This window comes from Idiomarina sp., assembly GCF_048265525.1.
In the GTDB taxonomy this organism is placed as follows: Bacteria; Pseudomonadota; Gammaproteobacteria; order Enterobacterales; family Alteromonadaceae; genus Idiomarina.
Genome location: NZ_JBLXBI010000004.1, coordinates 57,136 through 114,368 on the forward strand (window position 1 = coordinate 57,136; position 57,233 = coordinate 114,368).

Genomic DNA, 57,233 nt, shown 5'->3' on the forward strand with positions numbered 1-57,233 from the left:
AACGGCAGATAACAATGAATACTGAAGAACTAAAAACTTTGCTGAACGATGCGCTTTCTCTGGAAGAGCTACTGGTTAAAGCTGAAGGCGCAAATGTAGAAATTATTGCTGTGAGTGAAGACTTTAAAGATATGAGTCGGGTTAAGCGTCAGCAAGCCGTGTATGGTCCTCTAAACCCGTTGATTGCTGACGGTTCAATCCATGCCGTATCGATAAAAGCATACACGCCCGAAGACTGGGCGCGTGATAAAAAATTAATGATGCCATAAGGTTGTTGGTTAGTTGATGGATAAATTTAAAATACGTGGTGGTCAACCTTTGTCGGGTTCGGTCACTATTTCAGGGGCAAAAAATGCGGCGCTACCTATTTTAATGGCTTCGCTGTTGCCGTCTGAAAAAATAACCCTGTCTAATGTTCCCGATCTTCATGATGTCGACACGACACTGGAATTATTAGATTGCCTGGGCATTAGTCACAGCAACCTGAATAATAATAGCGTTTGTATTGACCCGACCACACTTAATCACTTCAAAGCGCCTTATGAGTTAGTTAAGACTATGCGTGCTTCAATTCTGGTTTTAGGTCCGTTATTAGCTAAAACCGGTAAAGCAGAAGTGTCCCTTCCGGGTGGTTGCGCTATAGGTGCACGGCCGGTAAATCTTCATATTGAAGGTTTGCGTAAAATGGGCGCAAATATTGACGTTGAGAATGGTTACATCAAAGCCTCAGTAGACGGTCGTCTGCAGGGTGCTGAGATTTTGCTGGACACGGTAAGCGTTACCGGCACTGAAAACTTAATGATGGCAGCGGTACTGGCCGAAGGTGAAACAGTTATAGAAAACGCCGCTCGCGAACCTGAAATTATTGATTTAGCAAACTTTCTAAATAGCTTAGGTGCGAACGTCCGTGACGCAGGAAGCGATACCATCCATATTACTGGGGTCAATAAGCTGCATGGTGGCGAATACAGTGTGATGCCCGACCGTATCGAAACCGGAACTTTTTTAGTTGCCGCATTAGCTACTGGTGGCTCGGTGCGTTGTGAAAAAACTGACCCGGACAGTCTCGATGCGGTATTGAAAAAGCTGGAAGAAGCTGGCGCGACAATTGATAAGGGTGATGACTGGATAGCGATACAAAGCCATGGCCGGCCCAAAGCGGTTAATATTATTACCGCTCCTCACCCGGCTTTTCCAACCGATATGCAGGCTCAGTTTTGCGCGCTAAACGCGATTGCAGAAGGTACTGCGGGTATTCGCGAAACGATATTTGAAAACCGCTTTATGCACATTCCTGAGTTACGCCGCATGGGCGCAAATGTCGAGTCAGAAGGCAATACGGCTTTATGTCACGGGGTTGCTGAATTAACCGGTGCTGAGGTGATGTGTACCGATTTACGGGCTTCTGCCTCGCTCGTTATAGCGGGACTGGTTGCGACCGGAGAAACCGTTGTCGAGCGCATTTACCATATTGACCGGGGCTATGAAGGGATTGAGAAAAAACTTCAGGGCTTAGGTGCCGATATTGAGCGAGTAACGGCTTAGCAGCCGTTTTACTCGTTATCTAGGTAATTCGGCCACTGTTACAGTGGTCGTCATTCGCTTTTCATCCCGATAAAACTCAACTTCTAACTTCGTACCAGGTTCACTACTGGCTACCCGATCAAGACCTTCGGGCGCAGAGCGAACCGGATCGCCACCAATAGCGATTAAAAAGTCGTTTGGTTGTAGTCCTGCTTTTGCCGCCGGGCTGTTTCGTTCGACTTCCGTTATCAATATGCCAGACAGTGACTGCTCTTCACTAAAGTTAGGGTTAACGCTAATACCAATGTATCCGCGGACCACTTTACCTTCCTGAATAAGCGTTTTCATTACTTTGCGGGCATTCTCATAAGGTACGGCAAAATAGATGCCTTCGCCGCCGTCTCCGAAAGCCGAATTATAGCGGGCGTTATTAATCCCGATAAGCTCGCCGGCGGTATTGACCAAAGCTCCACCTGATGCGCCTTGGTTGATCACTGCGTCCATTTGAATCAAATCGGAATAGGAATTGCTGACACCGACTCGACCACCACTGGCACTGACAATACCTTGTGTAATTGTCTGGCCGATGTTGTATGGATTGCCTATGGCAAGAACAATATCACCAACGCGCACGCGGCGTGTCGACTGAACCGGAATTACCGGTAAGTTATCGGCATCAATTTTCAGTACGGCTAAATCGGTGTAACGGTCACTACCAATTAATTGGGCAGCGTAGCGTCTGCCGTCCTGCAGTGCGACTTCAATTTTATCAACGTTATCGACAACATGATGGGCGGTCAGAATATAGCCCTGAGTGTCCATAATAACGCCCGAACCTAAACGCCAGACGCGTGATGACTGAGGCTGATAATAAGAGCCCTGAATTTCGCCCATGCTATAAATATTCACAACGGCAGGGGCGGCTTTTCGAACGGCCTGATTGAAGGAGGTAATTTCGTTACTGTTTTGCCTTAATGATTCAGACTGAGCCCAGAAAGGCTTGGCGATAATAACAATAGCCGCAACAACTAGGCCTAAGCCAACTGACTGAAGCAAAAATCGTAGAGTTGAAGAAAGTTGTTGCATACCAGCTTCCGGTTAAATCAGGTGGCATCAGCATAGCACTGATACCACCCGCCTGTCACAATGTCAGTTTGCGCTACGCAAGACAATAAAGAGTGAACTGTCACCCCGTTTTATATTAAGGGCGATAACGCCACTCTTATCTTCAATTGCTGCTCGTAACTCCGCCAGCGAGTTGACAGCTTTTCTGTTAACACCCTGAATAATATCGCCTTCCTCAAGGCCGATACGAGCTGCGGGAGAGCGTTCTTCGAGCTCTGCCACTTCGATTCCATTACCCGAATCTGTTGCAGCCAGGGTTGCCCCCTGTAAAGCAGGGTGAATTGACTCCGCTGTAACAGACATGTCCTGTGCGCCAAGAGTGACATTTATCGATTGCTCTTCGCCGTCACGAATAATGCCGAGCTCTATAGAGTTCCCTGAGCCTATTGATCCAACCAGTGCACCAAGCTCTGAAAATGAGCGAATTTTCTGCCCATCAACTGAGACAATGACATCACCAGACTCAATACCGGCTTCAGCGGCGGAACTGCCAGGTACTACCTGCGAAACAAAGGCGCCGCGATTAACCGGAATATTCAGCGCCTGAGCAACGTCGTGAGTCAAATCGTTACCTCGGACTCCGAGTACACCCCGGCGAACTTCGCCAAACTCAATCAATTGTTGTACTAAGTTATTCATCATGTCTGATGGAATAGCGAAACCGATACCGATATTGCCTCCGTTAGGGCCGAGTATCGCGGTGTTAATTCCAATGAGTTTGCCGTCTAAGGTGACCAGAGCTCCACCTGAATTTCCGCTGTTAATAGCTGCATCGGTCTGAATGAAGTTTTCCAGTTCTTCAATGCCAAGGCCACCGCGGCCTAAAGCGCTGACAATACCGGAGGTGACCGTCTGACCTAATCCGAAGGGGTTACCAATGGCAACAACAAAGTCTCCCACCCGCAGCTCGGATGATTTACCAAGCTCAATTGCGGTGAGGTCTTCGCCGTCTTCAATTTTAAGTAACGCTACGTCACTGCGCTCATCGGTGCCTATGACTTTGGCATCAAATTCGCGGCCATTTTTCAGGGTGACAAGAATTTCTGTGGCGTCATCTACAACATGGTTGTTGGTGACCACATAGCCTTTGTCGGCATCAATAATAACGCCGGAACCTAACCCTTGAAACGGTCTTTCGCGGACTTGTTCACGTGGCGAATCCGGACCAAAAAAGAAGCGGAGGGCGTCTGGTAAACGTTGTCTTACTTCTCGTTTACCTTTAACCGAGATATTAACGACAGCGGGCGTAACGTCCTCAAGCATAGGAGCTAAAGTGGGTTGCTCGTCGTCATTGCTAAAAAAAGGAATACCAGCCTGAGCTGACGTTATTGGGGTAAAGCTAAAAACAAAGAGTAAACTGAATAATGCTAAGACTCTTTTCATGATTTGAGTGACTCCTTAATAAAGCACTAACAAGCGATCGTGAGTTAAGACCGCTTGTCAGCTATATGAGTTCACTCTAAAAATGTTTCAAGATGTTTTTGAGGATTCTTTTTCTTGATCTTGCTCGTAACTACTTGAAAAGAGCCCGCTGGAGCCCTCGGTGTAATCGCGGGGAATATCATTTGCACTATAGCTGTCACGGCCGGAACGATGATCTTTATTTAATGAATTTGCTACGCGCAGCTGCTTAATTGTGTCTTCTGCAAAAAAGGGCAAATCACTTTGCACATCGCTTTTCTCGAGTAATTCTGCACTTTGATTTAAGTAGCTTTGCAAGCGCTGTTGCGTATCGGCCAGTTGTTCAACCATAGCGTTTGCAGTGGCAAAGTGCTCGGCAACTTCGCGTTGATAGTCAGTTAAACGTTGCTGACTTTGCTGTACTTGCTCTTCGAGATCGCCTGACTGGCCTTTCGACTGACTATAACGAGCCGCAAAAAAGCCAATGATAGCACCGGCAATGACCAACAGAACTCCAATAATCCAACTCATAATTAACTCCTGAACAAGCTGCTGCAGCGGCGAATGATTGCTGCGCTTCACCTTCATGGTAACATATTAGCTTATAGGATAATCCCAACTGAGGTGAAGTGGTAGTGTCCAAACAGCAAATGTCTCCACTAGAACGTTATCAGTATGATATCGAACACAATGATTTCTCGAAAGATGCGGCGCAGCTTAACGCTGTTAAACATTTGCAAAGGCTGCATGATGAGCTTATTGAGTGGCATCAGTATCAGACCCTGCCAGGCTGGCAAAAGTGGTTTAACAAAGAACCGAGCCGGCCTCTGGGCATCTACTTTTGGGGTGGGGTCGGCCGTGGGAAAACCTACCTGGTTGATACTTTCTTTGAGAGTCTGCCAATTGAGCGTAAATGGCGCATTCACTTTCATCGCTTTATGCATCGTGTTCATAATGAACTTAAGCAACTGGATAAACAGAGCGATCCGTTACGCATCGTGGCAGATAACATTGCCAGCGAAGCTCAAGTTGTCTGCTTTGATGAGTTTTTCGTGCAGGACATTACCGATGCCATGTTACTGGGCAAACTGTTTGAGTACCTATTTGAGCGAGGAGTTGTGTTGGTAGCGACTTCAAACATTGTTCCTGACGAGCTCTATAAAAATGGGCTGCAACGCGCGCGCTTTATCCCAGCGATTAAACTCATCAATCAACACTGCGAAGTGGTTAATGTGGATAGCGGCATTGATTATCGCCTGAGAACGCTTACGCGGGCAGAAATTTTTCACTCGCCACTGGATGAAAAAGCCGATAAGAATTTATGGAAATACTTCACCGAGTTGGCTCCAGAGTGTAAAGACGAATATCTGTCGGAAGCTATTGAGATAGAAGGGCGGGATATAGACGTACGAGCCGAATGCGACGATGTGGTGTTCTTTGACTTTACTTCCATTTGTAAAACTGCTCGCAGCCAGAACGATTATATGGAAATAGCCCGTCTGTACCATGCTGTTCTAATCAGTAATGTCGAACAAATGGGGGCAGGTAAAGACGATACGGCTCGCCGTTTCATTGCGTTAGTGGATGAGTTTTATGAGCGTCGGGTGAAGCTTATTTTATCTGCCGAAGTGGCTATTGAATCGTTATATACCGAAGGACAGTTGAGTTTCGAATTCCGTCGGTGCGTTAGCCGTTTGCAGGAAATGCAAAGCCAGGAATATCTGGCGATGGCGCATAAAGCATAAATTTCAGAAAATGCGTGATCTTTAACCGCATTTTTCCTATAATCCGCGCAGCCCACGTTACAGTCCGTTGTGTTACATAACGTAATGCAGCGGTCGCAGCAGATAACTAAATGATTCTTATCGTTTTTTTATTGTTGTGATTCGCGGGGAAGCCCGGAATTACTGTCCGTGAACTTTTAAAATGTAGGTTTTATACAATGAAAACATTTGTAGCCAAGCCAGAAACGGTAAAACGCGACTGGTACGTAGTAGACGCTGAAGGCAAAACTTTAGGTCGTTTAGCTACTGAAATCGCTCGTCGTTTACGCGGCAAGCATAAGCCTGAGTACACTCCTCACGTTGATACCGGCGACTACATCGTCGTAATTAACGCTGAGAAAATTACTGTTACCGGTAATAAAGCTCAGGGCAAGATGTACTACTCGCACACTGGATTTCCGGGTGGTATCAAATCAATCAGTTTTGAAAAACTGATTGCTAAGAAACCAGAGATGGTCATTCAGAAAGCGGTGAAAGGTATGTTACCCCGTGGTCCATTGGGTCGTGCCATGTTCCGTAAACTGAAAGTGTACGCAGGTACTGAGCATAACCATATTGCTCAACAACCTAAACAACTGGATATATAATACGGAGCAAGAACACTATGGCAGATAATCAATACTACGGTACTGGTCGTCGCAAAAACTCCACGGCTCGCGTATTTTTGCGTCCTGGTAGCGGCAACATCAAAATTAACAACCGTGAACTGAACGAATACTTCGGTCGTGAAACGGCTCAAATGGTTGTTCGTCAACCATTAGAATTAGTTGAAATGACTGAAAAGTTTGACATGTACATCACTGTAAGTGGTGGTGGTACTACAGGTCAGGCTGGTGCAATTCGTCACGGTATTACTCGTGCATTAATGCAATACGACGAAGCTTTACGTGGTCCATTACGTAAAGAAGGTTATGTTACTCGTGACGCTCGTCAAGTTGAACGTAAGAAAATCGGCTTGCACAAAGCACGTAAACGTCCACAGTTCTCAAAGCGTTAATTCGTCTTTGTTTTTTGTGGCAAAACCCAGCTTCGGCTGGGTTTTTTTATGTCAAAAATAAATGGAAATAGACCAATAAGGGCGGCTATTAAGCTTGTAAAAAGTGTGTCTTTTCATTATCATCTCAAAGCATTTTCTGTAATCCGCATAAGCGGACAAAGCAGCAGCTAATTCCCGACTTCGCGACAACGCATCGTGGAGCGTCCAAAACTGGAGAATAGATGGATGAGCAATGCGCCTGTAGATAAAGGCCGCCGTCGTTTTTTGACTGTCGCAACCTCAGTGGTAGGTGGTGCCGGAGCGGTAGCAGTAGCCGTTCCTTTTATAGCATCGTGGAACCCGAGTGCGAAAGCAAAGAACGCGGGTGCGCCCGTAGAAGTAAATATACGCAAAGCTGAACCTGGTCAGATAGTCCGCGTGAAGTGGCGTGGAAAACCTGTTTGGATAGTACGTCGTACACCAGATATGCTTGAAGAACTGGGGAATATCGAAGACAGACTTCGTGACCCGAAATCTGAAGAGCCTCAACAACCAGCCTATGCACAAAACCAATATCGTTCAATTAAAGAAGAATTTTTTGTTGCGGTTGGTATTTGTACCCATCTGGGTTGCTCTCCATCTTATCTTTCAAGTGGAATGGGTGAACACGTTGAGGGCGTTGAGTCAGGCTTCTTCTGCCCATGCCACGGCTCTAAATTTGATGTTGCCGGCCGCGTATTCCAAGGTGTTCCTGCACCACTGAACCTGGTCGTGCCACCACATTATTTTATCGATGAAAACACCATTTTGGTGGGTGAAGATAAGGGGCAAGCATAATGTTTAAGCGATTTGTAGAGTGGATGGATGCCCGCATCCCCATGACAAAAACCTGGAACATCCACCTGGCGCAGTATCCGGCTCCCAAAAACTTCAATATGTGGTACGTTTTTGGTTTTTTGGCAACCATCGTATTAATTAACCAAATACTGACTGGTGTCTGGTTAACCATGAACTACGTGCCAAGTGCCGAAGGCGCGTTTGCCTCGGTCGAATACATCATGCGTGATGTCGAATACGGCTGGTTATTGCGTTATATGCACTCCACCGGTGCTTCGGCGTTCTTCGTCGTGGTTTATCTGCATATGTTCCGCGGTATGATGTACGGTTCTTACCAGAAGCCTCGTGAGCTCATTTGGCTGTTTGGTATGTTCATCTTCCTGGTACTGATGGCCGAAGCCTTTATGGGATATTTGCTACCTTGGGGACAAATGTCTTACTGGGGTGCACAGGTTATTATTTCATTGTTCGGTGCCATTCCGGTCATTGGTGATGATTTAACCTTATGGATACGCGGTGATTACGTTATTTCCGGGGCTACGCTAAACCGTTTCTTTGCACTGCATGTTATCGCATTGCCGCTGGTATTGGTTATTTTGGTGTTCCTGCATATTGTCGCTCTGCATGAGGTTGGCTCGAACAACCCTGATGGTATCGATACTAAGAAGCCTAAAGGCTCTGTACCGGATGAAGAAAAACCGAAATTTAAGTTCCATGAGCGCTTTACTAACAAGAAAGATATTGTTGATTCTATTCCGTTCTTCCCTTACTACATTATTAAGGATTTGTTCGGGTTCGGCGTATTCTTGTTCTTGTTCTGTTACGTTATTTTCTTCAACCCGGAAATGGGAGGCTTTTTCCTTGAGCCGCCTAACTTTGAGCCAGCTAATCCGTTGAAGACACCAGAGCACATTGCTCCTGTATGGTATTTCACGCCGTTCTACGCAATTTTACGTGCGGTGCCTGACAAGCTATTTGGTGTTATTTTGATGTTCGCTGCTATTGTCTTCCTGGCTCTGTTGCCTTGGTTAGACCGTGGACGAGTACGTTCTATTCGCTATCGTAGCCTGTTGCATAAGCTGAACTTGACTGTGTTCGCTATCAGCTTTGTTGTACTGGGTTATCTGGGAACGCAACCAGCAACACCTGTTGCGACCGTGTTCGCGCAGATATTTACGTTCCTGTACTTTGCATTCTTCGGGCTGCTCTGGTTCTACAGTAAGCGCGAGAAGACTAAACCGGTACCAGAAAGGGTGACGTCGAAATGAAAAAATTGTTAATCGCTCTTCTAACTTTGGTTCCGTCGTTGGTATTTGCGGCGGGTCCTGAAGTTCCATTGGACAAGGCCGAAGTCGACTTACACGATAAAGCCTCACTGCAGCGTGGCGCGCAGTTATACATGAACTATTGCCTGGGTTGTCACCAGTTGCAGTACCATCGCTATAACCGCACCTTTGAGGATATTGGTATCCCGCAGGACCTTGGTGAAAAAAACTTGCAGTTCACAGGCTATAAAGTCGGTGACCGCATTACCAATAATATGAATCCTGATTCAGCTGCAAACTGGTTTGGTACTGCGGTACCTGATCTAACGAACGTTGCTCGTGTTCGTGGAGCTGATTGGATTTATACTTATCTGCGTTCATTCTATAAAGATGACAGTCGTCCTTTCGGTGTCAATAATGCGGTATTCCCAAATGTGGGAATGCCTCATGTATTGCAAGAGCTTCAAGGGCTTCCTGAAAAGACTTATGAAGAACGCATGATAGACGGTGAAATGAAAGACGTGTACGTCGGTATTGAAACCGATGGTAGTGGCCGTTTATCCGAAAGTGAATATGACCAAGCCATGTTGGACTTAACTGCTTTTCTGGTTTATACCGGAGAGCCTATGTTGTTAGAACAACGTCGCACGGGTTGGTTCGTTTTTGGTTTCCTGCTGGTATTCACCATTTTGGCATGGTTACTGAAAAAAGAGTTTTGGAAAGACCTCAAATAATCGAGGCTTATCAGTCTGTTAGACAACGACTTAAGAAAGGGTGGCTTGCCACCCTTTTGCCGTTGATATTATCTGGAGAAAGGAATGGCTGTTGCAGCAAATAAACGCTCAGTAATGACGTTATATTCAGGAAAGGATGACTTAAAGAGTCATCAGGTACGTCTGGTGTTAGCTGAGAAAGGTGTTGGTGTCGAAATTACGTATGTGACCGACGAAAGTACGCCGGAGGATTTGTTACAGCTTAATCCGTACCCAGAGGCTAAACCCACTCTGGTTGACCGTGAGCTTGTGCTCTATAACGCTCAAATTATTATGGAATACTTAGATGAGCGTTTCCCGCATCCTCCGTTAATGCCTGTTTACCCGGTTGCCCGCGGTACTAGCCGTTTAATGATGTATCGAATTGAACGCGATTGGTACAGCCTGGCTGAAAAAATTCAAAAAGGCGACGCTCAGGCAAGACAAGAACTGAAAGAAGGTATTCTTTCTCTGGCGCCTATTTTTGCTGATACACCGTATTTTATGAGTGAAGAGTTCAGTCTGGTTGACTGTTATCTGGCTCCTTTGCTTTGGCGTCTGCCTGCCTATGGCATTGATTTAGAAGGTCAGGGCGCAAAAGAAATAAAGCAATATATGGTACGTTTGTTTGAGCGCAAGACGTTCCAGGATTCTTTAACAGAAGAAGAGAAAGAACTCGCGCGTAATTAATTTCATCGACGTCGAGGAGTTTTACTATGACGCCGAAAAGACCTTATCTGCTGCGTGCATTATATGAGTGGATAGTTGATAACGACCTGACACCACACTTGGTGGTTGATGCTACTATTGTTGGCACCGTTGTGCCTCAGAACTTTGTTAGTGAAGGGCAAATTGTACTAAACCTTTCGCCAACAGCGGTTCAGGGGTTGCAGCTGGCTGACCATGAAGTGCGCTTTAATGCGCGTTTTGGTGGGCAGCCAATGCAAGTCGTCGTGCCTATGACAGCGGCTTTAGCAATTTATGCCCGTGAGAACGGTGCCGGAGCAATGTTTGAGGCGGAGCCCGAGCTGGATAAAATGCCCGAGCTTGAGGATGAAGAGCCGGTCAGTGATGAAACTGAACAAAAACCAGCTAAGAAAAAGCCGAACCTTAAAGTTGTTAAGTAAGAATAAAAAGCACTAACGCTTAATGGTTAGTGCTTTAATTACCCGCTCAACGCCATCTACATTTCTCGCAACCTCTACTGCAGCATCTGCCTCAGTCTGGCTTACATGGCCCAGCAAAAATACCTCAGCATTTTCCGTCACCACTTTGATATTGGTCGCATCTATAGACTTATTGTTAGCAAACTTAAGTTTAACTTTGCTGGTTATCCAGCTATCTCCTGCGCGCACGGCAGCTGATGCTTTAGAGCCTATACGCAATTGGTTGAAAATTTTATTGATACCGTTGGTGTCTTTGATAACGTCTTCTGCTCTTCTTTTCAGAGCTTCGCTTGAAACCTGGCCGACTAAAAGAACATTGGTATCGTAGCTGACGGCAACGACTCGCGAGTCATCCAGTTGTTCATCATTTCCCAGCTTGGAGTTAGCTTTCAGCTCAATAGTCTGATCATCCACCTGTGTTCCAATTGTACGAGGATCGGTGGCTGAAGATATACCCACCGCTGCTGCTCCTACGGCAACTGCAGCGCAGCCCTGTAAACTTAATAAGCCGATAAAAACGACGGGTAAAGCGGTTTTAGATAAAGTCATATGCTTCAGTGCTCCTGCGGAAAGATCGTGTTTTCAATTTGTTCACATAAGCCATGGACTATAAACAGCTGAGTTTCTAGTATACGGGCCGGATTTAAACTGGGTGCTCTTAATTCGATGTCGTTAGCACCTAACAGCCCGGAAACAGAGTCGTTACCTTCACCGGTTAAAGCAATAATAAGCATATCGCGGCTAATCGCGGTTTCCATAACCGATGCCAGCTCCTCATTTTCCTGATTATCCGCTATGACCAGTAGAATATCACCTGCCTGCCCAAGGGCTGCAAGCTGTTTCTGCTTGCCAAGAGCCAATGCCAGTACCGGAAAGGGAGGGCGTTCTAATTTCATGCCTTCGGTCATGAGGTTAGCAAAATGCTGCGCAACGATTCCTGTTGTACGGTCGCCACAGCAAAAGACACGCTGTCCATTCAGCAGATTAGCAACTAACAGTTCAACTGTTGTGGCCATCTCGTCGGTAAGGCTCTCCACCGCCGAAATTTGTGTCTGTATGCTTTCAGTAAAAAGCGCCTTAATTAACTCGTCATTCATAGTCAGAATGCGTCCTTAAACCATTCAATTTTTGTTGGCTGACCCACAATTGCAATTACGTCGAAACGTATGGCTGCAGTATGTTCATCGATATTATTACTGAGTAAGTAGTGACGAGCCGTGTGTCGAACCCGTCGGCATTGCTGCGGTTGAATCTGTTCGATAACCGATGCAAAGCTCTCATCATCGCGGAATTTCACCTCGCAAAACACCCAGTAATATCCGTCTCGGGCAATGATATCAATTTCACCACCGTCAATACGGTAATTTTTGCAAATAATTGTAAGGTTATTTTTCTTCAGAAACTCGGCTGAGAGTAATTCTGCGCGCTTACCGGTAACGACTTCCTGCATTGTCTGCTTCCTTAGCTAAGGTGATTTCTCCTTTGCTAAAGGTAGCCCAAATAAGCTTCCGCTGAACCACTGAGTTATCGATATGCAGTTCGCCACTTAGACCGGACCAGACCAACCCTGGCATGCGGTTCATCATTTGCAGTCGTTGACTCAAGGACACGCTGTCGTAACCCATAGCGGTTAAACGAGCCAGCGACAACCCCCAACCACTTCGCAGCTCAAGCCACTGACTTAGAAGTATATTTTTCCCTGAGTTTTCAATTAACCAGGGAATATCTGAGAAAACAATACCATTAAGATCTGAATCACCTAAACGATTTCTTAGTTCATGGGTAGCAGAGCTGGCATAGACCTGAATAGGTTCCGCAAATGGGGAAACGCTGACATCAATAAAAGGTTTTAACAGACGCGTCTGTTGTAGATTACCCGGCAGATAAATAGCGCTAATATCTCGCCGGCTGCGTTCTTGTTCATCGACAATAATTTTCCCTGCTGCAATTTTAACTGCGCGGATACGTTGCTGACTGTCAGTTAAACCCAGTGAACGCTCCACTGTGGCTTTCATATCTTCGCGCTCAGAGAAGTAAGAAACCTTGGGGTCTCCAGCTTCGTTATTGTCCCAACTCGACTTAAAGGCATCAACCATTCTGCGGCCACTGGAGCCATCTGCGGTAATGACCAGTGCGCTTTTCGATTCGGGAAATTGCTTGTTAATTTGTTGTGCGGCTTGCTGCGCTTCACTGTCGGGACTTAATGCGAAAAACACATTGGTCAGTGAATTTTGAGCTAAATCCTCATCGTCTATCTGATTAAGATAAACCTGAGGAATACCCGCAAGAGGCTGCTTTGCCCAAGCCGCTACTTTGTCTTTTAAAAGTGGCCCAATAATTCCAACGGGACTCAGGTCCTGTATTTGTTCTTGTTGTGACTTTATATCGTCTATTTCGCTGTCAATGAAAACAACTCTTAGATTTTTCATTTCACCAGTGCGGGCGATAATTCCGTCACGCACTGCCTGGCCCTGTTGTTTATAGCGGCCGGATAAAGGCAATAATACCGCGAGGGTGGTTTCCTGGGGGAGCTGCTCGGCTTCCTGTTCCAGTTCTGACGGCTTTAATGATGGCTCAAGCCACACGTTAACCAGTGCAGCAGCATCGTGGTTTGGGAAGCTTTGCTGCCACTGATTTAAGTAAGACTCCAGACTGTCCGGTGAGGTCATCGCCTGATGGTGATAATCCACCAGTCGCCACCAACCTGCCAGGGCTAAGTCATTAGGCCGCTGTTGCGGGAGCTCTGTTCGTTTAATCCGACGGGCAATGGACCAGACCGTATCTGTATTTGGCTGTTCCGCAAAGCGTTGAGCATCAACCTGCCAGACCAGCGACTGCCAGTAGTCTTGTTGCTGATAGGCCGCCTGAGAGAGTAGTTGCAGGCTAAGAGCGCGAAATTCTCTTTGATTAAACTGAGTGGCTACATCGTCTAACTCTTCTATTACCTTTGACCAAATTTGCTGCTCTGCGGCCCAACGGGCTTTCGCAAGGCGGTAATATTTTTGACTGTGACGGGTAATTTTTTGCGCACTTAATTGCGAAAGAATAGCGGCCGCCTGTTGCCATTGTTGCTCACTTTGAAAAGCGTTAGCAGCTCGTATTAAAGCGGAGTGTTGCTCAACTTCATTTTCTGCAGAACCGGCTTCTTGCAACCAGTCCCGGGCTGATTTTTCTTCTTTTAAGCTTAACTCCTGATCAGCAACATCGACTGTTTTCGCCGGCTTATCTGCTGATCGGTCAGGTGCCGAGGTACACTGGGTTAATACCAGTAATGCCATTAGAGCTAAAAGTACAAATGAATGAGTTCTAAACACTGTAAGGTTCCGCTTTGGTGCCTGTTCGGTGATACTATAAACGGCATTGACGTTGGAAACAAACAGAGACTGATTATGGCAGAGCAGGGCATTCTTTATATTGTACCGACACCTATCGGTAATTTAGGCGATATAACGGAAAGAGCAGTTAAAACATTGGCTGAAGTAGCAGCCATTGCTGCAGAAGATACAAGACACACACGCAAACTCATGCAGCATTATGGCATACAGAATGACGTATTCGCTCTACACGAGCATAATGAGACTCAGCGTGCAGACGCGGTTATCGAACGTTTACAACAAGGTGATTCGCTGGCATTAGTCAGTGATGCGGGTACGCCACTTATTAATGACCCTGGTTATGTTCTGGTGCATCGTTGCAGGGAGCAAGGGCTTAAAGTTATCGCGTTACCGGGGGCCTGCGCCGTTACGGTTGCGTTGTCTGCGGCTGGGCTACCCACAGACCGTTTTGCGTTTGAAGGCTTTTTGCCATCCAAGCCTCAGCAACGTCGGGCAAAGCTGGAAGCTCTGAAAGCAGAGCCGCGGACTGTTGTGGTGTATGAAAGCCCTCACCGAATCTTGCATACGCTGGCTGATATGAACGTGGTTTTAGGCAGTGGTCGGCAGGTAGTACTTGCACGCGAGCTGACCAAGCAGTTTGAAACTTACTTAAGCGGCACTGCGGCTGAGCTACTGCAGGTTTTAACCGACGATACAAACCAACAGCGCGGCGAAATGGTTTTGCTAATAGCACCTGCGCAGTCAGAAACTGATGTCCGTGACGGCCCGGGAGAAGCCGCTAAGCGCACGTTGCTGCTGTTATTAGAAGAGTTACCGTTAAAGAAAGCGGCAGCCATGACCGCAAAAATTCATGATGAGCGGAAAAATGAACTCTACCAGTGGGCGCTTGAGAATAAAAAGAATGAGTGAAACAAAGATTGAGTTAATGCCTGCTGCAGCGTAGAATCCCCCGCGGAGAGCTGGCCAGACAATCGCCGCCTGTTTACAGGGGGAGGAAAGTCCGGGCTCCATAGGGCAGGGTGCCAGGTAACGCCTGGGCGGTGTAAGCCGACGACCAGTGCAGCAGAGAGTAAACCGCCGATGGCTGCTTGCAGCACAGGTAAGGGTGAAAGGGTGCGGTAAGAGCGCACCGCGCAGCTGGTAACAGTTTGTGGCACGGTAAACTCCACCCGGAGCAAGGTCAAATAGGGGTTCTTTGGCGCGGCCCGCGTTGAACCCGGGTAGACTGCTTGAGGGTCAGGGCAACCTGACCACTAGATGAATGATTGTCCACGACAGAACCCGGCTTATCGGCCGGCTCTCCACCTTATTAGGGTTTTAAAACTGCCAGTCCTTTAGAAGTTTCAGTAACTCATTGAGCGGCAATGGCTCACTAATAAAGTAGCCTTGTGCGAAATCGCATCGTTGTTGCTGCAGTAACTCCCATTGTTGCCGGGTTTCAACACCCTCAGCAATAACGTTAATATCCAAAGCCCTGGCTACCTGCAACAACGCATCCAGCAGTGCTACCTGCACTTTGTTTTGAGGTGCCTGATGTAAAAAACTACGGTCTATTTTTATATAATCAACAGGATATCGCTGCAGGTAATTAATACTGGAATAGCCGGTCCCAAAATCGTCAATTGCCAACTGCACTCCCTGAGACCGCAAATAATGTAAAATTTGCAACTGTCGTTGTTTATTACTCATTAACAGCGACTCGGTAATTTCAAAGGTTATGCAGGTATTCGGTATTCCATGCTGACTAATGCAGGACAACCATCGTTTGGCCGACTCCATATCGTTAAGCTCACGCTCGGAGCGGTTAATAGAGACTTCAATGGGGTATCCGGACTTGTGTACGACAGCCCAGTCAACGCAGGCTTGCTCCAGAACAAACTGGCCTAGTTCATGAATAAGCCCCGTACGTTCAGCAACCGGAATGAATTCAGCGGGCGAAATCATGTTTCCATCTTCATCCTGCCAGCGCAACAGAGCTTCGCATTTACTGATTTTTCCGTTACTGAAGTCGATGATGGGTTGATAAACCAAAGAAAACTCATGCCGCTTAAGGCCTTCACGCATGCGTTTATGAATGGCATTCTGGCGTTCAGTTTGTTCTCTTAATTCGTCATTAAAAAAGTAATGTGTGCGTCGTCCTGCGGTTTTTGCAGCGTACATGGCAAGATCCGCGTTTTTTAATAGTTCAGAGGCTTTGATGCCGTCATCGGGGTATAGCGCAATACCGATACTGCAAGTTGTTTGAATTTGGTTCTGCCGTAAGTTAAAAGGCTCGCTTAACTGTCGGTTAATTTGGCTGGCAAGGTCATTGATTATTTGATGCGACGTAAAGCGGTTAATAACGACAACAAATTCATCACCACCAATACGGGCAATAAAATCTGAGCCCCGCAGTTGGTTTCGTAACCGATCAGAAACCGAGACTAAAAGCTCGTCGCCAGCATCATGGCCGAGGTTATCGTTAACCTCTTTAAAGTGATCAAGGTCGATGAACAGAATTGCAAAGTGCTGCTCCCGGCCTTTCTGGGTTAACTGGTTAAGGTAGTCGACAAAAGCCCGGCGATTCGGTAAATCAGTTATCGAGTCAAAATGCGCCTGATGGTCAATTGTAACAAGCGCCGAGCGTAGCCGGTTCTGCGTGGTCACCAAATTGTACATAAAGGCGGTCATTAAAAAGGACAACAGCAGTCCGGCGATAATGATGATCCAATAAATGCTGCCGCGATCGGCCCAAACCGTATTTTTAGGAGCCAGCGCTAATATCCACTTGCCGGTTGAAACCGCGACTTCAATAGCGACGTAGTCTTCCTCCCAGAGCGAAGCATCACCAGAGTCAAAAAGGTTGTCACCGTTGCTGTTTTCTTTTTTTAACGCAAAAAGATAATCGTCGACCGAGTCCAGGCCGCTGCTGGCAATTAAGTCTCCTATATCAATGACCACGGCAATCATGCCCCAGAGCTGACTGTCATTGATAAAAACAGGCGCTCTGGCAATTAACGCCCAGCCTCCTTGTATTAAGTTAACCGGTCCATCAATAACAATTCGTTTTTTCTGAATAGCTTCCTGAACGCTTTCGAACTGCTCCGGAGAAGTGCGGTAATCAAAACCCAGAGCCGCTTTATTTGGAGCCAGAGGGTAAACAAACTCGATGATCAAATTAGGTGCTAACGCTACGTGACGTACCGGAACATCGCCATCAATAAGCTCCTGCATTAGCAGCCGGTAACGCTCAGAGGAAATATCTGGCGAGAGCTTAATCTCGGCCTGTAGCGCACGAGCCGTAGCTAACGACGAGTTGATCTGACCTTCCAGCGCGGCGCGGAGTTTACCTAAGCGTTCGGTAGCTACCCGCTTGCGTGACTCTACTACCTGTGAGTGCTGGTTTTCAGCAAACCAGATAACACCAGTTACCAGAATGCAGAAGCTGATAAAAATAACGAATAAGTAGCGTTTCATTAAGTACCGTTGCTCACCAAAACTGAAATGAGTATCGCACAAAAATTATACGAGCTCTAACGGAAAAATAATTTTACGCGTTGCATCAACCGCTTAATGAAAATTTACCGTCAAGGCCTGACAAATAGAGAGGTTTTTTCTTGACAGTGGGAAAGAGAGACACCTAGACTGTAACATTGTGGGGATTTGTGGATAATAGTGGATCGCAATGATCAGGTGGGATCATGTTCCGAGGTGCAACAACATTAAGTCTGGATAGCAAAGGGCGGTTAGCCATACCGGCTAAATATCGTCATGCGTTGTCATTAGACTGTGAAGGCAAAATGGTCTGCACGATTGATATTAAGCAACCGTGCCTGTTGCTGTACCCGCTCCCCGAGTGGCAAATCATTGAGCAAAAGCTTACTCGATTATCCAGTATGAACCCTGCAGAACGTCGCCTACAGCGACTTCTTTTAGGCCACGCTGACGACTGTGAAATGGATAAAAACGGTCGTTTGCTCCTGTCAGCTCCGTTGAGACAACACGCCGGTTTAGAGAAAAAACTGATGCTTGTCGGGCAGCTGAATAAATTTGAAGTTTGGAATGAAGACGCCTGGCACGAACAAGTGGCGCAGGACATGGATGTTGAACGCGAAGGTGACTTTACTCTCAACGAACGACTAGAAGACTTTTCATTATAATGATTACAACGTCACCGCAACACGTTTCGGTGCTACTGGAAGAGTCGATAGAAGCATTAGCGACTGATCCGAAAGGCACATACATTGACGCCACATTTGGTCGTGGTGGACACACGCGTGCGCTGCTCAACCAGTTAGGTGACGACGCCCGCGTTATTGCCCTGGATCAGGACCCTGAAGCTATTGCTGCGGCTGCAGCTTTTGCTGATGACCCCCGTTTTCAAATTATCCACACCCCTTTCTCAAACCTGCAACAGGTGCTTGACGATCTGCAGTTGAACCAGCAAGTGACTGGGATTCTATTTGACCTTGGCGTATCTTCCCCACAATTAGATGACGCTGAGCGTGGCTTTAGCTTTATGCGGGACGGACCTTTGGATATGCGGATGAACACCACCAGTGGTGAAACCGCAGCCGAATGGCTTAATCGCGCAGAAAAGGATGATATTAGCTGGGTTCTGAGAGAATACGGAGAAGAGCGTTTTGCCCGCCGTATTGCCAGCGCTATTGTGATGGATCGCGAGAAAAAACCATTTACCCGCACCAAAGAACTGGCGGAAATGATTGCCCGTGTGAGTCCGGTAAAAGAAAAGCATAAACACCCAGCCACACGAACCTTTCAGGCTATCCGCATTCACATTAACCGGGAACTGGAACAAATAGAACAGGCGCTGGACGCTTCTTTGTCTGGTCTGAAAGAAGATGGTCGACTGGTGGTTATTAGTTTCCACAGTCTGGAAGACCGTTTAGTAAAACGTTTTATTCGTAAGCATAGCGAAGGAAAGCAGTTACCTCCTGGCTTGCCGGTAACTGAAGCCGAGCGCAATAAAGATAAAGCGCTGGAGAAAGTTGGTAAAGCGATTAAGCCGGGTAAAGCGGAAGTGCAGGTTAATCCTCGTTCGCGCAGCTCTGTGTTGCGCATAGCAAGGAGGGTTCGCAATGACTAAGCAACGCTATCCCAGCCTAATGAAAATGTTGTTGCAGGATTTGTTGCAGCATAAGTGGGTTTTGCTCCTGAGTGTGGTGGTTATCGGCAACGCGTTAAGCATTGTCTACACCGCCCATCTGAACCGCCAGCTAACCGGTGAACGTGATGATTTATTATCGCACCGGGATACTCTGGATAGAGAGTGGCGGCATCTTGTGGTGGAGCAAAACGCACTGACTGAACACAGCCGGGTTGAACGTATTGCGCAGGAACAACTGGGCATGCGGGACGTTGAGCCAGAGCAGGAGGTGTTGGTTTCATGGCAGTGAATCGTCGCAATAAACGCACAGAGCCAGCCGGTACTCGTTGGCGTTTTTACACCGCAGTATTCTTACTGTTCGGTGTATTTTCTGTGTTAATTGCACGCGCAGCTTATATCCAGGTGATAAGCCCCGATGCTTTTTCACTGCAAGGCGATATGCGCAGTTTAAGGGCATCCAGTGTTGCGGTTCAGCGAGGCACTATTGTTGACCGTAACGGAAGAGAACTGGCGGTTAGCGTGCCGGTAGAAACCGTATGGGCCGATCCCAAACGTATTGCCGAACGCGAGGCTTTAGCTGACGAACGTCGCTGGCAGGCACTGGCTGAAACTTTTCGCATGAACCGTAACGAACTGGTCAGTAAAGTGGACGACCCGTCAAAACGTTTTGTTTATCTGCAACGCAAAGTGACGCCATCAGAAGCCGATTATGTGAAGCAGTTGAAAATTCCCGGTGTGTATTTAAAAACAGAGTCACGCCGTTATTATCCTACCGGTGAGATCAGCTCTCACTTAATCGGTTTAACAGACATTGACGGTGCCGGGCAGGAAGGCCTGGAGCTTCTGTACGACGAACATTTAACCGGTACGCCGGGTAAACGAGTTTATCGCAAGGACGCAGAAGGACGGGTTGTTGAAGAAATTAGCCAGACAGATGCACAACAACCAAAACAGCTGACACTGAGTATCGACCAACGTGTTCAGGCAACCGCTTATACCGAATTAAAAAAAGCCGTGCGCTACAATCAGGCAACTTCGGGTTCAGCGGTAGTACTGAATGTCGAAACCGGTGAAGTGCTGGCTATGGTCAATAGCCCGTCTTTCAACCCTAACAACCGTTCCGAGCTGCAGTCTTTCCGAATGCGTAACCGGGCGGTAACCGACAGCTATGAACCTGGCTCTACAATGAAGCCGCTGGTCGTTCTGAGTGCGCTTGAGAACGGACGTCATAAAGCCGGCGATACCATTGACACCAGTCCGGGCTGGCTCAGAATTGGCGGACGCCGGGTTAGTGACCCACGAAATTATGGCGAGCTGTCACTGGCTGAGGTGCTGGAACATTCTTCGAACGTGGGCGTCACAAAAATCGCACTGGATTTAGGTATTGACTCTTTATTGCAAACCTATGCAGACGCAGGCTTTGGTAATGATACAGGTGTCGCCTTATTGGGTGAGAGCATCGGCATACTGGGTGACAGAAGACGCTGGTCAGATTTTGAAACAGCAACCCTTGCTTATGGCTATGGTTTGTCGGCAACAACGCTGCAACTGGCTAATGCCTATAGCATTATCGCTAATGGTGGAAAAAAACGGCCGCTGACGATTTTCCGACAGGAATCACCGTTACCGGCAGAGCAAGTGTTTAATCCGGACAATACCCGGGCGGTTATGCATATGATGGAAACGGTGGTGCGTGATGGTACTGCTAAAGCGGCGCAGGTTCCGGGCTACCGTATTGCAGGTAAAACGGGGACAACCCGAAAAACCAAAGCAACAGGCGGTTATGGTGACGAATACGTAGCACTCTTTGCCGGAATAGCTCCGGTTAGTGACCCCAAAGTGGTTGTGGTTGTGACCATAAACGAACCGGGTACCGACGACTATTATGGCGGCACGGCCGCGGCTCCAGTGTTTTCAAAAATTGTATCGCAAACCATGCGCTTACTGAATATACCGCCAGACAACGTAGATGACACTCAGGTGCACGCTGCGGGCTTTGGGGGTGATAAATGATGAAACTTACCGAGTTGCTGACTATGCTGCCAGCGTCATTCTCCATTCCTGATGTTACCGTTAGCGGTATAAAGCTGGATAGTCGGCAAGTTGCTAATGGCGATGTTTTTGTCGCTATTCCAGGCTACGAGACTGACGGCCGGGCTTATATTGATGCGGCTATTGATGCTGGTGCAGTAGCCATTATTGCAGAAGCCCCGGGAATGGCGGTTGAACACCGCCGGGGCGTAGTCGTTATCGGTTTTAGTGGCGTTCGTGAGCACCTTTCTCGTATCGCTGGTAATTTTTTCGGCCATCCATCAGAAAAAATGAAGCTGGTTGGTGTGACCGGAACCAATGGCAAAACGTCAGTTACTCACATTATGGCGCAGCTGGCAAAAGTTCTGGGTATGGAAGCGGCAGTTATTGGTACAACTGGCAGCGGCCTTATTGGTCGTTTATTACCGGAGCGTCATACCACACCAGATGCCGTTACCGTCCAGCAACGTCTGGCCACGCTATTAGCTGAAGGTGCAGAACTGGTTGCTATGGAGGTGTCGTCACACGCACTGATACAGCGTCGTGTTGAAGCTTTACACTTTGCCGGCGCAGTCATTACCAATATCAGCCGGGATCATCTCGACTATCACGGCACCATGGAAAATTATGTCGCCGCAAAACAACGGCTATTTGCCGATTTTGGGGTGCAAAATCGAGTGGTTAACGCCGACGATGATACGTTAAGCCAGTGGCAGCAGGATGATTTAGCCGATTTATGGGTAAGTCTTAATGCCAGCCCCAACGAACCCTGCCTGCAGGCGACTGGCGTTCAGTTCCATGAGCAGGGCTCGGTGTTCAGCTTAAACTGGCAGGGGGAATCCTGCGTCGTTGAAACGCCATTACTGGGGCGCTTCAATGTTTACAACTTACTCTGCGCGGTTGCTGTGTTGCTGAAACTGAATAAGCCTCTTGCGGATATCGGCAAAGCCTGTGGCAGTTTGCAGCCCGTTCCCGGACGGATGGAAGCCTTTCATAATAACCAGTCACCGCTGGTGGTGGTTGACTACGCGCATACACCGGACGCTTTGCATCAGGTACTGAGCGCGTTGCGGCTGCACTGCAAAGGCCGTTTGTGGTGTGTGTTTGGCTGCGGCGGCGACCGTGACCGCGGTAAGCGTCCGCAAATGGGTAAAGTCGCGGCAGATTACGCAGACGTTGTTGTAGTTACCGATGACAACCCGAGAACAGAGCCTGCGGAACAAATTATTGAAGATATTCTGACCGGCATTGCGGATAAAACTCAGGTTAAGGTTTGGCCGGGTCGCCGCGAGGCGGTTATACGCGCAATGCAGGAAGCCGGAAAAGATGACGTTGTATTGCTAGCTGGTAAAGGGCATGAAGACTATCAGGTTATTGGTACTCAACGCATTGACTATAACGAACGAGCGGTAGTCAGCGAATGGCTGCAAGGAGACTGCGCATGATCTCAGTATCACTGAAATGGATTGCGGAGCAGGTGGAAGGCCGCCTGATTGGCTCTGATTGTACAATTGACAAGGTGTCTACAGACACAAGGGCAGATTTAAAAGACGCGCTCTTTATTGCCTTGAAAGGCAGAAACTTTGATGCTCACGACTTTGTCGAGCAGGCGCTGGCTAAAGGCGCTGCTGCAGTTATCTGCGAAAAACAACAAAACAGCGAGTGCCGTCAAATTATTGTTGAGAATAGTCGCCATGCGCTGGGTCGCTTAGGAGCGGCAATTAAAGCGAAGATAGGACCGAAAACGGTAGCGGTTACCGGCAGTAACGGTAAAACCACAGTGAAAGAAATGCTGGCGGGCATTTTATCGATTCAACATCCGGTGCTGGCCACTCAGGGGAACTTTAATAATGATATTGGCGTTCCGCTGACTTTATTAAGGTTAGAGGAAAATCATAAATACGCTGTCGTGGAGTTGGGTGCGAATCATCCGGGCGAAATTGCTTACACCACCGATTTAGTCAAGCCTGATGTCGCCATATTGAATAATGTAAGTGCAGCGCATGTTGAAGGTTTCGGAAGTTTACACGGGGTTGCCCGTGCTAAAACTGAAATTTTCCGTGGAGTGGGTAGCCAGGGAACGGCCATTACTCCGCGCGATTCCGAGTTTTATCCTTGCTGGCAACGCGCCTGCGCAGACATGAAGTGGAAGAGCTTTGGTTTAACCGACAACGCTGATGTTTATGCAACTGACGTGGTATTGAACAGTGACGGACAACCTGCCTTTACTCTGCATTTGGGCGGTGAAACGAAACATATTGAACTGAAGTTAAGTGGTCGTCACAACGTGCTTAATGCGCTTTCAGCAGCCGCTGCAGCAAGTGAGCTGGGCATATCGCTGGATGACATTGTTACGGGGCTGCAAACGGTTGAGCCAGCTCAAGGGCGTTTGACAACTATAAAAGTGAGTGATCACTTACGTATTATTGATGACACCTACAACGCCAGTGTGGCTTCGACCAAAGCGGCTCTGGACTTACTGGGAAGTTATCAGGGGTATCGCATTTTTGTATTGGGCGATATGGGCGAGTTAGGTGCCGACGCGCGCGCTTACCACGAGGACATTGGCGAACACGCCATAGGCACCGGTATTGATAACTTATACAGCCTTGGCGTACTCAGTCAAAGTGCCAGCGAGGTCTTTAACGGCCACGGAGGCAAGCACTTCGGTAGCTTACAGTCGCTGGTTGAATCTGTTTTACAAAGACTTACAGAACAGACAGGCAAGCAACCTGTCACAGTGCTGGTTAAAGGCTCACGCTCCGCACATATGGAGCGCGTTGTTGCAGCAATACAGCAGGCTGTCACGGTCAGTGACAGCATAGAGGATAAGCACGCATGTTAGTTTGGTTGGCGGAGTACCTAACCCAGTTTGAAAGCGCGTTTAACGTGTTTTCCTACTTAACCTTGCGGGCAATACTCAGTGTTTTGACCGCACTGGTTTTGTCGTTGTGGTTAGGACCAACATTAATTCGCCGTTTGCAGCGTTTACAGATAGGGCAAACGGTACGGGACGATGGCCCGGAAAGTCATTTAGTAAAAAGTGGTACGCCGACTATGGGCGGTGTATTGATACTGGCTGCGGTTCTGGGTTCCTCACTATTGTGGGCCGACTTAGATAACCGTTATGTCTGGGTGGTGTTACTGGTTATTACCGGCTTTGGTATTGTTGGCTTCGTCGATGATTATCGCAAAGTTGTACGCAAAGATCCGAAGGGGTTAATCGCTAAATGGAAGTATTTCTGGCAGTCGGTTATTGCCAGTGTGGCTGCCGTTTACCTTTACTGGAGCAGTACTCAGGGCGCTGAAACCGCTCTTCTCGTTCCATTCTTTAAAGACGTTATGCCGCAGTTGGGCATGCTTTATATGCTCATGGCCTATTTTGTCATTGTCGGTACCAGTAATGCCGTCAACTTAACCGATGGTCTGGACGGTCTGGCCATTATGCCAACCATTATGGTGGCTGCTGCACTGGGTATTTTCGCCTACGTGTCCGGCAATGTGAACTTTGCTGAATATCTGCAAATTCCTTATTTGCCACTGACCGCTGAATTGTTGGTGGTGTGCACCGCTATTGTCGGAGCGGGTCTCGGGTTTCTCTGGTTCAATACCTATCCTGCGCTTGTCTTTATGGGCGACGTGGGCTCGTTGGCGCTGGGAGCTGCGCTTGGCATTATCGCGATATTGGTCCGGCAGGAACTGGTGCTGTTTATTATGGGCGGCGTGTTTGTCATGGAAACGGTCTCGGTGATGCTGCAAGTGGGCTCCTATAAGTTGCGGGGCAAGCGCATTTTCCGCATGGCGCCTATTCATCACCATTACGAACTAAAAGGGTGGCCAGAGCCGCGGGTAATTGTTCGCTTCTGGATATTGTCGCTAATTTTTGTACTGATAGGACTCGCAACTTTGAAGTTGCGTTAAAAAATAATGACTAAAATAGCCTGGCAGAACACAAAACACATTGTTGTCCTTGGTCTTGGAAAGACCGGGGTGTCTGTGCTGCGCTATTTACAAAATAAACGGCAGCAGGATAAGAAGCTCGCCGAGGTGCAAATTCAGGTTTTCGATTCGCGTGAAAACCCTCCGGGTCTGGAAGAAGCAAAACAAATACTGGGCGATGCAGAACTGCTTAACCGGCATTGGGAATTAGAAGACACCTTAGCGGCGGACTTAATTATTACCAGTCCGGGAATCGATTTACGTGAAGACCCGATAGCTCTGGCGCGTGATGCAGATATTCCGATTGTTGGTGACGTCGAGCTGTTTGCGCAGGAATCAAAATTGCCGATAGTGGCGGTAACCGGTTCTAATGGAAAATCGACAGTAACTCGCATGGTGGAGTTTGTTGCAGAGCAATGCGGCAAGAGTGTGGCTGCTGCGGGTAATATCGGCGTACCAGTACTCGAGTTGCTGCTGCAAGAGCAACAGCCCGATGCTGTAATACTGGAGCTTTCCAGTTTTCAACTGGAGTCAATTTCCAGCTTAAAACTTAAGGCCGCGGCGCTTATGAATATTAGCGCCGACCATATGGATCGTTACTGCACTCTGGATGAATATGTAAAAGCCAAGCAACGCATTTTCACTCATGCAAAAACCTGGATACTGAACCGTCAGCAGCAGGATACCTGGCCACACCCCGTCACCGGAAAATTAATGACCTTTGGTAATGATTCGCACCCCAAACACTTTGGCTTGCTGTCTGGAAATATCGACCGTGTTAGTGGACCGGTTGCCGTGACTTTCGATGGCAGTGTCGTACTGCGGGCAGATCAATTGCAGCTGCAGGGCATCCATAATCTGGTGAATGTGCAGGCAGCTCTGGCTTTGTGTCAGGCAATAGATATTGATATTGAAGCCGCGGTTCGTGCGGTAAAAGAGTTTAAAGGCCTGCCGCATCGCTGTGAATTAGTCAGTGACAACAACGGTGTGCTCTGGGTTAACGACTCAAAAGCGACAAATATTGGTGCTACTGCCGCCGCGGTTGAAGGCCTGAGACCAATGATAAATGGACGTTTATTGCTAATAGCTGGCGGTGTTGGTAAAGGAGCAGACTTCCGTGAGCTGCAACCGACTTTGGAACGGGTCGATATTCTATTAACCATAGGTGAAGACGGGCCGCGCATTGGTCAGTTATTTAACGGCTCACGACAGGTGAAAAGTTTACAGCACGCAGTGGAACTGGCGGCGTCTTTAGTGCAAACCGGCGACATGGTGTTGTTATCGCCTGCGTGCGCGAGCTTTGATCAATTCAAGAATTTTGAGCATAGGGGCGACAGTTTCCGTCATGCAGTGGAGGCGCTTTATGTCGACAGTGCGTGAAGAACAGCTAAATCTTGAGATACCGGCTACCGCCGCCGATAGTCGCTGGCAGAAACTGATTAACTGGTTTCAACCTAAAACCAGTCAGCCGCTATACGACCGTATGCTGTTTACCCTGGCAATGGCGTTGCTGGCATTTGGCTTTGTTATGGTCACCTCCGCATCGTTACCTACAGCAGAGCGGTTAACAGGTAATCCGTTCCATTTTGCTATTCGCCACGGCATTTATATTGTTATTAGCTTAGCTGTTATGTTGGCGACTTTACGGGTACCCAGCAATAGCTGGAATCAGCAAAGTGGCAAGTTGCTGTTGCTTGGGTTAATTATGCTGCTGATGGTTTTGGTTATCGGACACGAAGTTAACGGTTCGCAACGCTGGATAAAAGTGGGACCAATTACTTTTCAGGCGGCAGAAGTCGCTAAGCTGTTTTTCTGTATTTATATGGCCAGTTATTTGTCCCGTCGGGAAGACGAGGTCAGGGAAGCGACTAAAGGCTTTATAAAACCTCTGGCGCTATTGTTTATCGCCGCAGTGCTGTTACTAATGCAACCGGACTTCGGAACCGTGGTTGTATTGTCGGCAACAACCGTGGCCATGCTGTTTTTAGCTGGCGCGAGGCTGTGGCAGTTTTTTGCGGTATTCATTACCTGCGTACTGGCTTTAATTTTACTGATCATCGTTGAACCTTACCGGATGCAACGGTTGCTAACTTTCCTGGAGCCGGAGAAAGACCCGTTCGGTGCCGGCTACCAGTTAATGCAGTCACTGATTGCTTTCGGTCAGGGGCAGTTCAGTGGTGCCGGTTTGGGTAATAGCATTCAAAAATTACAGTATCTGCCGGAAGCTCACACGGACTTTATTATGGCCGTTGTCGCTGAGGAACTGGGTTTTCTTGGCGTGCTGGCAGTTATTGCCACCGTATTAATGTTGGTATGGCGAGCTTTAATTATTGGCCGCCGCTGCTTAATGCAGGAACAGCGTTACGGCGGTTATCTGGCTTACGGTATTGGTATTTGGTTTAGTATCCAGGCCTTTGTGAATATCGGTGTTGCGTCCGGAGCGCTACCAACCAAGGGATTGACGTTGCCGCTGGTAAGCTATGGTGGTAACAGCCTGATTATCTCGGCTCTGGCCGTTGGACTGTTGTTACGCATAGACCATGAACGCCGGATGCTGGGTCGTAAAGTGGCACCACGTGGAGGTGCCGAATGAATAAAGTCTTAATAGCAGCAGCAGGCACTGGTGGTCATATTTTTCCGGCGTTAGCAGTGGCAGAGCAGCTGCGCGACAACGGCTGGCAAGTTGACTGGCTGGGTACGCAGGAAGGTCGTTTAGAAAGCCGGGTGATTCCGGCAGCTAATTTCCCTTTACACAGCATTAGTATGACCGGAGTTCGCGGTCACGGGCTGAAAAGAAAGCTGCTTATGCCATTCACTTTGGCGAAAGCGGTTTTACAGTGTCGGCGTTTACTGAAGACGCTGCAGCCACAGGTAGTGGCAACCTTTGGTGGTTATGTCTGCGCGCCAATGGGGTTAGCGGCAAAACTACTCGGTATCCCCTTAGTGGTGCACGAACAAAATGCCATACCAGGCATGACGACAAGACTGTTAGCTCCCAGAGCAAGCAAAGTTATGCTGGGGTTGCCGGTTGCGCTCCCGCAATGGCAACAGTACCCGGTTGTTGGTAATCCACTGCGTAAGGGGTTATTGGCACAAGCGGCTGAACAGACAGAAAAATCAAATACAGACGGAGCCTTGAATATATTGGTGGTTGGCGGAAGTTTAGGTGCGCAGGTATTGAACGAAGCCGTGCCGGAAGCCGTCAAAACATTAGAAGGTGTCGAACTGAACGTGGTGCACCAATGTGGTGCTCAGCGTGAGGCGGCAACTGAAAAGGCTTATCAGGGAACGTCGGTGCTTAAAACGCTTAAAGTTACCGAATTTATTGAAGATATGGGCGACGCTTTTAAAAATGCAGACTTAGTTATTTGCCGTGCTGGCGCGTTAACCGTATCGGAGTTGGCGGTAATGGGCGTAGCGTCCATTCTGGTGCCACTGCCACACGCTGTGGATGACCACCAAACCGCTAATGCAAAGGTTTTAGAAAGCCATGGTGCGGCAGTTTTATTGCCGCAAACTGAAGTAATGGAAGGCGCATTGAAACAACAGTTAAAACGTTTATTGCATGACAGACAACAACTGTGGACAATGGCGCGTTTCGCTCGCCAGTGTGCGATGCCAGAGGCAACGCAACGACTGGTGAATGAATGTATGGAATATAAACAGAGCGATGACTAGCATGACCGCAACCAACGCACAGCCATTTACTATTGTGAACGTCCCGGAAATGCGCCGGGTACAGCGAATACATTTCGTTGGTATCGGTGGTGCGGGTATGGCCGGTATTGCAGAAGTTCTGTTAAACCAGGGCTATCAAATTTCGGGTTCAGATATTGCCGAGAATGCCAATACTGATCGTTTGCGTAGCCTTGGAGCGACGGTGGTTCTGGGGCATATGGCGAACAATATCGAAGGTGCCAGTGTGGTTGTGGTATCCAGTGCGATAAAAACGGATAACGCTGAGCTGGTTGCAGCACACCAGTTGCGGGTGCCGGTGGTACGCCGCGCAGAGATGCTGGCCGAGCTTATGCGCTTCCGTCACGGTATTGCGGTAGCCGGTACGCACGGTAAAACCACAACCACGTCATTGGTTGCGAGTATTTTTGCCGAAGCGGATCGCGATCCAACTTTTGTTATAGGTGGCTTGCTCAATAGTGCCGGCTCGAATGCTCGCTTAGGTAACAGTAAGTACCTCATTGCGGAAGCCGATGAGAGCGATGCATCTTTTCTGCATTTGCAGCCAATGGTTGCCATAGTCACTAATATCGAAGCGGACCATATGGACACCTACGAAGGTGATTTCAATAAGCTGCTGGACACCTATGTTGAATTTTTGCATAACCTGCCGTTTTACGGTTTAGCGGTTATGTGTGTCGATGACCCGGTCGTAGCCGATTTAATTCCGCGACTCGGGCGGCAGACAATGACTTACGGTTTCAGCGAAGCTGCTGATGTACGGGCAATAAATTATAAGCAGACCGCCAGTGAGAGCTGCTTTACCATTTTACGCAAAGGGCTGAAACCACTTGATGTGTGCCTGAACCTGCCGGGCAAGCATAATGTATTGAATGCTTTAGCTGCAGTAGCTGTGGCAACAGATGAAGGGATTAACGACGAAGCCATTAAATCAGCATTGAACAAATTTGAAGGTATCGGCCGTCGTTTTCAGCATTACGGCGACTTTGCCATCTCAGATAAAGACTCGAACAAAGAGTCGGGTGAAGTCATGCTGGTCGATGATTATGGCCACCACCCTTCAGAAGTTGCTGCCACTATTCAGGCCGCGCGGGAAGGCTGGCCGGAACGCCGTCTGGTAATGGCATTTCAACCTCACCGTTACTCACGTACACGGGACTTATACGAAGACTTCGTTAACGTGCTGTCGCAGGTTGACGTATTGCTGATGCTGGAAGTTTACAGTGCCGGAGAAGCGCCGGTAAGTGGTGCTGACAGCCGCTCATTATGTCGTTCGATACGTCAGCGCGGGCAGATAGACCCGGTTTATGTGGCAACCGTGGATGATATGCCCGAAGTGCTTGAGTCGGTGTTGGCTCCCGGAGACTTGCTGTTAACTCAGGGCGCGGGGAATATTGGTGCATTGGCCAAGCGAATTGCAACGGAGGTGTTGAGCAATGAAAGCTAATGCCTTTGGTAAAGTGGCGGTTATGCTGGGCGGTACTTCGGCTGAGCGTGACGTTTCTTTAAAATCCGGAATGGCCGTATTAAAAGGCCTGGTGGCGAAAGGCATTGATGCTCACGCATTTGACCCGGCAGCTCATAGCTTACAGGAGCTTGTGGAGCAGAAGTTTGATCGGGTGTTTATCGCTTTGCACGGGCGTGGCGGTGAAGATGGCAGTATGCAGGGGGCCCTGCAAATAATGGAAATGCCTTACACCGGCAGTGATGTTCTGGGCTGTGCACTGGGTATGGATAAAGTGCGCTGTAAGCAAATTTGGCATTCACTGGGTCTACCCACAGCCAATTGGCGAGTGGTGATACAAACTGAAATAGAGCAGGTGAACGCGGAAGCTATGCTGCGGGAGCTCGGAGGTCGGGTCATTGTAAAACCAGCACGCGAAGGCTCTTCTATCGGTATGAGCATTGCCGACAACGGACGAAGCCTGGCATTAGCGTTGCAGCACGCAGCACAGTTCGATGACGACCTTTTGGTCGAACAGTGGGTTGAAGGTGCGGAATACACCATTGGCATATTGGAAGGTAAGGCATTGCCGGTTATTCGGCTGCAAACGCCACATGAGTTTTACGACTTTGAGGCCAAGTATCAGGCAAATGATACCCAATATCACTGCCCGGCAGGGCTAAGTGATGGCGACGAAGCCAGTTTACGCGCGTTGGCTGAACGCGCTTTCGCGGCCATTGGCGGCAGCGGCTGGGGACGTATTGATGTAATGCGTAATAATGCGGGCGAGTGGTTTTTGTTAGAGGCCAATACGGTACCGGGAATGACAGAGAAAAGTCTGGTTCCTATGGCAGCAAAAGTTGCAGGTTTACAATTTAATGACTTAGTGGAGCGCATTTTAGCGCAAACGCTGGAGCGCTAACGATGGCTGCTGAACAGCGCCTGCGCTCAGTTAATTTTTGGTCAGGTGTGGTCGTGTTATGCCTGACAATAGCAGGGGCACTGGTTGGTATCTATCAGTTAAATGAAGTACTGACGGACGAACAACAAGTACCACTGGCTGAATTGAATGTACAAGGCGAGTTGCATTACACCGCCAACGAAGAAGTAAGACAGGCACTGACAGCCGAGCCGTTAGGCAGTTTTTTTACGGCTGATGTGGATGACTTAAGACGTCGGGTAGAGCAGTTACCCTGGGTGCAAAAGGTCTCTATTCGCAAGGTTTGGCCGGACAAGCTGTCGGTTTATGTGACGGAGCACAAACCTGTAGCCATGTGGAACGGCGATCGGCTTATAAACCAGCACCAGGAGGTTTTCCGGGCTGATATAGAAAAAGCAGATAGCAGTTTGCCACAGCTGTTTGGCCCGGAGAATGCGGTGAAGGAAACCTGGAAAGAGTTTAACCGGGTGCAGCAAATGCTGGAGGTTAATGGCTTTCAGATAAGAGCGTTGAGATTAACCGAACGCTTTGCTGTCAGCGTTGTTTTGGCACAGGGAATTGAAGTGAAATTAGGGCGGGAAGCCACATTAGAAAGAATAAAACGGTTTATTGATGTGTTTCCCAGCATCGTTAAGCATGAAAAAAGTAAAGATAACGAAATCGATACTGTGGATTTACGATACGACACCGGGGCCGCAGTGGCCTGGCGTGAAGCAAAAAGTGAGAGTTAGACAGCTATGTCGAAAACATCGGAACGCAATATGGTTGTAGGTCTGGATATAGGCACCAGCAAAGTGACTGCGCTTATCGGCGAGTTGCTGCCTGATAATGAGATCAGCGTTGTTGGCGTTGGCACGGCTACGTCGCGGGGAATGGACAAAGGCGGCGTGAATGATTTGAACCTGGTTGTTCAGTCTGTTCAGCGGGCCGTTGATGAAGCTGAACTAATGGCTGACTGCCGCGTTGCGTCGGTTTACCTGAACATTTCAGGGCGTCATATTTCCTGTCAGAACGAAAGTGGCATGGTGCCAATTAACGAAGCCGAAGTAACGCAGGACGATGTCGACAGCGTGATTCACGCCGCGCAGTCAGTGCCTATTGCCAAAGAGCGTCGTATTTTGCACGTATTGCCGCAGGAGTATGTCATTGACTCGCAGGAAAGCATCCGCAGCCCCATTGGTATGTCGGGTGTTCGCATGGAGTCAAAAGTGCACATTATTACCTGTGCAAATGACATGGCGAAAAACATTATTAAGGCGGTAGAACGCTGCGGTTTGTCGGTGGATAAACTGATTTTCTCAGCGTTGGCTTCCAGCATATCGGTGCTGACTGACGATGAAAAAGATTTGGGTGTGGCGCTGGTCGATCTAGGCGGTGGCACCATTGATATTTGTATATACGCGGGCGGTGTATTGCGTCATACCGCGGTAATTCCGGCGGCCGGTAATCAGGTTACCAGTGATATTGCCAAGATATTCCGTACGCCGACCAACCACGCGGAAGAAATTAAGACCAAGCACGCTTGTGCGCTGCGACAAATGGTCAGCATGGAAGACACCATTGAGGTGCCTTCGGTGGGTGGTCGCCCGTCGCGGGTAATGTCGCGTCATACGCTGGCCGAAGTGGTCGAGCCGCGTTATCAGGAGTTGTTTGAGCTGGTCAGGGATGAAATTCAGCAAAGTGGTTTAGACGAGCAAATTGCAGCCGGTGTTGTGATTACCGGTGGTAGCGCCAAAATGGAAGGTTGCGTAGATTTTGCCGAAGAAATTTTTCAAATGCCGGTTCGTATCGGCGTTCCTCTGGGTATGAAAGGCCTAAGAGATTACGTCGAAGATCCGGTTTATGCCACAGCGGTGGGACTGTTACGGTATGGGCAGGAAGATGCCGCTGTGTCACAAAAAGAAAGCTCTAAAACTGACGTGATCGGACTCTGGCAGAAAGTGCAGAGTTGGTTCAAAGGTGAGTTTTAACTTGGGGTAGCACGTTAAAAGCAGGTAGGGAGAATTATTATGTTCGAACTGATGGACAATTATGAAAGCGAAGCCGTCATTAAGGTGATTGGCGTCGGTGGTGGTGGCGGAAACGCTGTCCAGCACATGGTGAAAGAATCAATTGAAGGTGTGCAGTTTATTGCAGCCAATACCGATGCGCAGGCTCTGCGTAATCATACGGCAGATGTCACCATTCAATTAGGGCAGGACATCACTAAAGGTCTTGGCGCTGGCGCCAACCCGGAAGTGGGTCGTCAGTCGGCAGAAGAGGACCGCGAGAATATCCGAGTCCACTTAGAAGGTGCCGACATGGTCTTTATTGCAGCTGGCATGGGCGGCGGTACCGGAACTGGTGCGGCACCTGTGGTTGCTGAAGTTGCCAAAGAACTGGGTATTCTGACCGTTGCCGTGGTGACTAAGCCTTTCCCGTTTGAAGGGAAAAAACGCATGGCCGTAGCCGACGAAGGTATTAATGCACTGGCACAAAGTGTCGACTCGTTAATTACTATACCAAACGAGAAGTTGCTTAAGGTTATGGGTCGTGGAACCAGCTTGCTGGATGCCTTCAGCGCAGCAAACAACGTATTGTTGGGTGCGGTTCAGGGTATTGCTGAGCTGATTACTCGTCCGGGTCTTATTAACGTCGACTTTGCTGACGTTCGCGCGGTTATGAAGGAAATGGGTACCGCGATGATGGGTACCGGTGTTGCCAGCGGTGAAGACCGTGCGCAGGAAGCTGCGGAAATGGCCATTAACAGCCCGTTACTGGAAGACATTGATTTGTCTGGTGCTCGTGGCGTTCTGATTAACGTGACCGCAGGCATGGACATGAGCATTGAAGAGCTTGATACCGTGGGTAATACGGTTAAAGCCTTTGCTTCAGATAACGCAACGGTGATCGTGGGTACGGTTATTGATACTGAAATGTCTGATGAGCTGCGCGTAACGGTTGTCGCTACAGGTATTGGTGCGGAACGTAAGCCCGATATCTCTTTGGTGAATAATACCAACCAGACAACGGCTAAGCGTGAACCGCAACCGGCTTATCGGAGTAATGATATAGACCGCGGCGGTGCAGCACCTCGTTATGAGGAGCAGGAAGAGCTGCAACCGGAAGCCAAAGCGGAACCAAAACGTCAGCCCGCTGCCAAAGCTAAACAGGATAAAGAACTCGATTACCTGGATATTCCGGCTTTTTTGCGAAAACAGGTCGACTAAATTGACGTAACGCTTGATAAGTATGCGTAAAATTTGATCGAACCATGACAAATGTCGTATAATATGCGGCCGCTTTGGCTTTAGCCATGGCGAACCGAATATAAAAGGTAGGTGAACAAGTACCATGATTAAGCAACGTACATTACAGCAAGCGATATCAACCACAGGTGTTGGGCTGCACAAAGGCAATAAAGTAAACCTTACTTTACGCCCTGCGCCGGCTAATACCGGTTTGATATTCCGTCGTGTGGACCTTGATCCTGTGGTGGATATTCCAGCACGGGCCGACTGGGTGCGTGATACGCAGCTGTGTACCTGTCTTATCAATGAGGAAAACGTTCGCGTTTCTACCGTCGAGCATTTGCTCGCTGCGCTGGCCGGCGTTGGAATTGATAATGCGATTATCGAAGTCGATTCGCATGAAATTCCAATTATGGACGGCAGCTCGCACCCGTTTGTTTACCTGCTACAAAGCGCGGGCATTGAAGAGCAGTCAGCAGCGAAAAAGTTCATCCGGATCAAACAGCCGGTACGTGTCGAAGACGGTGATAAGTGGGCGGAACTGCTACCCCACGATGGTTTCCGTATCGACTTTGCTATCGACTTTGAACACCCGGCTATCGCAGACACAGGGCAGACCGTCAGTATCGACTTTAGCGCTAATGCTTTTATCAAAGAAATTAGCCGTGCCCGTACCTTTGGTTTTATGAAAGACATTGAGTATTTACGGGAAAATAATCTGGCATTAGGCGGCAGTTTTGATAACGCCGTTGTGCTGGATGAATTCCGCATTCTGAACAGTGACGGCTTGCGTTACGACGATGAATTCGTAAAACACAAAATGTTGGATGCTATTGGTGATTTGTACATGGGTGGCCACAGTATTTTAGGTCATCTGCGTGCGTACAAGTCAGGGCATGCGCTGAATAATCAGTTATTACAGGCATTATTAGCGCAACAGTCAGCATGGGAATTCGTGACCTTTGACGAAGAGCAGGCTACTGCGCCTATCGCTTTCTGGTCACCAGCAACAACGACAGCTTAATCTTTATCGTTGGCGGTAAACTTTGCCGCCAACGCTTTTAATTCCGACTTCAACGGCTCATCACACCCCTCAGCCATTGTCAGTAGACGTTCTGCACTACTCGAATCTTTCTGATTTTTAATACTTTTCTGAAAACTGTTCATTGACGGAGACACCTTAATTGAAAGGTGGTGTACCGGGACCGTCGCATTGTGGCGAAAATGCGTTATAATGGCCGCTTGCTGAAGTTTTAGCCTGGTTGCCCAGCTACCGTTATCCACCTGAATGATCATTTGACCATCGCGGATATTCAGCAATTGGCAGTGTTGACTGGTGTTTTTATCAACGCATTGTTGAAACAATTGTTGCCAATGCGAAAGTTGGGCGGCAAACTGTGCATAATGTCGTAATGTTGACGACAAGGTTTTTTGACCTGAGCGAAGCCATTCTGATGGTGTTTTCGGGTGTCGTGACATAATTGCGTAGTAGGCAAATATTAAGAGAGTTCGAATGAGTTTATCAGTCTTTTATCGAGGCTCCAAAATACGTTTTCGTATTAGGTTAAGTCGACGTCGATTTTTTTCCTTTGTCGGCATTGCAGCCTTTATTGGCCTTGCTACCTGGCAGCCATGGCAGTATCAGGGTATTGACCCTGCAGTGGCACAGAACAAAATTACGGAAGAGCAGAAAAAGCTTGTGTTACAAGAGCAAGCACTAAAAGAACTACAAGAAGATACTCAAAAGCGCCTGGGTGCCATGACTGTTTATCTGGGCGAATTAAGAGCTCAAATGCGTCGTCTGGACGCATTAGGTGAACGTTTAGCAGGTGTTGCTAATCTCGACAACGGTGAGTTTAACTTTAATCAGGAACTTCCCATTGGCGGGCCAGAACTAGAAATTGCTGAACTTCCTCACAGTTCTGGTACCGATGTCCTTACTGAGATTGAAGATATGCTGTCGCAGATCTCTGACAAACAAAAACAGCTATCGCTACTTGAATCTGTGATGATGAATCACCAACTTAATAATGATGCATATATTGCAGGCCGCCCAATCTCAGATGGTTGGCTGTCTTCGCAGTATGGTGTTCGTAAAGACCCTTTCAATGGCACACCCGCTATGCATAAAGGGTTAGATTTTGCCAGTTATAACGAAGACGTTAAGGTTATTGCCACCGGAGCCGGTGTTGTGACTTGGGCCGGCGACAGATACGGTTACGGTACCTTAGTCGAAATTGACCACGGTGGTGGCTTAAAAACCCGTTATGGTCATAACGACGAGTTAACAGTTTCAGTAGGGGATGTTGTTACCCGCGGCCAGCAAATTGCGAAAATGGGCAGCAGTGGTCGGTCGACCGGACCGCATGTTCATTACGAAGTTTTGCGTAACGGCCGTCAAATTGACCCTAATCAGTTTGTGTATCGTAAAGCTGACTCAAAATAACTCGGTAAATTAATTAGAACGTAGGCGGTACTTCAGGTACCGCTTTTGTTGTTCAGGAAAGTAACACAGGATAAATCAATCTCATGCTAGGCAGTCTGTTTCGAAAAGTATTTGGTAGTCGCAACGATCGCATTCTCAAAACTATGAAGAAAGACGTTGAGCGAATTAATTTGCTGGAACCCGAGTTTGAAGCGTTAAGTGATGCCGAGCTAAAAGAGAAAACCACTGAGTTTCGCAAGCGCCTGAACGATGGTGAGCGCATAGAGAAAATCTTACCCGAAGCCTTTGCTACCGTTCGTGAAGCCAGTAAACGGGTTTTCGGTATGCGTCACTTCGATGTGCAGTTGATTGGCGGTATGGTACTGAACGATAACCGTATTGCAGAAATGAAAACGGGTGAAGGTAAAACGCTGACAGCGACTTTGCCTGCGTATCTAAATGCGTTACCGGGTAAAGGCGTTCACATTATTACGGTGAATGATTATCTGGCCAAACGGGACGCTGAATTCAACCAGCCATTATTCGACTTCCTTGGGTTGACCGTAGCGTTCAACATTCCGGGTATGGCGCCTGAAGACAAGAAAGCAGCTTATCAGGCCGATATTACTTACGGTACCAACAACGAATTTGGCTTCGACTATCTTCGTGACAATATGGCTTTTGCGCCGCAGGACAGAGTCCAGCGTGAATTAAATTATGCTCTGGTCGATGAAGTTGATTCAATTCTGATTGATGAAGCCCGTACGCCGCTGATTATTTCCGGTCCGGCTGAAGACAGTTCAGAAATGTACCGTAAAATGAACGAGCTGGTTCCACACTTAGTTCGTCAGGAAAAAGAAGACACCGAAGAAGAACAAGGCGACGGCGATTTTACTATTGATGAAAAAGCCAAGCAGCTGCACCTGACCGAGCACGGTCAGGAACACATAGAAGAGCTGCTGAAAGAGAAAGGTATGCTGGAAGCGGATGATTCGCTTTACTCTGCCGCCAATATCAGTTTATTGCACCATATCAATGCTGCTTTACGCGCTCATCATCTGTTTCAAAAAGATGTCGATTACATCATCAAAGACGACAAAGTTGTCATTGTTGATGAACACACCGGGCGTACAATGGAAGGCCGTCGTTGGTCTGAAGGTCTGCATCAGGCGGTAGAAGCCAAAGAAGGTGTGCCAATTCAGAACGAAAACCAGACTTTGGCGTCTATTACCTTCCAGAACTATTTCCGTCTATATAACAAGCTTGCCGGTATGACCGGTACAGCCGATACTGAAGCCTTCGAGTTCCAGTCTATTTATGGTCTGGAGACCATTGTACTGCCAACTAATAAACCAATGGTTCGTGATGACAGAGCCGACCTGATTTATCTGACTACACTGGAAAAATACGAAGCTATAGCCGAGGACATTGAAGAGTGTCGTAAGCAGAAGCGTCCGGTGTTGGTGGGTACGGTCTCTATTGAAAACTCTGAGCTTTTGTCACAGTTGCTGAAGAAAAAGAAAATTCCTCACGCGGTACTGAACGCTAAATTCCACGAACACGAAGCAGACATTATTGCTCAGGCAGGCCGTCCGGGAACAGTGACCATTGCGACCAACATGGCCGGTCGTGGTACCGATATCGTTCTGGGCGGAAGCTGGATGGCAGAAGTTGAAAAGCTGGAAGAGCCATCTAACGACAAAATTGAGACAATAAAGCAAGACTGGCAGAAACTGCATGACGCCGTGATTGAAGCCGGTGGCTTGCACATTATTGGTACAGAACGCCATGAGTCGCGTCGTATCGACAACCAGTTACGGGGTCGTGCCGGTCGTCAGGGTGACCCGGGTTCATCGCGTTTCTATCTGTCGCTGGAAGATCCACTTATGCGGATTTTCGCTTCAGACCGTATCGGAACAATGATGAAGCGTCTGGGTATGAAGGAAGGCGAAGCCATTGAACACCCCTGGGTAACGCGAGCTATTGAAAATGCGCAACGCAAAGTGGAAGGACGTAACTTCGACGTTCGTAAGCAACTGCTTGAGTACGATGATGTAGCCAACGATCAGCGCAGTGTTGTCTATGACCAGCGTAATGAATTGCTGGACGAAGGTGATATCTCTGAAACCATTGTTGCGATACGTGAAGACGTGATCAACTCAGTGATCAGCGAGTACGTTCCGCCGCAGTCTCTGGCTGAGCTTTGGGATTTAAAAGGTTTGGAAGAGCGTCTGCGCGGTGACTTCCACATAGAGCTGCCATTACAGCAGTGGCTGGACGAAGAAGAGCATTTCCATGAGGAAGTTTTGCGGGAGCGGGTACTGGAAGAGCTGGTTAAAGCTTACCAGGAAAAAGAAGAGATGGTGGGGCCGGAAGTGCTGCGCCGCTTCGAAAAATCCATCATGTTGCAAAGTCTTGACCAGCACTGGAAAGAACACTTAGCGGCAATGGACCATCTGCGTCAGGGTATTCACCTGCGTGGTTATGCTCAGAAGAACCCGAAACAAGAATACAAAAAAGAGGCCTTTGAGCTCTTTACCGAAATGCTGGAAGCCCTGAAGCTCGACGTTGTGACTATTTTGAGCAAGGTGAAAGTACGTGCTCAGGAAGATGTTGATGCAGTAGATGAGCAACGTAAAGCAGCGGATAGCGCGCCACGTGAGTTCCGTCATGAACAAAGTGGCCCGGCGGCTGAAGAGCCTCAGAAAAGCCCTGATAATGCTCAGGGACAACCAGTTCGCAAAGGCGCAAAAGTGGGTCGTAACGAACCATGCCCTTGTGGGTCAGGTAAAAAATACAAACATTGTCACGGTAAACTATAGGTTTTTATGGAAACCCAAAAATCGCCTGCTGTCCATGTGGCAGTAGGCGTGATTGAAAATGAGCAGGGCGAAATTTTTATCGCCCAACGTCATCCTGAACAACATCAGGGTGGTAAGTGGGAATTCCCCGGCGGTAAAGTCGAAGCTGGCGAGAATGTTCAACAAGCGTTGCAGCGCGAACTAAAAGAAGAGTGCGGTATTGATGTGACCGATATGGCGCCGTTAACCGTCATAGAGCATCAGTACAAAGATAAGCGTGTTTTACTCGATGTCTGGTGGGTGCTTGCTTACAGCGGTGAAGCGCGTCAGTTAGAAGGTCAGGACTGGTGTTGGGTTGATAAAAACCAGCTGGATGCATTCCAGTTTCCGGAAGCTAATCAACCCATTGTCGAATGCATTATGCAGTCGTTAAACGCTTATTAATACAGCAACTCATACTCTGATAACTACTATCTGAGCTAATAGTCCTGTTCGTCGTTGTTATAGTCGTCGTTAGCTATGACAACGGGCTCGCCCGGGATGCTTTTTTCCTCGTTTGCCCATTCACCTAAATCAATCAGCTTGCACCGCTCACTGCAAAAAGGCCTGGCAGGGGATTTTTCTGACCATTCTACCTTAGTCTGGCAGGTTGGGCAGTTAACACTAATACTCATGGACTACACCTTGCGAGTTCAAATTCAATATCGTGCAGGGATGCTTCTTTGCTCTCCCCGGGTAAGGGCATGAATCGTACCGTAAATCGTTGTCGATGCCCACTGATGACCGGATAAATCTTAGCCGAGCGGGGGACTTTAATTCGCAGCATGGCAAGCAACTGCTCAGAACTTTCCTGCAGGAAACCATTTTGCAATTGTATTGGCGCAAAAACGGATTGCTCGCGTAATAATGTCAGTTTTAAGGTAATAGCCAGTTCAACAAAAGCCAGTGTCTGACTCCAGCTTTCGCATTGTTGCTGCTTCTCTTCAGCAGACTGACTTAACCATAAATGTAACTGCGGTAATTCAAATAAGCCGCTCATGCCAGGTTGGCTGAACCGTTGGCGTATACTCGTCAGCAGCGCATCATCTTTGAGTTGACGTAAGTACTTTGGAATATCCTGAAGCGTGCTGAGGCAATGCTCAATTTCATTAATGGTTCTTCGCAATGCGTCGCGGTCAACGTCGGGGTGTTCTTCCCATTTCTGTAAACGCTGTTTATCGAGCTCTAAATCTTTCGTCAGTTCGGTACGGATGTCGCATCGTTCAAGTAGTTCGGTGACAGCAAACAGGGCATTAAAAAAGGGTTCAGCCTGTTCATCAAAACAGGTTCGGCTGGCTTTTAACTGTTCGAAGCCATGCTCTAAACGCAAATAAGTTCGCATACGCTCCTGAAGCGGATATTCATAGAGAATGTTGTCGTTATCAGTAGATGTCATGCGATTGCCGATTGTTGAACTCTGTTGCTATGATAGCGGATTACTTTTCCTGTGCAACGGTTGCCGCAAGATAGCGCTGATGCAGTTGGTTAACTTGCCGACGTAATTCGTCGATACTGCCCTCGTTATTCAGAATATCGTCCGCTTTGCGAAGTCGTGCCTCACGACTCAGTTGAGCTTTCATTATTGCCTCAACTTCCTCTTTTGGACTCTCGTCGCGCTGAATGGTTCTTTGCAGTTGCAATTCTTCCGGAATATCTACCACTAATACCCGCTGGCAGTACTTATCTAAATTATTTTCCAGTAGTAGCGGCGCTGATAAAATCACATAGGGCGAGCTAGCTTGTTCCAGTTGAGCCAGAATTTCCTCGCGTATGGCCGGGTGTAATAAGCTGTTCAACCAATCTTTTTCTTCGGGGTCAGAGAATATTCTTTGGCGTAGAGCTTTGCGGTCAAGCTCCTCTTTGTCTGTTAACAGATCACTACCAAAATGCTCTTCAATAGCTTGCAGGCAAGGACTGCCCGGCATCACCACCTGACGGGAGACAATGTCAGCATCGACCACGGTTATACCCAGCCTTTCAAACTCGGCTGTGGCTGCCGACTTTCCGCTACCAATTCCCCCGGTTACACCAACTACGTAGGTCATTCTTAAACGCCTCCTAGCCAATGCCAGTAACTGAACAACAGCTCCATACCATAAAAGTAACTCAGCAGGCCTCCGCCGATTAGAAAGGGCCCAAAGGGTATAGGTTGTGAGCGGTTTTGCCGGCGTAACATAATCAGACCTATTACGGCTCCGCAAACCGAGCTGGCAAGAATAGTGACGGGCAACAGAGTCGCGCCGGTAAAAGCGGTAATAGCCGCCAGCAGTTTAAAGTCACCATAGCCCATACCTTCCTTGCCAGTGATGAGCTTATAGGCCCAGAACACGCTCCAAAGACTAAGATAACCCGCTGCGGCACCAATAATTGCGGAGGCCGGAGTCATGTCACTTAAGTCAGAGATAGACCAGAGCAAAGCGACCCAGAGTAAAGGGTAAGTGAGCTGGTCGGGCAGTAACTGATGACGCCAGTCGATAACGAACAGGCAAATCAATAACGAAAAGACCGTAACATACACCAGCGCCGGTAGAGTGAACCCGAAATTCCAGCTTATCAGACCGAAAGCCGCGCAACTGATAATTTCAACCAGCCAATAGGTAACCGGAATGCGAGTTTGACAATGGCGGCAGCGAGCCCGCAAAACCAGATAGCTCAACAGCGGAATATTATCGTACCAGGCAATAGAGGTCTTGCATTCAGGGCAATGTGAGCCCGGAAACGCGATGGAGAAGCGAGCCTGTTCGGTTACCGGGGTACCGTTCATTTCGGCACATTCACGCCGCCATTGGCGTTCCAGCTGTATTGGCAGTCGGGTGATCACTACGTTCAGGAAGCTACCGATAACGGCGCCCAGCGCCAGCGCGACCACCAATGTCGGTACTGACCCGGCAGCAAGCAAGTATTCCATACTTCTATTCCTTAGTTATTGAAACTGCTGCCCCATAGAAAACAGCGGTAAATACATAGCGATCAAAAGAGTGCCTATAATGCCGCCTAAAACGACCATCAGCAAGGGCTCTGCTAGGGCAATAAGGCGCTCACAATTTTCCTCAAAACGTTGTTGCTTGAAATCGGCAAGTGCGGCGAAGGCGTTATCAATTTTACCATTTTGCTCGCCAACTTTAAGAAAACTGAGAGTGCGAGGCTCATTCAGAGTGCTGGAGCGGAAACTGTCTACCCAACCATTACCGGACTCTAGCTGCTGATGAATGTGACGCAAAGCTGCTTTATGGGGTAACCAGCTCAAAGACGATTCGGTGCTGAGAATAGCTTGCCGGGTTTCAATACCAGCCCGCAAAGCTACCGCCAGCCGATGAAACAGCTGCTGCAGCTTAATATCCTGTAGCAACTGACCAATAACGGGTAATTGCGCGAGTGTTCGTTGAAAGAACATGGGAGCTTTGCTTTTAATGGTAAAAAGAGTAACTGCCGCAGCTAATATCGCACTGAAAATGACAAATGCCTGCTCTTTCAAAAGTGCTGATGAATTCAATAAAACAGCGGTTAGCCATGGCAGTTCGCCTTCACCAAAGAGTTCAGCAAAGGCCGGCAAAACCCAGCCCATCATCATGAAGCAAACACCAGCCGCCACTATTAATACAACGACGGGATAACGCAGTGCTTTGGTTAATTGCTTTTTCAGTTGATGCTGGCGTTTTTCCAGTTCTTGTAACTGCTGTAACGCATCGGCAAGCTGTCCGTTTTGTTCCGCCCAGGCTATGGCATTAATGTCAGCTTTGGGTAACCAGTGTTCATAATAAGTCAGTGCTCGACTAAAAGAGAAGCCGTGCTCAATGCTGCGAATACAATCTTCAATTAACCAGCGCAGGCTTCTGGACTTAGTTTCACAAATACTGTGTCGCAGAGCTTCTGAGAGCGGCAGGCCACTTTCCAGCAGACTTGCGGTTTGTTGCAACAGAATGTACCAGAGCGATAATTTAGGTCTATTAAGTTTTCTCTGACGCTTGGATAAGCGTTTTATTTTTGTGCAACGGATATGATGTTGCGATAACAGCTGTTTCGCCTGCAACAGCGAGTCTGCATGAACCAGCCCGGATGCATTGTCAGCCTGCCATTGCCAGCAGTAATTAAGCGTCTTCATAAGTGAAACGCTCCTTTTCTGCACTGTTAATCAAGCCGGTATCGATATAATGCTGTAGCGCCTGCGAAAAGTCCGGAAGATTTAACTGGTTCAGGTAGTGACGCAAATCTTCAATGGAGGCCCGGGAGCTGGTTAGTTTCTCAACGAGCTCTTCAGAGTCATCCAACCAGGGCACAACCTCAAATACTGCCTGACGGTTTTTCTCTGTCCTGCTGTGGCTTTCGGCTACGGGCAGTAAACGTTGGCTGACAATAAGCTTTAATGAGCTGCGAATATCCAGCGGGTTAACGCCCAGAGACTGCAAACGCTTTAACGTATCCAGGCAGTTGTTGGTATGCAGTGAACTCAGAACTAAATGACCCGTTTGCGCGGCCTGAACTGCAATTTTAGCTGTCTCTGCATCGCGGATTTCGCCAATAAGGATAACATCGGGGTCTTGCCGGAGGAGGGCGCGAAGAATCGATGCGAAGGTCAGTCCCTGGCGCGCATTGACCATTACCTGACTGCAGCCCGGCAGCGGAACCTCAACCGGGTCTTCGACACTGCAGACATTGCTGCGCTCAGTATCCAGTTGGCTCATTGCACTGTACAAAGTTGAAGTTTTGCCACTACCGGTTGGGCCGGTCACCAGAATTAACCCCTGCGTCTGGCTTAAACAGCGGGCAAACCAGGCGTACTGTTCTTCCAGCAGACCGGTTTGTTGTAAGGGGGTAATGTTGTGAGTTGGCTGTAAGCACCGCAGCACCAACTTTTCTCCACCGATAACCGGACAGCAGTTTAATCTGAATTCCAGTTGCGTGTTATCACCGGATTGCACTGACAAGCGTCCGTCCTGCGGTTGGCGTTGTTCGGTTAAATCAAGGTTGGCCTGTACTTTGATTCGCGAATAAACCTGCTGTGCAAACTCTCGCGCGATAAAATCCAAACGGCGCAGCTGTCCGGCTTCCCGGCCTCTGACAACAACACCTTGGTTCAGAGGTTGCAGGTGCAGGTCAGATAGTCCTTTTTCTGAGCAGTACAAAAGTAGCTGGTCAACGTATTCGATAGCTGAGTCCTTTGGCAATTGAATACCGGGTCGCTTGCCTTTACCACGAATCAGCAATACTTTTTTATCGCTGTAAAAGCTCAGTAATACCCTGTCAACCGGCGCAAACCCCGGTTTTTGCAATAACATGAGCCATTCTTGGCCCTGAGCAAAAAGCAGCAAACCATGTTGTTGTAGAAAAGGGTCGTGCTCATTCTCAGAAGAACTCGTCTGCCCGGGCAGGTGGGTGAGTGAACAACAGGCGAACCCAACCATTAGTAGGTTACCTGTTGTTTACAGTTTTGCACCACTGAGCGCATTTCGTTGTAATCGGAACAGGCAATGTTCCAGTCTAAATGCGTATTCTCGGCGTTGGGTGTCAGTTCAATCTGCAGTGGCTGATTATTAATACTCACCGAGTCGAGAGTTAGGCGCACGGCAGCGGATTCGGTCAGACTGAGGTCGCTGAGTTCATCGGGTAGAGGCGACGGTAAACCGGGGATGCCGTTATTTCCGGCCTGATTGCACTGGTTTAACTGCCCTTCAATTTGCCAGCATAAAGCGATACCCAACTGTAACGGCTGAGCATGGGCTAAAGCTTTACTAACTTTGGCCTGCTGGGTGTAATAGGTGTACGACGGAACGGCAATAGCCGAGAGGATGGCAATGATGGCCACCACGACCATCATCTCGATAAGACTAAAACCCTTACCTGGAAAACGAAGAACGGATAAACGAAGAACGGGTAAACGGTGAAAATGTGCTTCCTGCATAATTCAGCTCCCTGTTTAAGAACAGAAGAACTGTGGTTCACCCGGGCGAATTAGTAAATTCTATTTTCCTGTAAGTTATTGGCTATCCACCGCCATTTTCTAGCTATCTTCTGAAATTCTCATTGATAAATCAATTGCCTGGACGTTCTTTGTCAAAGCGCCGGAGGAGATAAAATCAACCCCGGTGGCAGCCAGTTCCGGTAAACGCTCGTCGGTAATATTCCCCGAAACTTCTAGTTGCGCGCTGTGCCCGGCATTGTCATGATTTTGCTGTACGGCCTGCTTAATGTCTTCAATACTGAAGTTGTCCAGCATAATCACGTCGGCTTCGGCCTTCAGAGCCTGTCCAAATTCATCCAAATTCTCAACTTCAACTTCCACCGTTTTACCGGGGTTCAGGCGTTTGGCCGTAGCGACAGCCTGAGTAATACCCCCACAGGCGAAAATGTGATTCTCTTTAATCAGGTAAGCATCAAATAAACCAATGCGGTGATTCACACCACCACCGCAGCGCACCGCGTATTTCTGCGCTAAACGCATACCAGGCAGAGTTTTCCGGGTATCCAGCAGTTGTGTTTTATAACCGTCGAGCAATTTGCTGTAGTGATAAGTGGTGGTCGCGGTAGCAGATAGCGTCTGTAAAAAGTTAAGTGCCGTGCGTTCACCGGTCAGCAAAATGCGGCTGGGGCCCTTTAAGCGGCAGAGTTCCGTGTTGGCTTTCACCTTATCGCCGTCTTTTACCAGCCATTCAATTTCTACCTGATTTCCCATTTGGCGAAACACCTGATCAACCCAGGCACAACCACAAATGACAGTGTTTTCGCGGGTAATAATGCTGGCACGTGACTGGCTTTGTTCCGGGATCAGTTGCGCAGTAATATCTAAACGGGCGTCTTCACCGAATAAATCTTCTTTCAATGCGGCTCGCACGCCGTCCTGAATAGCAAGTTGGAGCTCGGGCTGGCTCATAGATGGCTTTACCTTTTAACAGACAATACGGATACTAGGGGGCAAACTTTACCGTTTTGTTGAGCCTGTGAAAAGCGACCCGATAAAAAATCATAAAATAACCACTGCGGTGCAGCACCCGTCCCCGCATTACGATGAGCGTCCACAAACCGCTGAAGTCAGTCTGCTGGTCATTCATTGTATTAGTCTGCCGGAAGGACAATATGGTACACCTTATATTCGTCAGTTGTTTCTGGGCGAACTGGAACCCGATGAACACCCGGACTTTGCTATCCTGAAAGGGCTGAGGGTGTCGGCCCATTGTGTGATCCGCCGGGATGGTACGCTGGAGCAATACGTGCCTTTTGATAAACGAGCCTGGCACGCCGGCATGTCCCGTTACTGCGGGCGCAGGCGATGTAACGATTTCAGTATAGGCATTGAGCTCGAAGGAACCGACCACAGTGCCTATACTCAACAACAATACGAACAATTAATTGCAGTCACTAAGGCGTTAATCAGCACATATCCCAAGCTAAACCGTCGGCGTATTGTCGGCCATCAGGATATCGCCCCGGGTCGTAAAACGGATCCGGGCAGTGAATTTGACTGGCAAACCTATTTAAATGCCTTATAAGGAGTCATGAATGGTCCTCATTGCGTTGCTGATTGCATTAAGCGTTGAGCGTTTGTATCACAGCCCGGCCTTTTTGCACTGGTCGTTTTTTCTGGAACGCTGGCAACACTGGAGTGCGGCACGGCTGAAAAACGAAAAGTGGGAAAGTGAACCTCTGCAACTGGTTCGCCTGCTGGTTCCTGCTTTGGCTGTCGGTTTTCTAGTGGTGGTGTTGGACAACCTGATGGTGACCTTTATTGTCAGTATTTTGTCTTTACTGCTGGCGCTCAATTGCGAGCCCGCCCGCAAAAGTTATAAGGCTTATCTAAAAGCCGCAAACCGTGGTGACGAACAACAGGCTAATAAACATCAATTAGCATTAACTGAATTTGCCGGACATCATCAGCCAAAGCAGTTAAGTGACTCGTTAATCTGGATCAATTATCGGCAATATATCGCAGTGATGTTTTATTTTGTGCTGTTTGGCAGTTTCGGCGCTTTGGTATATGCCAGTCTGCGTTACGCCGAAAAGCAATTAAGTGAACAGGAGTCGACTAAACCCTGGCAGCAATTTATGTGGTTTGCAGACTGGGTTCCGGCTCGCTTAGCCGGGTTTGGTTTATTAATTGTGGGGCATTTTTCGCGGGCGTTTCCGGTTTGGGTTAAGCACTGCGTGAATCCACAGACGGACCCGGACAAACTTCTGTTTAATGTTGCCAGCAAAGCAGAGGACAGCCCTCAGCACCCCGACGACAGGACTGAGCACATTGCTTGTCAGTTGCGTTTAATGCGTCGCCAGCAGATTTTCTGGGTGTGTGTTATTGCCGCCTTAACCTTAACGGGTTGGGTGAACTAGAGGTTGTACCAGCTGAGAAAAATTTGGGCTCAGCGGGTAAATGATTTAGAATAACCGCATCATTTGGTCTGACCAATTTACCGTTATGCCGGATTTACCCATAAAACAAACGAAGCTATCTGACACTATCGTCGCTCATCTTGAGCAGATGATAGTGGACGGGCGGCTTGGTGCTGGGCAAAAACTTCCATCAGAACGACAGTTGGCTCAGCAGTTCAATGTGTCACGCCCGTCGTTGCGTGAGGCCATTCAAAAATTGGAAGCAAAGGGTGTTTTAGAGCGTCGGCAGGGCGGTGGTACTTATGTTATTAACAGCATGAATGAGCAACTGACCGAACCTTTATTTGAATTACTGGCCAAACACCCAGAGTCGCAATTTGATTTGCTCGAGTTCCGTCATGCACTGGAAGGCATCTCATCTTTTTATGCGGCATTACGAGGCACCGAGGCCGATCTGGATCGGATTTCCGAGAGTATAAAAGACTTAGAGAATAGCCGGGCTAACAGCATTGATGATCAGGTCAATGCAATAGTGGAATTCTATCACCGTATTGCAGAGGCCTCGCACAACGTTATTTTGTTGCATGTCATTCATGGCATGCAGGAATTACTGGCCGAAAATATTAGGCAGAACCTGGAAATACTGGCGGGTCGTGACGACTTGCTGGGAAAACTGAATCAACACCGTCAGCAGCTGGTTAGTGCCATTGTTGCCGGTAAACCGGAGCAAGCGCGGGATGCGTGTCATCAACATTTGGCCTATATTGAACAGACATTGTTAGACTTAGGCAAAGAACAGTCACGCATTCAACGTTCGCTACGACGTTCCTGAATTGATAAAAAGGTAAGGAATAGCTATGAGTGAAGAATTAAACAAAGATGTCGACCAGCAGGAAACTCAGGAGTGGTTAGACGCTCTTGAGGGTGTGCTTGAGGCCGAAGGCCCGGAAAGAGCGCACTACTTGTTAGAACAATTGGTCGACAAAGCTCGTCGCAATGGCGCTTATTTACCCTATAAGCCAACCACCGCATATCTGAATACCATTCCTGCCAGCCAGGAACCCACTATGCCGGGTAACCAGACGCTGGAATCGCGCATTCGTTCAGCTATTCGCTGGAATGCCGCCATGATGGTATTGCGGGCATCGAAAAAAGGCGAAGAGTTGGGTGGCCACCTTGCCAGTTTCGCTTCTTCAGCCATGTTGTACGATGTTGGCTTTAACCATTTCTTCCGCGCACCGAGTGAAGGTGACGGTGGTGACTTCCTGTTTATTCAGGGCCATGTGTCACCCGGTATTTATGGTCGTGCTTTCATTGAAGGGCGTCTGACCGAAGAGCAACTCAATAATTTCCGTCAGGAAGTCGACGGTAAAGGCTTACCTTCTTATCCGCACCCGAACTTAATGCCGGACTTCTGGCAGTTCCCGACGGTCTCTATGGGCTTAGGTCCAATTCAGGCTATTTATTTAGCTCGTTTCCTTAAGTACTTGACTGACCGCGGCATTAAAGACTGCTCGAAACAACGCGTTTACTGCTTCTTAGGTGACGGTGAAACCGACGAGCCAGAAAGCTTAGGTGCTATTGGTCTGGCCGCTCGCGAAGAGCTGGACAACCTGACCTTTGTTATTAACTGTAACCTGCAGCGCTTAGATGGCCCGGTACGTGGTAACGGTAAAATCATCCAGGAACTGGAAGGTAACTTCCACGGCGCTGGCTGGGAAGTGATTAAAGTTATCTGGGGCCGCTACTGGGATCCGCTGTTGTACCGCGATACCGAAGGTAAATTGCAACAGTTAATGGAAGAAACCGTTGACGGTGACTATCAGAACTTTAAAGCCAAAGGTGGCAAGTTCACCCGTGAAAACTTCTTTGGTAAGTACCCTGAAACCGAAGAAATGGTCGCCAACTTGTCTGACGAAGACATCTGGCGCTTAAACCGTGGTGGTCACGATCCGGTAAAAGTGTACTCGGCTTACCACAAAGCAGTAAATACGAAACGTCGCCCGCAGGTTATTTTGGCGAAAACCGTGAAAGGTTATGGCATGGGCGCCGCGGGTGAAGGCAAAAACATTGCCCACCAGGTTAAGAAAATGGATTTAGAAGCTGTTAAGCACATGCGCGACCGTTTCAATATTCCGTTTGAAGACAAAGAACTGGAAGACTTGCCGTACTACAAATTTGATGACGACAGCGATGAAATGAAGTACCTGAACGAGCGTCGCGAGAAGCTCGGTGGTTATATGCCGGTGCGTCGTCCGGAAAGCGATGTAGAACTGGAATTGCCTGCATTGAAAGCCTTCGACGCGGTACTGAAAGGTTCAGGGGATCGTGAAATTTCCTCAACCATGGCTTTTGTTCGTGTACTGACCGCGCTGTTGAAAGACAAGAAAATTGGTAAACGTATTGTGCCAATTATTCCGGATGAAGCTCGTACTTTCGGTATGGAAGGCTTGTTCCGTCAGGTGGGTATCTACTCGCACCATGGCCAGAAATACACGCCGCAGGATAAAGACCAGGTGGCTTATTATCGCGAAGATAAAAAAGGCCAGGTTATTCAGGAAGGCATCAACGAGCTGGGTGCTATGGCATCCTGGATTGCCGCGGGTACCAGTTACTCGTTAAACAACGAGCCGATGATTCCGTTCTACATTTACTACTCTATGTTCGGCTTCCAGCGTGTCGGTGACTTAGTCTGGGCCGCTGGCGACAGTCAGACCCGAGGCTTCCTGGTCGGTGGTACTGCCGGTCGTACAACGCTTAACGGCGAAGGTCTTCAGCACCAGGACGGACACAGCATGGTTCACTTTGGCACGGTGCCAAACTGCATTAGCTATGACCCGACTTACGGTTATGAAATTGCAGTTATCGTGCACGATGGCCTGAAACGCATGTTTGGCGACCAGGAAAATGTTTTCTATTACCTCACCGTAATGAACGAAAACTACCATCAGCCAGAAATGCCGGAAGGTGTCGAAGAAGGCATCATCAAAGGTATTTACGAACTGGATAAAGTGAAGGCCAAGAACAAAGCCAAAGGCGACGTTCAGTTGTTAGGCAGCGGTACCATTTTGCAGCAGGTACGTGAAGCGGCGACAATCTTGTCTGAAGAGTACGACGTGAACTCAACGGTTTACAGTGTAACTTCATTCAATGAGCTGGCGCGCGACGGTCTGGATACTGACCGTTGGAACATGCTGAACCCTGAGAAGAAAGAAAAAGAAGCCTACATTACGCAAGTCATGAAAAAGGCGAAAGGACCGGCAGTAGCAGCAACAGACTACATTAAGCTGTACGCTGATCAGGTTCGCGCCTGGGTACCAACCTCTTACCGGGTATTAGGTACCGACGGCTTTGGACGATCAGACAGCCGCGCTAACTTGCGTAAACACTTTGAAGTGAACCCGCATTATATTGTGGTTGCAGCACTGAAAGAGCTGGCAGACCAAGGTGATATCGATAAGAAAGTGGTAGCTAAAGCTATCAAAGACTACGATATCGACACTGACAAGCTGAACCCGCGTTTAGCATAAGGAGGTACTGAGATGGCCGATCAAATCGAACTCAAAGTCCCCGACGTGGGCGGCGAAGAAGTAGAAGTCATTGAAATTTTGGTCAGTGAAGGCGATACCGTTGAGCAGGAAGACGGTATCGTTACTGTCGAAAGCGACAAAGCTTCCATGGATATTCCGGCATCTTCAGGTGGTAAAATTACCGAGCTGAAGGTAAAAGTTGGCGACACCATTAGCGAAGGCGACGTGCTGGCTATGATCGAAGCTTCCGGAGGAGCCGACGAATCGGATGAGTCTGACAGCGAAGAAGAAGCTGAAGACAAAACCGATGACAAAGCGGACGAAGAAGAAAGCGACGATAAAGAAGCCGATGACAAAGCTGAAGAATCGGAAGATAAACAGGAAGAAGAGAAAGATGAAGACTCTGAACCTGAGAAAAAATCTTCTGGTGGCAGCAAAGTTATCGACGTAGAAGTTCCGGATATTGGTGACGAAGAAGATGTTGAAATCATCGAAATTCTGGTCTCTAAAGGTGATTCAGTCTCTGCTGAAGACGGCTTAATTACGCTGGAAACGGATAAGGCGACTATGGATGTGCCTTGCCCGGAAGACGGCGAAATTGAAGAAATGCTGGTGAAGGTCGGCGACAAAGTGTCGCAGGGCTCAGTTATTGCCAAGCTGAAAGTTGCAGGCGGCGCTGATGACTCTAAAGCTGAAGAGAAAGACTCAGCGAAAGAAGAGAAGTCAGAATCTAATAAAGAATCTGATAAGAAGTCCGAAGACAAAGATCAGAAGAAAGATAAAGACAGCGGCAGTAGCGTTAAGCCAAGTAGCGAACGTCAGCCGCCGGTTCCTGATCATCCAAGCCAGCGGAGCGACCGTAAAGAAGGCATTCTGCATGCGTCACCTGCGGTACGCCGTGTGGCTCGTGAATTTGGTGTCGACTTATCGCAAGTGAAAGGTTCAGGCCCTAAAGACCGCATACTGAAAGAAGACGTGCAGGAGTTCGTTAAATACGAACTGTCCCGTCCCAAAGCAGTGGCTGGTGCAACAGGCCAGGGCGGTGGTGGACTGCAAGTGATTGATCCGCCGAAGGTTGATTTCAGCAAGTTCGGTGAAGTGGAAGAAGTTCAGTTGTCGCGCATTCAGCGTAAATCTGGACCAAACCTGCACCGTAACTGGGTGACTATCCCTCACGTAACACAGTTCGATGAGGCCGATATTACTGAGCTGGAAAACTTCCGTAAGTCAGAAAACGAAGTGGCTAAGAAGAAAGATCTGGGCTTCAAGATAACGCCGTTAGTGTTTATTTTGAAAGCGTGTGCCAAAGGCCTGCGTGAGTTCCCGACCTTTAATTCGTCCTTATCAGAGTCTGGTGAATCACTGTACATGAAAAAGTACGTGAACATTGGCGTTGCGGTTGATACGCCAAATGGTCTGGTGGTTCCGGTTATTCGTGATGTCGACAAAAAAGGCATTTACGAGCTTTCGGAAGAGCTGGTGGAAATTAGCTCGAAAGCGCGTGACGGTAAGTTGAAAGCAACCGATATGCAAGGTGGGTGTTTCTCAATTTCCAGCCTGGGCGGTATTGGTGGTACAGCCTTTACGCCTATCGTGAATGCTCCTGACGTGGCCATTCTCGGGGTTTCTCGTAACGAGATGAAACCGAAATGGAACGGCAAAGAGTTTGAACCACGTCTGACTCTGCCATTATCGTTGTCATACGATCACCGTGTTATTGATGGTGCTGAGGCCGCGCGTTTCACCGCCTATTTAAGTGGTGTATTGGGAGATATCCGCAAATTGGTGCTTTAAGCACCAATTGGGGTAGGAAATACGAAAAAATTCGCGCTACAATAGCGCCACATTTAGCGTTGACTGAGCGCAGCCGGTGGCTCAACTGGCTGTGACAAAAAAGGGGTTAACATGAGCGACAAAATTACAACACAGGTAGTGGTGTTAGGTTCGGGCCCGGGCGGATATTCAGCAGCTTTCCGTGCAGCTGACTTGGGTCTGGATGTTGTTTTGATTGAGCGTTACAGCACCTTAGGCGGTGTTTGCCTGAACGTTGGCTGTATCCCGTCAAAAGCATTGCTGCACATGACCAAGCACATTGAAGAAGCTCAGCACCTGGCAGAAGAAGGTATTGAGTTTGGCGAACCGAAAATCGACCTGGATAAACTGCGCAAACACAAAGAAAAAGTGGTTGGCCAGTTAACCGGTGGCCTTGGCCAGATGTCAAAAATGCGCAAGGTAAAAGTTGTTAACGGTTACGGCAAATTTACCGGCAGCAACACCATTAAAGTTGAAGGCGACGACGGCGAAACCGAAGTTAAATTCGATAACGCGATTATCGCTGCGGGCTCTCAAGCCATTAAATTGCCGTTCATTCCACATGACGACGACCGCGTATGGGATTCCACCGACGCGCTTGAACTGAAAGAAATTCCTAAGAAAATGTTGTTGTTAGGCGGTGGTATCATCGCTCTGGAAATGGGGCAGGTTTACGCATCACTGGGTTCTAAGGTTGATGTGGTTGAAATGACGGACCAACTGGTACCGCCAGCGGATGCCGACATCATCAAGAACTTCAACAAGCAAATCAAAGGCCGCTTTGAGAATATTATGCTCAATACTAAAGCGACCAATGTTGAAGCGAAAAAAGACGGTGTGTATGTGACCTTTGAAGGTGATAAAGCGCCAAAAGATCCAGTCAAGTACGACGCTGTACTGGTTGCTGTAGGCCGCGCACCAAACGGTAATAAAATTGATGCAGACAAAGCTGGCGTTAATGTCGACGATCGTGGCTTTATCAAAGTTGATAGCCAAATGCGCACCAATGTTGACCATATCTTTGCCATTGGCGATGTTGTTGGCCAACCCATGTTGGCGCACAAAGCGGTACATGAGTCGCACGTGGCGGCAGAAGTGATATCCGGTAAGAAGCACTTCTTCGAACCTAAAGTCATTCCTTCTATCATGTACACTAACCCGGAAGTTGCTTGGGCAGGTGTTACTGAGAAAGAAGCGAAAGAGCAGGGCATCGAATATGATGCAGTGACTTTCCCCTGGTCAGCTTCAGGCCGCGCTATCGCTTCAAACGCACAGCAAGGCATGACCAAGCTCATCTTTGATAAGAACAACCGTATTATTGGTGGTTCTATGTGTGGCACTAACGCTGGTGAATTGTTGGGCGAAGTTTGCCTGGCAATTGAGATGGGCTGTGATGCAGAAGATATCGCTCTGACTGTTCATGCACACCCAACCTTACATGAATCAGTTGGTTTAGCTGCTGAAATTCAGGAAGGTGCTATTACCGATATGCCGAATCCTAAGGCGAAAAAGAAGAAGTAACATTTTGTTACGATAATCTATCGGTAAAACGGCTGTATTCATCGCGAATGCAGCCGTTTTTTTTGCGCTGAATTTAACAATGCGCTAGTTTAGTGGGGTTAAAATAACGAACACTAAAGAAAGGGTAACAACCGATGAAAAAACTAACCGCTGTAGCGCTTGGCGTATCTATGGCATTAACTCTGGGCGCCTGTTCTCCGCAGCAGGAAGAATCAAAACAACAAACCCAGCAGGCCGAAGAAACAAAACAAGAACTGAGTTCGGGCGTTGTACTTGAGAACTTTGATCACAGCGTTAAACCGCAGAATGACTTATTCCGTTATGTAAACGGTACCTGGATTGATAAAACAGAAATTCCTTCTGACCGTTCATCGGTAGGCTCTTTTTTCGATTTACGCGAGCAGAACCAGAAGCGTTTACGCGACATCATTGAGTCAGCAGCTTCATCGAACCCTGAACCAGGCACAAACGAGCGTAAAATCGGCGACTTCTTCAACGCCTATATGGACGTTGAGACACTGAATGAGCTGGGCGCGAAGCCAATTGCAAGCGACTTAGACGCTATTCAGGCACTGCAAGATCATGACTCAGTTGCTGAACATATGGCACGTATGTTCCGTGGTGGTGTTTCAATTCCATTTGGCTTTTATGTATACCCGGATGCAAAGGACCCACAAATTAACGCGATGTATGTTTCACAGTCAGGGCTTGGCCTGCCGGACCGCGATTATTACCTGAAAGACGACGAGAAGTTTGAAGAGTTTCGCGAGGCTTACCAAGAATACGCCGAGGACATTCTGACAATGGTCGGCGTTGAAAATGCCGATGACGCCGCCGAGCGTATTCTGGAGCTGGAAACTCAGCTGGCTGACATTCAGTGGAGTCGTGTAGAAAGCCGTGATGCTGATAAAACCTACAATAAAAAGTCAGCCGACGAAGTTGCTGACATGCTTGACAGCTTTGACTTCAAACGCTTCATTGATACGTCCGACTTATCTGACGTTGAAGAAATGGTAATTCGTCAGCCATCTTATTTTGAAGAGTTTGGTGAATTATTTAACGACGTTGATTTACAGGCCTGGAAAGACTATTTAAGTTTCCGTCTGGTGAACGAGTACGCTTCTGCGCTAAGCGAAGACATCAGCAAGCGTCGTTTTGAATTTTATGGAAAAACCTTGCGTGGTACACCAGAGCAGGAGCCTCGCTGGAAACGCGCAGTAGACGCAACCAATGGCGTATTAGGTGAAGTGCTGGGTCAGGTTTACGTTAAAGAGTACTTCCCGCCAGAAGCGAAAGAAAAAATGGAAGGCTTGATTGAAAATCTGCGTGATGCTTATGGTCAATCTATTCGTAATCTGGAGTGGATGACGGATGAAACCAAAGAAAAAGCCTTAGAAAAGCTGGAGAAGTTTGACCCGAAAGTAGGCTATCCAAGCAAGTGGCGCGACTACAGCGAACTGGAAATTTCGTCAACTGACTTAGTTGCTAACTACAAAGCTTACGCTGAGTTCAATTATCAGGAAGAAATTGCCAAAATTGGCGGTCCTGTTGATGAAGAAGATTGGGGCATGACTCCGCAAACAGTCAACGCTTACTACAGCCCTGTACGTAACGAAATCGTTTTCCCGGCCGGCATTCTTCAGCCTCCATTCTTTGATATGGACGCCGAAATGGCGGTGAATTACGGTGGTATCGGTGCGGTAATCGGTCACGAGATGGGACACGGTTTTGACGACCAGGGTGCTAAATACGATGGCGACGGTAACCTGCAAAGCTGGTGGACTGATGCTGATAAAAAGGCGTTCGAGGAACGGACTCAGCAATTGTCTGCACAGTACAGCGAGTATGAACCTATCGAAGGCCTTAACGTTAACGGCGACCTGACTCTGGGCGAAAACATTGGCGATTTAGCCGGCCTGACTATAGCGTACGAAGCGTACAAAATGTCATTAGACGGCGAAGAAGCGCCAGTTCTCGATGGCTTTACTGGCGAACAGCGTGTATTTATTGGCTGGGCTCAGGTATGGCGCGGCAAGTATCGCGAAGATGCTATTCGTGAGCAGGTTATGAGTGACCCGCATTCACCAGCCGTGTACCGTGTGAACGGCACCGTTGTGAACGTTCCGGCGTTTTACGAAGCCTTTGATGTTAAAGAAGGCGACGAGCTGTTCGTTCCTGCTGAAAACCGCGTTACTATCTGGTAATATAGCGGACTATGAAAACACTAACGGTCA

The 57,233-nt window shown here is 48.2% G+C and carries 55 protein-coding genes and 1 other RNA gene (1 of these 56 running past the window's edge); 39 read left to right on the forward strand and 17 right to left on the reverse strand.

Features of this window, described 5'->3' with window-relative positions; genetic code table 11:
- Positions 1–14 precede the first annotated feature (14 nt).
- Both ACN0TF_RS09420 and murA read left to right on the forward strand, forming a co-directional pair.
- Positions 15–269, forward strand: a complete 255-nt coding sequence (locus ACN0TF_RS09420) for a BolA family protein (RefSeq protein WP_011233669.1) — start codon at positions 15–17, stop codon at positions 267–269.
- Positions 270–285: 16 nt separating this feature from the next.
- Complete coding sequence (gene murA, locus ACN0TF_RS09425) at positions 286–1,545, forward strand: UDP-N-acetylglucosamine 1-carboxyvinyltransferase (RefSeq protein WP_417441714.1); 1,260 nt, start codon at positions 286–288, stop codon at positions 1,543–1,545.
- Between the two features lie 15 nt (positions 1,546–1,560).
- Here murA and ACN0TF_RS09430 read toward each other — a convergent pair whose 3' ends face one another.
- The 3 genes from ACN0TF_RS09430 to ACN0TF_RS09440 all read right to left on the reverse strand — a co-directional run bounded on the left by ACN0TF_RS09430 (position 1,561) and on the right by ACN0TF_RS09440 (position 4,581).
- Positions 1,561–2,610, reverse strand: coding sequence for a trypsin-like peptidase domain-containing protein (locus ACN0TF_RS09430; protein ID WP_417441715.1), 1,050 nt, complete (start codon positions 2,608–2,610; stop codon positions 1,561–1,563).
- 63 nt (positions 2,611–2,673) lie between these two features.
- On the reverse strand, positions 2,674–4,032 hold the full coding sequence (locus ACN0TF_RS09435; RefSeq protein WP_417441716.1) for a DegQ family serine endoprotease: 1,359 nt from the start codon (positions 4,030–4,032) through the stop codon (positions 2,674–2,676).
- Between the two features lie 87 nt (positions 4,033–4,119).
- Positions 4,120–4,581: a YhcB family protein gene (locus ACN0TF_RS09440; protein WP_414018900.1), complete on the reverse strand. Its 462-nt coding sequence runs from the start codon at positions 4,579–4,581 to the stop codon at positions 4,120–4,122.
- A 119-nt stretch (positions 4,582–4,700) separates the two neighbouring features.
- On the opposite strand from ACN0TF_RS09440, the gene zapE reads away from it, so the two are divergent.
- The 8 genes from zapE (at position 4,701) to ACN0TF_RS09480 (ending at position 10,791) form a co-directional block, all read left to right on the forward strand.
- A complete protein-coding gene (zapE, locus tag ACN0TF_RS09445) occupies positions 4,701–5,795 on the forward strand; it encodes a cell division protein ZapE (RefSeq protein ID WP_417441884.1) in 1,095 nt (364 codons plus the stop codon).
- A 197-nt stretch (positions 5,796–5,992) separates the two neighbouring features.
- Complete coding sequence (gene rplM / locus ACN0TF_RS09450; protein WP_034818651.1) at positions 5,993–6,421, forward strand: 50S ribosomal protein L13; 429 nt, start codon at positions 5,993–5,995, stop codon at positions 6,419–6,421.
- Between the two features lie 17 nt (positions 6,422–6,438).
- A complete protein-coding gene (gene rpsI, locus ACN0TF_RS09455; RefSeq protein WP_011233676.1) occupies positions 6,439–6,831 on the forward strand; it encodes a 30S ribosomal protein S9 in 393 nt (130 codons plus the stop codon).
- Positions 6,832–7,056: 225 nt separating this feature from the next.
- Positions 7,057–7,647 carry a ubiquinol-cytochrome c reductase iron-sulfur subunit gene (gene petA, locus ACN0TF_RS09460; protein ID WP_417439104.1) on the forward strand — a complete coding sequence of 197 codons (591 nt, stop codon included), beginning with the start codon at positions 7,057–7,059 and terminating at the stop codon, positions 7,645–7,647.
- On the forward strand, positions 7,647–8,915 hold the full coding sequence (locus ACN0TF_RS09465) for a cytochrome b (RefSeq protein WP_417439105.1): 1,269 nt from the start codon (positions 7,647–7,649) through the stop codon (positions 8,913–8,915). Before petA ends, ACN0TF_RS09465 begins: the two co-directional genes overlap by 1 nt.
- Entirely contained in the window at positions 8,912–9,646 is a 735-nt protein-coding gene (locus ACN0TF_RS09470) for a cytochrome c1 (protein ID WP_417441717.1), read from the forward strand. Before ACN0TF_RS09465 ends, ACN0TF_RS09470 begins: the two co-directional genes overlap by 4 nt.
- Positions 9,647–9,730: 84 nt before the next feature.
- On the forward strand, positions 9,731–10,354 hold the full coding sequence (gene sspA / locus ACN0TF_RS09475; protein WP_417439107.1) for a stringent starvation protein SspA: 624 nt from the start codon (positions 9,731–9,733) through the stop codon (positions 10,352–10,354).
- A 26-nt stretch (positions 10,355–10,380) separates the two neighbouring features.
- Complete coding sequence (locus ACN0TF_RS09480) at positions 10,381–10,791, forward strand: ClpXP protease specificity-enhancing factor (protein ID WP_417441718.1); 411 nt, start codon at positions 10,381–10,383, stop codon at positions 10,789–10,791.
- A 12-nt stretch (positions 10,792–10,803) separates the two neighbouring features.
- Here ACN0TF_RS09480 and dolP read toward each other — a convergent pair whose 3' ends face one another.
- Genes dolP through ACN0TF_RS09500 form a run of 4 tightly spaced genes read right to left on the reverse strand, consistent with a single transcriptional unit; the run spans position 10,804 to position 14,144 of the window.
- Positions 10,804–11,379 carry a division/outer membrane stress-associated lipid-binding lipoprotein gene (gene dolP / locus ACN0TF_RS09485; protein WP_417441719.1) on the reverse strand — a complete coding sequence of 192 codons (576 nt, stop codon included), beginning with the start codon at positions 11,377–11,379 and terminating at the stop codon, positions 10,804–10,806.
- A 5-nt stretch (positions 11,380–11,384) separates the two neighbouring features.
- The gene (locus tag ACN0TF_RS09490) at positions 11,385–11,927 is read right to left on the reverse strand and encodes an SIS domain-containing protein (protein WP_011233683.1); all 543 of its coding nucleotides are present in this window, start codon (positions 11,925–11,927) and stop codon (positions 11,385–11,387) included.
- A gap of 2 nt (positions 11,928–11,929) precedes the next feature.
- Complete coding sequence (locus ACN0TF_RS09495) at positions 11,930–12,280, reverse strand: YraN family protein (RefSeq protein WP_417441720.1); 351 nt, start codon at positions 12,278–12,280, stop codon at positions 11,930–11,932.
- Entirely contained in the window at positions 12,258–14,144 is a 1,887-nt protein-coding gene (locus tag ACN0TF_RS09500; RefSeq protein ID WP_417441721.1) for a penicillin-binding protein activator, read from the reverse strand. Before ACN0TF_RS09500 ends, ACN0TF_RS09495 begins: the two co-directional genes overlap by 23 nt.
- A gap of 75 nt (positions 14,145–14,219) precedes the next feature.
- On the opposite strand from ACN0TF_RS09500, the gene rsmI reads away from it, so the two are divergent.
- Together rsmI and rnpB are read left to right on the forward strand one after the other, a co-directional pair.
- Positions 14,220–15,074 (forward strand): 16S rRNA (cytidine(1402)-2'-O)-methyltransferase, encoded by an 855-nt coding sequence (gene rsmI / locus ACN0TF_RS09505; RefSeq protein ID WP_417441885.1) that lies wholly within the window; start codon positions 14,220–14,222, stop codon positions 15,072–15,074.
- A 46-nt stretch (positions 15,075–15,120) separates the two neighbouring features.
- An RNA gene (gene rnpB / locus ACN0TF_RS09510) (RNase P RNA component class A) lies at positions 15,121–15,470 on the forward strand.
- Positions 15,471–15,482: 12 nt separating this feature from the next.
- On the opposite strand, the gene ACN0TF_RS09515 is transcribed toward rnpB, so the two are convergent.
- Positions 15,483–17,621: a putative bifunctional diguanylate cyclase/phosphodiesterase gene (locus ACN0TF_RS09515; protein ID WP_417441722.1), complete on the reverse strand. Its 2,139-nt coding sequence runs from the start codon at positions 17,619–17,621 to the stop codon at positions 15,483–15,485.
- 224 nt (positions 17,622–17,845) lie between these two features.
- Here ACN0TF_RS09515 and mraZ point away from each other — a divergent pair, with 224 nt between their 5' ends.
- The 16 genes from mraZ to lpxC all read left to right on the forward strand — a co-directional run bounded on the left by mraZ (position 17,846) and on the right by lpxC (position 35,576).
- Positions 17,846–18,304 (forward strand): division/cell wall cluster transcriptional repressor MraZ, encoded by a 459-nt coding sequence (gene mraZ, locus ACN0TF_RS09520; RefSeq protein ID WP_011233688.1) that lies wholly within the window; start codon positions 17,846–17,848, stop codon positions 18,302–18,304.
- Entirely contained in the window at positions 18,304–19,251 is a 948-nt protein-coding gene (rsmH, locus tag ACN0TF_RS09525; protein WP_417441723.1) for a 16S rRNA (cytosine(1402)-N(4))-methyltransferase RsmH, read from the forward strand. The genes mraZ and rsmH overlap by 1 nt, the downstream gene beginning before the upstream one ends.
- Positions 19,244–19,561: a cell division protein FtsL gene (gene ftsL, locus ACN0TF_RS09530; protein WP_417441724.1), complete on the forward strand. Its 318-nt coding sequence runs from the start codon at positions 19,244–19,246 to the stop codon at positions 19,559–19,561. Before rsmH ends, ftsL begins: the two co-directional genes overlap by 8 nt.
- Positions 19,552–21,285 carry a peptidoglycan D,D-transpeptidase FtsI family protein gene (locus tag ACN0TF_RS09535; RefSeq protein WP_417441725.1) on the forward strand — a complete coding sequence of 578 codons (1,734 nt, stop codon included), beginning with the start codon at positions 19,552–19,554 and terminating at the stop codon, positions 21,283–21,285. The genes ftsL and ACN0TF_RS09535 overlap by 10 nt, the downstream gene beginning before the upstream one ends.
- Complete coding sequence (murE, locus tag ACN0TF_RS09540; RefSeq protein ID WP_417441726.1) at positions 21,282–22,748, forward strand: UDP-N-acetylmuramoyl-L-alanyl-D-glutamate--2,6-diaminopimelate ligase; 1,467 nt, start codon at positions 21,282–21,284, stop codon at positions 22,746–22,748. Before ACN0TF_RS09535 ends, murE begins: the two co-directional genes overlap by 4 nt.
- The gene (locus tag ACN0TF_RS09545) at positions 22,745–24,148 is read left to right on the forward strand and encodes a UDP-N-acetylmuramoyl-tripeptide--D-alanyl-D-alanine ligase (protein WP_417441727.1); all 1,404 of its coding nucleotides are present in this window, start codon (positions 22,745–22,747) and stop codon (positions 24,146–24,148) included. The genes murE and ACN0TF_RS09545 overlap by 4 nt, the downstream gene beginning before the upstream one ends.
- Positions 24,142–25,224, forward strand: coding sequence for a phospho-N-acetylmuramoyl-pentapeptide-transferase (mraY, locus tag ACN0TF_RS09550; RefSeq protein WP_417441728.1), 1,083 nt, complete (start codon positions 24,142–24,144; stop codon positions 25,222–25,224). Before ACN0TF_RS09545 ends, mraY begins: the two co-directional genes overlap by 7 nt.
- 6 nt (positions 25,225–25,230) lie before the next feature.
- Positions 25,231–26,622, forward strand: coding sequence for a UDP-N-acetylmuramoyl-L-alanine--D-glutamate ligase (gene murD, locus ACN0TF_RS09555; protein ID WP_417441729.1), 1,392 nt, complete (start codon positions 25,231–25,233; stop codon positions 26,620–26,622).
- Complete coding sequence (gene ftsW, locus ACN0TF_RS09560) at positions 26,606–27,835, forward strand: putative lipid II flippase FtsW (protein WP_417441730.1); 1,230 nt, start codon at positions 26,606–26,608, stop codon at positions 27,833–27,835. The genes murD and ftsW overlap by 17 nt, the downstream gene beginning before the upstream one ends.
- Entirely contained in the window at positions 27,832–28,920 is a 1,089-nt protein-coding gene (murG, locus tag ACN0TF_RS09565; RefSeq protein ID WP_417441731.1) for an undecaprenyldiphospho-muramoylpentapeptide beta-N-acetylglucosaminyltransferase, read from the forward strand. Before ftsW ends, murG begins: the two co-directional genes overlap by 4 nt.
- Positions 28,913–30,385, forward strand: a complete 1,473-nt coding sequence (gene murC, locus ACN0TF_RS09570; RefSeq protein ID WP_417441732.1) for a UDP-N-acetylmuramate--L-alanine ligase — start codon at positions 28,913–28,915, stop codon at positions 30,383–30,385. Before murG ends, murC begins: the two co-directional genes overlap by 8 nt.
- Complete coding sequence (locus ACN0TF_RS09575) at positions 30,375–31,304, forward strand: D-alanine--D-alanine ligase (protein ID WP_417441733.1); 930 nt, start codon at positions 30,375–30,377, stop codon at positions 31,302–31,304. Before murC ends, ACN0TF_RS09575 begins: the two co-directional genes overlap by 11 nt.
- A gap of 2 nt (positions 31,305–31,306) precedes the next feature.
- On the forward strand, positions 31,307–32,053 hold the full coding sequence (locus ACN0TF_RS09580) for a cell division protein FtsQ/DivIB (RefSeq protein ID WP_417441734.1): 747 nt from the start codon (positions 31,307–31,309) through the stop codon (positions 32,051–32,053).
- 6 nt (positions 32,054–32,059) lie between these two features.
- The gene (gene ftsA, locus ACN0TF_RS09585) at positions 32,060–33,292 is read left to right on the forward strand and encodes a cell division protein FtsA (RefSeq protein WP_317503810.1); all 1,233 of its coding nucleotides are present in this window, start codon (positions 32,060–32,062) and stop codon (positions 33,290–33,292) included.
- A gap of 39 nt (positions 33,293–33,331) precedes the next feature.
- On the forward strand, positions 33,332–34,531 hold the full coding sequence (ftsZ, locus tag ACN0TF_RS09590) for a cell division protein FtsZ (protein ID WP_011233702.1): 1,200 nt from the start codon (positions 33,332–33,334) through the stop codon (positions 34,529–34,531).
- A gap of 124 nt (positions 34,532–34,655) precedes the next feature.
- Positions 34,656–35,576: a UDP-3-O-acyl-N-acetylglucosamine deacetylase gene (lpxC, locus tag ACN0TF_RS09595; protein WP_011233703.1), complete on the forward strand. Its 921-nt coding sequence runs from the start codon at positions 34,656–34,658 to the stop codon at positions 35,574–35,576.
- On the opposite strand, the gene ACN0TF_RS09600 is transcribed toward lpxC, so the two are convergent.
- Complete coding sequence (locus tag ACN0TF_RS09600) at positions 35,573–36,031, reverse strand: DUF721 domain-containing protein (RefSeq protein ID WP_417441735.1); 459 nt, start codon at positions 36,029–36,031, stop codon at positions 35,573–35,575. The genes lpxC and ACN0TF_RS09600 overlap by 4 nt on opposite strands.
- A gap of 34 nt (positions 36,032–36,065) precedes the next feature.
- Here ACN0TF_RS09600 and ACN0TF_RS09605 point away from each other — a divergent pair, with 34 nt between their 5' ends.
- The 3 genes from ACN0TF_RS09605 to mutT all read left to right on the forward strand — a co-directional run bounded on the left by ACN0TF_RS09605 (position 36,066) and on the right by mutT (position 40,222).
- On the forward strand, positions 36,066–36,998 hold the full coding sequence (locus tag ACN0TF_RS09605; protein ID WP_417441736.1) for a M23 family metallopeptidase: 933 nt from the start codon (positions 36,066–36,068) through the stop codon (positions 36,996–36,998).
- Positions 36,999–37,081: 83 nt separating this feature from the next.
- Positions 37,082–39,799 (forward strand): preprotein translocase subunit SecA, encoded by a 2,718-nt coding sequence (gene secA / locus ACN0TF_RS09610; protein WP_417441737.1) that lies wholly within the window; start codon positions 37,082–37,084, stop codon positions 39,797–39,799.
- 6 nt (positions 39,800–39,805) lie between these two features.
- Positions 39,806–40,222: an 8-oxo-dGTP diphosphatase MutT gene (gene mutT / locus ACN0TF_RS09615; protein WP_417441738.1), complete on the forward strand. Its 417-nt coding sequence runs from the start codon at positions 39,806–39,808 to the stop codon at positions 40,220–40,222.
- Between the two features lie 35 nt (positions 40,223–40,257).
- Here mutT and yacG read toward each other — a convergent pair whose 3' ends face one another.
- From yacG to nadC, 8 genes are all read right to left on the reverse strand, one after another.
- Positions 40,258–40,452, reverse strand: a complete 195-nt coding sequence (gene yacG / locus ACN0TF_RS09620; protein WP_417441739.1) for a DNA gyrase inhibitor YacG — start codon at positions 40,450–40,452, stop codon at positions 40,258–40,260.
- Positions 40,449–41,213: a cell division protein ZapD gene (gene zapD, locus ACN0TF_RS09625; protein ID WP_417441740.1), complete on the reverse strand. Its 765-nt coding sequence runs from the start codon at positions 41,211–41,213 to the stop codon at positions 40,449–40,451. The genes yacG and zapD overlap by 4 nt, the downstream gene beginning before the upstream one ends.
- 40 nt (positions 41,214–41,253) lie before the next feature.
- A complete protein-coding gene (coaE, locus tag ACN0TF_RS09630) occupies positions 41,254–41,862 on the reverse strand; it encodes a dephospho-CoA kinase (RefSeq protein ID WP_417441741.1) in 609 nt (202 codons plus the stop codon).
- 2 nt (positions 41,863–41,864) lie between these two features.
- A complete protein-coding gene (locus ACN0TF_RS09635; RefSeq protein WP_417441742.1) occupies positions 41,865–42,725 on the reverse strand; it encodes a prepilin peptidase in 861 nt (286 codons plus the stop codon).
- A gap of 15 nt (positions 42,726–42,740) precedes the next feature.
- Positions 42,741–43,919: a type II secretion system F family protein gene (locus ACN0TF_RS09640; RefSeq protein ID WP_417441743.1), complete on the reverse strand. Its 1,179-nt coding sequence runs from the start codon at positions 43,917–43,919 to the stop codon at positions 42,741–42,743.
- On the reverse strand, positions 43,906–45,093 hold the full coding sequence (locus ACN0TF_RS09645; RefSeq protein ID WP_417441744.1) for a GspE/PulE family protein: 1,188 nt from the start codon (positions 45,091–45,093) through the stop codon (positions 43,906–43,908). The genes ACN0TF_RS09640 and ACN0TF_RS09645 overlap by 14 nt, the downstream gene beginning before the upstream one ends.
- Before the next feature lie 125 nt (positions 45,094–45,218).
- Positions 45,219–45,716, reverse strand: coding sequence for a pilin (locus ACN0TF_RS09650; protein WP_417441745.1), 498 nt, complete (start codon positions 45,714–45,716; stop codon positions 45,219–45,221).
- A 99-nt stretch (positions 45,717–45,815) separates the two neighbouring features.
- Complete coding sequence (gene nadC, locus ACN0TF_RS09655) at positions 45,816–46,685, reverse strand: carboxylating nicotinate-nucleotide diphosphorylase (protein WP_417441746.1); 870 nt, start codon at positions 46,683–46,685, stop codon at positions 45,816–45,818.
- Positions 46,686–46,752: 67 nt separating this feature from the next.
- On the opposite strand from nadC, the gene ampD reads away from it, so the two are divergent.
- The 8 genes from ampD to ACN0TF_RS09695 all read left to right on the forward strand — a co-directional run.
- A complete protein-coding gene (gene ampD / locus ACN0TF_RS09660) occupies positions 46,753–47,301 on the forward strand; it encodes a 1,6-anhydro-N-acetylmuramyl-L-alanine amidase AmpD (RefSeq protein WP_417441747.1) in 549 nt (182 codons plus the stop codon).
- A gap of 10 nt (positions 47,302–47,311) precedes the next feature.
- Positions 47,312–48,136 carry a beta-lactamase regulator AmpE gene (gene ampE / locus ACN0TF_RS09665; protein WP_417441748.1) on the forward strand — a complete coding sequence of 275 codons (825 nt, stop codon included), beginning with the start codon at positions 47,312–47,314 and terminating at the stop codon, positions 48,134–48,136.
- Between the two features lie 85 nt (positions 48,137–48,221).
- Positions 48,222–48,968, forward strand: a complete 747-nt coding sequence (gene pdhR / locus ACN0TF_RS09670; RefSeq protein ID WP_110013587.1) for a pyruvate dehydrogenase complex transcriptional repressor PdhR — start codon at positions 48,222–48,224, stop codon at positions 48,966–48,968.
- A 25-nt stretch (positions 48,969–48,993) separates the two neighbouring features.
- Positions 48,994–51,666, forward strand: coding sequence for a pyruvate dehydrogenase (acetyl-transferring), homodimeric type (gene aceE, locus ACN0TF_RS09675; protein WP_417441749.1), 2,673 nt, complete (start codon positions 48,994–48,996; stop codon positions 51,664–51,666).
- Positions 51,667–51,678: 12 nt separating this feature from the next.
- Positions 51,679–53,460 carry a dihydrolipoyllysine-residue acetyltransferase gene (aceF, locus tag ACN0TF_RS09680; RefSeq protein ID WP_417441750.1) on the forward strand — a complete coding sequence of 594 codons (1,782 nt, stop codon included), beginning with the start codon at positions 51,679–51,681 and terminating at the stop codon, positions 53,458–53,460.
- 111 nt (positions 53,461–53,571) lie between these two features.
- Positions 53,572–54,999 (forward strand): dihydrolipoyl dehydrogenase, encoded by a 1,428-nt coding sequence (gene lpdA, locus ACN0TF_RS09685; protein ID WP_011233721.1) that lies wholly within the window; start codon positions 53,572–53,574, stop codon positions 54,997–54,999.
- A gap of 134 nt (positions 55,000–55,133) precedes the next feature.
- Positions 55,134–57,203: a M13 family metallopeptidase gene (locus ACN0TF_RS09690; protein WP_417441751.1), complete on the forward strand. Its 2,070-nt coding sequence runs from the start codon at positions 55,134–55,136 to the stop codon at positions 57,201–57,203.
- A gap of 11 nt (positions 57,204–57,214) precedes the next feature.
- A protein-coding gene (locus tag ACN0TF_RS09695) for a hypothetical protein (protein WP_133493658.1) crosses the window boundary here: on the forward strand, positions 57,215–57,233 show its start. 335 nt of this gene lie beyond the right edge of the window; the window shows 19 of its 354 coding nt (coding positions 1–19); the start codon lies at positions 57,215–57,217; its stop codon lies off the right edge, out of view.

Bases quoted from the DNA above. Each gene is read 5' to 3' on its own strand.
- ACN0TF_RS09420 (WP_011233669.1), top strand. From the start codon at position 15: ATGAATACTGAAGAACTAAAAACTTTGCTGAACGATGCGCTTTCTCTG.
- murA (WP_417441714.1), top strand. From the start codon at position 286: ATGGATAAATTTAAAATACGTGGTGGTCAACCTTTGTCGGGTTCGGTC.
- ACN0TF_RS09430 (WP_417441715.1), bottom strand. From the start codon at position 2,610: ATGCAACAACTTTCTTCAACTCTACGATTTTTGCTTCAGTCAGTTGGC.
- ACN0TF_RS09435 (WP_417441716.1), bottom strand. From the start codon at position 4,032: ATGAAAAGAGTCTTAGCATTATTCAGTTTACTCTTTGTTTTTAGCTTT.
- ACN0TF_RS09440 (WP_414018900.1), bottom strand. From the start codon at position 4,581: ATGAGTTGGATTATTGGAGTTCTGTTGGTCATTGCCGGTGCTATCATT.
- zapE (WP_417441884.1), top strand. From the start codon at position 4,701: ATGTCTCCACTAGAACGTTATCAGTATGATATCGAACACAATGATTTC.
- rplM (WP_034818651.1), top strand. From the start codon at position 5,993: ATGAAAACATTTGTAGCCAAGCCAGAAACGGTAAAACGCGACTGGTAC.
- rpsI (WP_011233676.1), top strand. From the start codon at position 6,439: ATGGCAGATAATCAATACTACGGTACTGGTCGTCGCAAAAACTCCACG.
- petA (WP_417439104.1), top strand. From the start codon at position 7,057: ATGAGCAATGCGCCTGTAGATAAAGGCCGCCGTCGTTTTTTGACTGTC.
- ACN0TF_RS09465 (WP_417439105.1), top strand. From the start codon at position 7,647: ATGTTTAAGCGATTTGTAGAGTGGATGGATGCCCGCATCCCCATGACA.
- ACN0TF_RS09470 (WP_417441717.1), top strand. From the start codon at position 8,912: ATGAAAAAATTGTTAATCGCTCTTCTAACTTTGGTTCCGTCGTTGGTA.
- sspA (WP_417439107.1), top strand. From the start codon at position 9,731: ATGGCTGTTGCAGCAAATAAACGCTCAGTAATGACGTTATATTCAGGA.
- ACN0TF_RS09480 (WP_417441718.1), top strand. From the start codon at position 10,381: ATGACGCCGAAAAGACCTTATCTGCTGCGTGCATTATATGAGTGGATA.
- dolP (WP_417441719.1), bottom strand. From the start codon at position 11,379: ATGACTTTATCTAAAACCGCTTTACCCGTCGTTTTTATCGGCTTATTA.
- ACN0TF_RS09490 (WP_011233683.1), bottom strand. From the start codon at position 11,927: ATGAATGACGAGTTAATTAAGGCGCTTTTTACTGAAAGCATACAGACA.
- ACN0TF_RS09495 (WP_417441720.1), bottom strand. From the start codon at position 12,280: ATGCAGGAAGTCGTTACCGGTAAGCGCGCAGAATTACTCTCAGCCGAG.
- rsmI (WP_417441885.1), top strand. From the start codon at position 14,220: ATGGCAGAGCAGGGCATTCTTTATATTGTACCGACACCTATCGGTAAT.
- ACN0TF_RS09515 (WP_417441722.1), bottom strand. From the start codon at position 17,621: ATGAAACGCTACTTATTCGTTATTTTTATCAGCTTCTGCATTCTGGTA.
- mraZ (WP_011233688.1), top strand. From the start codon at position 17,846: ATGTTCCGAGGTGCAACAACATTAAGTCTGGATAGCAAAGGGCGGTTA.
- rsmH (WP_417441723.1), top strand. From the start codon at position 18,304: ATGATTACAACGTCACCGCAACACGTTTCGGTGCTACTGGAAGAGTCG.
- ftsL (WP_417441724.1), top strand. From the start codon at position 19,244: ATGACTAAGCAACGCTATCCCAGCCTAATGAAAATGTTGTTGCAGGAT.
- ACN0TF_RS09535 (WP_417441725.1), top strand. From the start codon at position 19,552: ATGGCAGTGAATCGTCGCAATAAACGCACAGAGCCAGCCGGTACTCGT.
- murE (WP_417441726.1), top strand. From the start codon at position 21,282: ATGATGAAACTTACCGAGTTGCTGACTATGCTGCCAGCGTCATTCTCC.
- ACN0TF_RS09545 (WP_417441727.1), top strand. From the start codon at position 22,745: ATGATCTCAGTATCACTGAAATGGATTGCGGAGCAGGTGGAAGGCCGC.
- mraY (WP_417441728.1), top strand. From the start codon at position 24,142: ATGTTAGTTTGGTTGGCGGAGTACCTAACCCAGTTTGAAAGCGCGTTT.
- murD (WP_417441729.1), top strand. From the start codon at position 25,231: ATGACTAAAATAGCCTGGCAGAACACAAAACACATTGTTGTCCTTGGT.
- ftsW (WP_417441730.1), top strand. From the start codon at position 26,606: ATGTCGACAGTGCGTGAAGAACAGCTAAATCTTGAGATACCGGCTACC.
- murG (WP_417441731.1), top strand. From the start codon at position 27,832: ATGAATAAAGTCTTAATAGCAGCAGCAGGCACTGGTGGTCATATTTTT.
- murC (WP_417441732.1), top strand. From the start codon at position 28,913: ATGACTAGCATGACCGCAACCAACGCACAGCCATTTACTATTGTGAAC.
- ACN0TF_RS09575 (WP_417441733.1), top strand. From the start codon at position 30,375: ATGAAAGCTAATGCCTTTGGTAAAGTGGCGGTTATGCTGGGCGGTACT.
- ACN0TF_RS09580 (WP_417441734.1), top strand. From the start codon at position 31,307: ATGGCTGCTGAACAGCGCCTGCGCTCAGTTAATTTTTGGTCAGGTGTG.
- ftsA (WP_317503810.1), top strand. From the start codon at position 32,060: ATGTCGAAAACATCGGAACGCAATATGGTTGTAGGTCTGGATATAGGC.
- ftsZ (WP_011233702.1), top strand. From the start codon at position 33,332: ATGTTCGAACTGATGGACAATTATGAAAGCGAAGCCGTCATTAAGGTG.
- lpxC (WP_011233703.1), top strand. From the start codon at position 34,656: ATGATTAAGCAACGTACATTACAGCAAGCGATATCAACCACAGGTGTT.
- ACN0TF_RS09600 (WP_417441735.1), bottom strand. From the start codon at position 36,031: ATGTCACGACACCCGAAAACACCATCAGAATGGCTTCGCTCAGGTCAA.
- ACN0TF_RS09605 (WP_417441736.1), top strand. From the start codon at position 36,066: ATGAGTTTATCAGTCTTTTATCGAGGCTCCAAAATACGTTTTCGTATT.
- secA (WP_417441737.1), top strand. From the start codon at position 37,082: ATGCTAGGCAGTCTGTTTCGAAAAGTATTTGGTAGTCGCAACGATCGC.
- mutT (WP_417441738.1), top strand. From the start codon at position 39,806: ATGGAAACCCAAAAATCGCCTGCTGTCCATGTGGCAGTAGGCGTGATT.
- yacG (WP_417441739.1), bottom strand. From the start codon at position 40,452: ATGAGTATTAGTGTTAACTGCCCAACCTGCCAGACTAAGGTAGAATGG.
- zapD (WP_417441740.1), bottom strand. From the start codon at position 41,213: ATGACATCTACTGATAACGACAACATTCTCTATGAATATCCGCTTCAG.
- coaE (WP_417441741.1), bottom strand. From the start codon at position 41,862: ATGACCTACGTAGTTGGTGTAACCGGGGGAATTGGTAGCGGAAAGTCG.
- ACN0TF_RS09635 (WP_417441742.1), bottom strand. From the start codon at position 42,725: ATGGAATACTTGCTTGCTGCCGGGTCAGTACCGACATTGGTGGTCGCG.
- ACN0TF_RS09640 (WP_417441743.1), bottom strand. From the start codon at position 43,919: ATGAAGACGCTTAATTACTGCTGGCAATGGCAGGCTGACAATGCATCC.
- ACN0TF_RS09645 (WP_417441744.1), bottom strand. From the start codon at position 45,093: ATGTTATTGCAAAAACCGGGGTTTGCGCCGGTTGACAGGGTATTACTG.
- ACN0TF_RS09650 (WP_417441745.1), bottom strand. From the start codon at position 45,716: ATGCAGGAAGCACATTTTCACCGTTTACCCGTTCTTCGTTTATCCGTT.
- nadC (WP_417441746.1), bottom strand. From the start codon at position 46,685: ATGAGCCAGCCCGAGCTCCAACTTGCTATTCAGGACGGCGTGCGAGCC.
- ampE (WP_417441748.1), top strand. From the start codon at position 47,312: ATGGTCCTCATTGCGTTGCTGATTGCATTAAGCGTTGAGCGTTTGTAT.
- pdhR (WP_110013587.1), top strand. From the start codon at position 48,222: ATGCCGGATTTACCCATAAAACAAACGAAGCTATCTGACACTATCGTC.
- aceE (WP_417441749.1), top strand. From the start codon at position 48,994: ATGAGTGAAGAATTAAACAAAGATGTCGACCAGCAGGAAACTCAGGAG.
- aceF (WP_417441750.1), top strand. From the start codon at position 51,679: ATGGCCGATCAAATCGAACTCAAAGTCCCCGACGTGGGCGGCGAAGAA.
- lpdA (WP_011233721.1), top strand. From the start codon at position 53,572: ATGAGCGACAAAATTACAACACAGGTAGTGGTGTTAGGTTCGGGCCCG.
- ACN0TF_RS09690 (WP_417441751.1), top strand. From the start codon at position 55,134: ATGAAAAAACTAACCGCTGTAGCGCTTGGCGTATCTATGGCATTAACT.